The 55,759-nt window shown below is 65.1% G+C and carries 53 protein-coding genes (1 of these 53 cut by a window edge); 28 read left to right on the top strand and 25 right to left on the bottom strand.

All coding sequences use genetic code 11. From position 1 onward, the window contains the following. The 3 genes in view from rbbA to PKKP23_RS26865 are tightly spaced (at most 9 nt apart) and all read right to left on the bottom strand, a layout consistent with a single transcriptional unit that may run on beyond the window. Positions 1-2,008: the 5' portion of a ribosome-associated ATPase/putative transporter RbbA gene (gene rbbA, locus PKKP23_RS26875; protein ID WP_126879132.1), read on the bottom strand. 779 nt of this gene lie to the left of the window's left edge; only the first 2,008 of its 2,787 coding nucleotides appear in the window; the start codon lies at positions 2,006-2,008; its stop codon lies beyond the left edge, outside the window. Between the two features lie 9 nt (positions 2,009-2,017). Further along, positions 2,018-3,091: an HlyD family secretion protein gene (locus PKKP23_RS26870; RefSeq protein WP_126879131.1), complete on the bottom strand. Its 1,074-nt coding sequence runs from the start codon at positions 3,089-3,091 to the stop codon at positions 2,018-2,020. Further along, positions 3,088-4,647 (bottom strand): efflux transporter outer membrane subunit, encoded by a 1,560-nt coding sequence (locus PKKP23_RS26865; protein WP_126879130.1) that lies wholly within the window; start codon positions 4,645-4,647, stop codon positions 3,088-3,090. Before PKKP23_RS26865 ends, PKKP23_RS26870 begins: the two co-directional genes overlap by 4 nt. Before the next feature lie 230 nt (positions 4,648-4,877). Here PKKP23_RS26865 and PKKP23_RS26860 point away from each other — a divergent pair, with 230 nt between their 5' ends. The 4 genes from PKKP23_RS26860 (at position 4,878) to PKKP23_RS26845 (ending at position 8,987) form a co-directional block, all read left to right on the top strand. Then, positions 4,878-5,765 carry an extracellular solute-binding protein gene (locus PKKP23_RS26860; RefSeq protein WP_126879129.1) on the top strand — a complete coding sequence of 296 codons (888 nt, stop codon included), beginning with the start codon at positions 4,878-4,880 and terminating at the stop codon, positions 5,763-5,765. Then, entirely contained in the window at positions 5,762-7,621 is a 1,860-nt protein-coding gene (locus PKKP23_RS26855; RefSeq protein ID WP_126879128.1) for an ABC transporter ATP-binding protein/permease, read from the top strand. The genes PKKP23_RS26860 and PKKP23_RS26855 overlap by 4 nt, the downstream gene beginning before the upstream one ends. A gap of 177 nt (positions 7,622-7,798) precedes the next feature. Continuing rightward, entirely contained in the window at positions 7,799-8,125 is a 327-nt protein-coding gene (locus PKKP23_RS26850; protein ID WP_033351106.1) for a DUF4148 domain-containing protein, read from the top strand. Positions 8,126-8,282: 157 nt separating this feature from the next. Continuing rightward, positions 8,283-8,987: a hypothetical protein gene (locus PKKP23_RS26845; protein WP_126879127.1), complete on the top strand. Its 705-nt coding sequence runs from the start codon at positions 8,283-8,285 to the stop codon at positions 8,985-8,987. Positions 8,988-9,000: 13 nt separating this feature from the next. Here PKKP23_RS26845 and PKKP23_RS26840 read toward each other — a convergent pair whose 3' ends face one another. Next, a complete protein-coding gene (locus PKKP23_RS26840) occupies positions 9,001-10,035 on the bottom strand; it encodes a LysR substrate-binding domain-containing protein (protein WP_126879126.1) in 1,035 nt (344 codons plus the stop codon). A gap of 199 nt (positions 10,036-10,234) precedes the next feature. Here PKKP23_RS26840 and PKKP23_RS26835 point away from each other — a divergent pair, with 199 nt between their 5' ends. The 10 genes from PKKP23_RS26835 (at position 10,235) to PKKP23_RS26790 (ending at position 19,553) form a co-directional block, all read left to right on the top strand. Then, the gene (locus PKKP23_RS26835; protein WP_026121541.1) at positions 10,235-11,302 is read left to right on the top strand and encodes an ABC transporter substrate-binding protein; all 1,068 of its coding nucleotides are present in this window, start codon (positions 10,235-10,237) and stop codon (positions 11,300-11,302) included. 64 nt (positions 11,303-11,366) lie between these two features. Further along, the gene (locus PKKP23_RS26830) at positions 11,367-12,452 is read left to right on the top strand and encodes an ABC transporter ATP-binding protein (protein ID WP_126879125.1); all 1,086 of its coding nucleotides are present in this window, start codon (positions 11,367-11,369) and stop codon (positions 12,450-12,452) included. Then, positions 12,439-13,311, top strand: coding sequence for an ABC transporter permease (locus PKKP23_RS26825; RefSeq protein WP_126879124.1), 873 nt, complete (start codon positions 12,439-12,441; stop codon positions 13,309-13,311). The genes PKKP23_RS26830 and PKKP23_RS26825 overlap by 14 nt, the downstream gene beginning before the upstream one ends. A gap of 15 nt (positions 13,312-13,326) precedes the next feature. Then, on the top strand, positions 13,327-14,124 hold the full coding sequence (locus PKKP23_RS26820; RefSeq protein ID WP_017775212.1) for an ABC transporter permease: 798 nt from the start codon (positions 13,327-13,329) through the stop codon (positions 14,122-14,124). Continuing rightward, complete coding sequence (locus PKKP23_RS26815) at positions 14,121-15,269, top strand: NAD(P)/FAD-dependent oxidoreductase (protein WP_126879123.1); 1,149 nt, start codon at positions 14,121-14,123, stop codon at positions 15,267-15,269. Before PKKP23_RS26820 ends, PKKP23_RS26815 begins: the two co-directional genes overlap by 4 nt. A 7-nt stretch (positions 15,270-15,276) precedes the next feature. After that, the gene (locus PKKP23_RS26810; protein ID WP_017775214.1) at positions 15,277-15,645 is read left to right on the top strand and encodes a (2Fe-2S)-binding protein; all 369 of its coding nucleotides are present in this window, start codon (positions 15,277-15,279) and stop codon (positions 15,643-15,645) included. Further along, a complete protein-coding gene (locus PKKP23_RS26805) occupies positions 15,635-17,041 on the top strand; it encodes an NAD(P)/FAD-dependent oxidoreductase (protein ID WP_126879122.1) in 1,407 nt (468 codons plus the stop codon). Before PKKP23_RS26810 ends, PKKP23_RS26805 begins: the two co-directional genes overlap by 11 nt. After that, the gene (locus tag PKKP23_RS26800) at positions 17,034-18,230 is read left to right on the top strand and encodes an NAD(P)/FAD-dependent oxidoreductase (protein WP_126879121.1); all 1,197 of its coding nucleotides are present in this window, start codon (positions 17,034-17,036) and stop codon (positions 18,228-18,230) included. The genes PKKP23_RS26805 and PKKP23_RS26800 overlap by 8 nt, the downstream gene beginning before the upstream one ends. Before the next feature lie 177 nt (positions 18,231-18,407). Next, positions 18,408-18,761: a RidA family protein gene (locus tag PKKP23_RS26795; protein WP_126879120.1), complete on the top strand. Its 354-nt coding sequence runs from the start codon at positions 18,408-18,410 to the stop codon at positions 18,759-18,761. 114 nt (positions 18,762-18,875) lie between these two features. Beyond that, complete coding sequence (locus PKKP23_RS26790; RefSeq protein WP_126879119.1) at positions 18,876-19,553, top strand: MgtC/SapB family protein; 678 nt, start codon at positions 18,876-18,878, stop codon at positions 19,551-19,553. A 12-nt stretch (positions 19,554-19,565) separates the two neighbouring features. On the opposite strand, the gene PKKP23_RS26785 is transcribed toward PKKP23_RS26790, so the two are convergent. After that, entirely contained in the window at positions 19,566-20,978 is a 1,413-nt protein-coding gene (locus PKKP23_RS26785; RefSeq protein ID WP_126879118.1) for a dienelactone hydrolase family protein, read from the bottom strand. A gap of 123 nt (positions 20,979-21,101) precedes the next feature. Beyond that, the gene (locus tag PKKP23_RS26780; RefSeq protein ID WP_161978149.1) at positions 21,102-22,718 is read right to left on the bottom strand and encodes a phospholipase D-like domain-containing protein; all 1,617 of its coding nucleotides are present in this window, start codon (positions 22,716-22,718) and stop codon (positions 21,102-21,104) included. A gap of 337 nt (positions 22,719-23,055) precedes the next feature. On the opposite strand from PKKP23_RS26780, the gene PKKP23_RS26775 reads away from it, so the two are divergent. Then, positions 23,056-23,883, top strand: a complete 828-nt coding sequence (locus PKKP23_RS26775; RefSeq protein ID WP_126879116.1) for a CPBP family intramembrane glutamic endopeptidase — start codon at positions 23,056-23,058, stop codon at positions 23,881-23,883. 124 nt (positions 23,884-24,007) lie between these two features. Here the strand turns inward: PKKP23_RS26775 and PKKP23_RS26770 are convergent, their stop codons facing one another. After that, entirely contained in the window at positions 24,008-24,574 is a 567-nt protein-coding gene (locus PKKP23_RS26770; protein WP_126879115.1) for a helix-turn-helix domain-containing protein, read from the bottom strand. Positions 24,575-24,674: 100 nt separating this feature from the next. On the opposite strand from PKKP23_RS26770, the gene PKKP23_RS26765 reads away from it, so the two are divergent. Beyond that, complete coding sequence (locus tag PKKP23_RS26765) at positions 24,675-25,202, top strand: GNAT family N-acetyltransferase (protein WP_126879181.1); 528 nt, start codon at positions 24,675-24,677, stop codon at positions 25,200-25,202. Positions 25,203-25,262: 60 nt separating this feature from the next. Further along, positions 25,263-25,715 carry a DMT family transporter gene (locus PKKP23_RS26760; RefSeq protein WP_126879114.1) on the top strand — a complete coding sequence of 151 codons (453 nt, stop codon included), beginning with the start codon at positions 25,263-25,265 and terminating at the stop codon, positions 25,713-25,715. 109 nt (positions 25,716-25,824) lie between these two features. On the opposite strand, the gene argC is transcribed toward PKKP23_RS26760, so the two are convergent. Beyond that, positions 25,825-26,754 (bottom strand): N-acetyl-gamma-glutamyl-phosphate reductase, encoded by a 930-nt coding sequence (argC, locus tag PKKP23_RS26755; RefSeq protein ID WP_126879113.1) that lies wholly within the window; start codon positions 26,752-26,754, stop codon positions 25,825-25,827. A gap of 130 nt (positions 26,755-26,884) precedes the next feature. On the opposite strand from argC, the gene PKKP23_RS26750 reads away from it, so the two are divergent. The 4 genes from PKKP23_RS26750 to PKKP23_RS26735 all read left to right on the top strand — a co-directional run bounded on the left by PKKP23_RS26750 (position 26,885) and on the right by PKKP23_RS26735 (position 31,510). Continuing rightward, a complete protein-coding gene (locus tag PKKP23_RS26750) occupies positions 26,885-27,769 on the top strand; it encodes a LysR family transcriptional regulator (RefSeq protein WP_126879112.1) in 885 nt (294 codons plus the stop codon). Positions 27,770-27,999: 230 nt separating this feature from the next. After that, positions 28,000-28,329: a low molecular weight protein tyrosine phosphatase family protein gene (locus PKKP23_RS26745; protein WP_126879111.1), complete on the top strand. Its 330-nt coding sequence runs from the start codon at positions 28,000-28,002 to the stop codon at positions 28,327-28,329. A 498-nt stretch (positions 28,330-28,827) separates the two neighbouring features. After that, on the top strand, positions 28,828-30,876 hold the full coding sequence (locus tag PKKP23_RS26740; protein ID WP_126879110.1) for a c-type cytochrome: 2,049 nt from the start codon (positions 28,828-28,830) through the stop codon (positions 30,874-30,876). 223 nt (positions 30,877-31,099) lie between these two features. Beyond that, on the top strand, positions 31,100-31,510 hold the full coding sequence (locus PKKP23_RS26735; RefSeq protein ID WP_126879180.1) for a group II truncated hemoglobin: 411 nt from the start codon (positions 31,100-31,102) through the stop codon (positions 31,508-31,510). 498 nt (positions 31,511-32,008) lie between these two features. On the opposite strand, the gene PKKP23_RS26730 is transcribed toward PKKP23_RS26735, so the two are convergent. From PKKP23_RS26730 to PKKP23_RS26665, 14 genes are all read right to left on the bottom strand, one after another. Next, positions 32,009-32,974 (bottom strand): type II secretion system F family protein, encoded by a 966-nt coding sequence (locus PKKP23_RS26730; protein ID WP_126879109.1) that lies wholly within the window; start codon positions 32,972-32,974, stop codon positions 32,009-32,011. Between the two features lie 47 nt (positions 32,975-33,021). Continuing rightward, positions 33,022-33,999 carry a type II secretion system F family protein gene (locus PKKP23_RS26725; protein ID WP_126879108.1) on the bottom strand — a complete coding sequence of 326 codons (978 nt, stop codon included), beginning with the start codon at positions 33,997-33,999 and terminating at the stop codon, positions 33,022-33,024. Positions 34,000-34,014: 15 nt separating this feature from the next. Continuing rightward, a complete protein-coding gene (locus PKKP23_RS26720; protein ID WP_017775226.1) occupies positions 34,015-35,382 on the bottom strand; it encodes a TadA family conjugal transfer-associated ATPase in 1,368 nt (455 codons plus the stop codon). A 21-nt stretch (positions 35,383-35,403) separates the two neighbouring features. Continuing rightward, positions 35,404-36,657 (bottom strand): CpaE/TadZ family protein, encoded by a 1,254-nt coding sequence (locus PKKP23_RS26715; protein WP_126879107.1) that lies wholly within the window; start codon positions 36,655-36,657, stop codon positions 35,404-35,406. A 42-nt stretch (positions 36,658-36,699) separates the two neighbouring features. Then, positions 36,700-37,173, bottom strand: coding sequence for a TadE/TadG family type IV pilus assembly protein (locus PKKP23_RS26710; protein WP_017775228.1), 474 nt, complete (start codon positions 37,171-37,173; stop codon positions 36,700-36,702). Continuing rightward, on the bottom strand, positions 37,170-37,676 hold the full coding sequence (locus PKKP23_RS26705; RefSeq protein WP_126879179.1) for a TadE/TadG family type IV pilus assembly protein: 507 nt from the start codon (positions 37,674-37,676) through the stop codon (positions 37,170-37,172). Before PKKP23_RS26705 ends, PKKP23_RS26710 begins: the two co-directional genes overlap by 4 nt. Before the next feature lie 47 nt (positions 37,677-37,723). Further along, entirely contained in the window at positions 37,724-38,971 is a 1,248-nt protein-coding gene (locus PKKP23_RS26700) for a pilus assembly protein TadG-related protein (protein ID WP_420873253.1), read from the bottom strand. A 24-nt stretch (positions 38,972-38,995) separates the two neighbouring features. Continuing rightward, positions 38,996-39,316 carry a hypothetical protein gene (locus tag PKKP23_RS26695; RefSeq protein WP_240659154.1) on the bottom strand — a complete coding sequence of 107 codons (321 nt, stop codon included), beginning with the start codon at positions 39,314-39,316 and terminating at the stop codon, positions 38,996-38,998. Between the two features lie 26 nt (positions 39,317-39,342). Beyond that, on the bottom strand, positions 39,343-41,298 hold the full coding sequence (locus tag PKKP23_RS26690; RefSeq protein ID WP_240659153.1) for a type II and III secretion system protein family protein: 1,956 nt from the start codon (positions 41,296-41,298) through the stop codon (positions 39,343-39,345). A gap of 126 nt (positions 41,299-41,424) precedes the next feature. Next, the gene (gene cpaB, locus PKKP23_RS26685; protein ID WP_126879103.1) at positions 41,425-42,261 is read right to left on the bottom strand and encodes a Flp pilus assembly protein CpaB; all 837 of its coding nucleotides are present in this window, start codon (positions 42,259-42,261) and stop codon (positions 41,425-41,427) included. A gap of 36 nt (positions 42,262-42,297) precedes the next feature. Then, the gene (locus PKKP23_RS26680) at positions 42,298-43,734 is read right to left on the bottom strand and encodes an ATP-binding protein (protein WP_126879102.1); all 1,437 of its coding nucleotides are present in this window, start codon (positions 43,732-43,734) and stop codon (positions 42,298-42,300) included. A 72-nt stretch (positions 43,735-43,806) separates the two neighbouring features. Then, on the bottom strand, positions 43,807-44,355 hold the full coding sequence (locus PKKP23_RS26675) for an A24 family peptidase (RefSeq protein ID WP_017775235.1): 549 nt from the start codon (positions 44,353-44,355) through the stop codon (positions 43,807-43,809). A 46-nt stretch (positions 44,356-44,401) separates the two neighbouring features. Then, complete coding sequence (locus PKKP23_RS26670; RefSeq protein WP_081601858.1) at positions 44,402-44,590, bottom strand: Flp family type IVb pilin; 189 nt, start codon at positions 44,588-44,590, stop codon at positions 44,402-44,404. A gap of 183 nt (positions 44,591-44,773) precedes the next feature. Beyond that, entirely contained in the window at positions 44,774-44,956 is a 183-nt protein-coding gene (locus PKKP23_RS26665; protein ID WP_017775237.1) for a Flp family type IVb pilin, read from the bottom strand. Between the two features lie 1,283 nt (positions 44,957-46,239). Here PKKP23_RS26665 and PKKP23_RS26660 point away from each other — a divergent pair. The 5 genes from PKKP23_RS26660 to PKKP23_RS26640 all read left to right on the top strand — a co-directional run bounded on the left by PKKP23_RS26660 (position 46,240) and on the right by PKKP23_RS26640 (position 51,192). Then, positions 46,240-47,484: a glycosyltransferase family 87 protein gene (locus PKKP23_RS26660; RefSeq protein WP_161978148.1), complete on the top strand. Its 1,245-nt coding sequence runs from the start codon at positions 46,240-46,242 to the stop codon at positions 47,482-47,484. Positions 47,485-47,488: 4 nt separating this feature from the next. Next, positions 47,489-48,796: a glycosyltransferase family 87 protein gene (locus PKKP23_RS26655; RefSeq protein WP_240659152.1), complete on the top strand. Its 1,308-nt coding sequence runs from the start codon at positions 47,489-47,491 to the stop codon at positions 48,794-48,796. A gap of 170 nt (positions 48,797-48,966) precedes the next feature. Further along, entirely contained in the window at positions 48,967-50,046 is a 1,080-nt protein-coding gene (locus PKKP23_RS26650) for a glycosyltransferase (protein ID WP_017775240.1), read from the top strand. A gap of 17 nt (positions 50,047-50,063) precedes the next feature. Beyond that, positions 50,064-50,807 (top strand): class I SAM-dependent methyltransferase, encoded by a 744-nt coding sequence (locus tag PKKP23_RS26645; protein WP_126879100.1) that lies wholly within the window; start codon positions 50,064-50,066, stop codon positions 50,805-50,807. After that, positions 50,794-51,192, top strand: coding sequence for a GtrA family protein (locus PKKP23_RS26640; RefSeq protein ID WP_126879099.1), 399 nt, complete (start codon positions 50,794-50,796; stop codon positions 51,190-51,192). The genes PKKP23_RS26645 and PKKP23_RS26640 overlap by 14 nt, the downstream gene beginning before the upstream one ends. A 10-nt stretch (positions 51,193-51,202) precedes the next feature. On the opposite strand, the gene PKKP23_RS26635 is transcribed toward PKKP23_RS26640, so the two are convergent. Both PKKP23_RS26635 and PKKP23_RS26630 read right to left on the bottom strand, forming a co-directional pair. Beyond that, positions 51,203-51,901, bottom strand: a complete 699-nt coding sequence (locus PKKP23_RS26635; protein ID WP_126879098.1) for an endonuclease/exonuclease/phosphatase family protein — start codon at positions 51,899-51,901, stop codon at positions 51,203-51,205. 227 nt (positions 51,902-52,128) lie between these two features. Continuing rightward, the gene (locus tag PKKP23_RS26630; RefSeq protein ID WP_017775244.1) at positions 52,129-52,290 is read right to left on the bottom strand and encodes a DUF1328 family protein; all 162 of its coding nucleotides are present in this window, start codon (positions 52,288-52,290) and stop codon (positions 52,129-52,131) included. Positions 52,291-52,738: 448 nt separating this feature from the next. Between PKKP23_RS26630 and PKKP23_RS26625 the strand changes: the two genes are divergently transcribed. Then, on the top strand, positions 52,739-54,655 hold the full coding sequence (locus PKKP23_RS26625; protein ID WP_126879097.1) for an AAA family ATPase: 1,917 nt from the start codon (positions 52,739-52,741) through the stop codon (positions 54,653-54,655). Positions 54,656-54,774: 119 nt separating this feature from the next. Beyond that, positions 54,775-55,143 carry a BON domain-containing protein gene (locus PKKP23_RS26620; protein WP_126879096.1) on the top strand — a complete coding sequence of 123 codons (369 nt, stop codon included), beginning with the start codon at positions 54,775-54,777 and terminating at the stop codon, positions 55,141-55,143. A 173-nt stretch (positions 55,144-55,316) separates the two neighbouring features. Here PKKP23_RS26620 and PKKP23_RS26615 read toward each other — a convergent pair. Beyond that, positions 55,317-55,759, bottom strand: a 443-nt coding sequence (locus tag PKKP23_RS26615) for a catalase-related domain-containing protein (RefSeq protein ID WP_126879095.1), incomplete at its 5' end; no start/stop codon positions are given.

The following is a 55,759-nucleotide window of genomic DNA, read 5'->3' as shown; positions in this document are numbered from 1 at the left end:
CGGGGCGGCCGCGCTCGGCGTCGCGCGCGAAGTTGGGCGGAATCTCGATGGCGAGGCTGACGTCGCCGCTGCGCATGCGGCGGTCCATGTCGGCGTAGTCCTTGATGGGCGGCTTCTCCACGAAGTAGCGCGAGCCTTCGATGTTGAGCACGTAGTTCTGGCTCCCCACCGTCTGGTCGCGGTCCAGCACCGCGAACGAAAGATTGTCGACGTCGAGATTCACGCCGTAGGCCATCACGAACATGAGGATGACGCTGCCCAGCAGCGCGGTCGTGAGCCGAATGGGATCGCGCAGCAGTTCGAGCGTCTCGCGCCGCGCGAAGCTCGCCATGCGGCGAATGTCGAACGTGCTGTCGGGGCGGGACGCCGCAATGCGTTCGAGTCCGCGCGGCAACTGCGCTTCGGGTTCGGGCGGCGGCAGCGGCGCGGGTGGCGGCTCGTTGCCCATGGCGTCCTGCAGATAGCGGATGAACGCTTCTTCCAGTGTCGGTGCGTTACGGCTCGCCACGATGTTCGCGGGCGCGTCGCTCACCAGCACCTTGCCCGCATGCATGAGCGAGATGCGGTCGCAGCGCTCCGCCTCGTTCATGAAGTGCGTGGAGATGAAGATCGTCACGTTGTCCTTGCGCGCGAGGTCGATCAGGATCTGCCACAGCGCGTCGCGCGCCACGGGGTCGACGCCCGACGTGGGCTCGTCGAGAATCAGCATCTCGGGCGAATGGATCATCGCGACGCCGAGCGAAAGCCGCTGGCGGATGCCGAGCGGCAGCGCGTCGGGCAGTTCGTCCAGCACGCTCGCCAGATCGAAACGCTGCACCACTTCTTCGATGCGCGCTGCAATGGCCTCGCGCGGCAGCCGGAAAAGGCGCGCGTGAAGGTCCAGGTTCTGTCTGACCGTGAGTTCGGTATAGAGCGAGAACGATTGCGACATGTAGCCCACGCGCCGGCGCACGTCGATGTCATTGGCATCCACGGTGCGGCCGAACAGCGTGGCGTGGCCTTCGCTCTGCGCGAGCAGGCCCGTGAGCATCTTCATCGTAGTGGTCTTGCCGCAACCGTTCGAGCCCAGAAAGCCGAAGATCTCGCCGCGCGCAATGCGAAAGCTCACGTGGTCCACGGCCACGAAGTTGCCGAAGCGCATGGTGAGGTCGTCGGCTTCGATCGCAATGTCGGCCTCTTTCGACGGATCGCGCGGCGGGATCTGAATGGCGTGATGGCCCCGGCGCTTCTCTTCGGGCAACAGCGCGATGAAGGCGGCGTCGAGCGTCGCGGTGCCCGTGCGCTCCAGCAGCGCGGCCGGGCTGCCCGTGGCCAGCACGCGGCCGGCATCCATGGCCATCAGCCAGTCGAAGCGCGCGGCTTCTTCCATGTAGGCGGTGGCCACCATCACGCTCATGCCGGGCCGCGCGCGGCGAATTTCGTCGATCAGGTCCCAGAACTGGCGGCGCGAGAGCGGGTCCACGCCGGTGGTGGGCTCGTCGAGAATGAGCAGATCGGGGTCGTGGATCAGCGCGCAGCACAGGCTCAGCTTCTGCTTCATGCCGCCCGAGAGCTTGCCCGCGGGACGGTCGGCAAACGGCGCGAGGCCGGTGCTTTGCAGAAGGTCGCGAATGCGCCGCTCGCGGTCCGCACGCCGGTGGCCGAACAGCCGGCCGAAGAAGTCCGCGTTCTCGAATACGGAAAGCGTGGGGTACAGGTTCTTGCCCAGCCCCTGCGGCATGTAGGCGATGCGCGGGCAACTGGTGCGCCGGTGGTGCACGTCGGCCATATCGCCGCCCAGCACGGTCACGTGTCCGGTCTGGATGGCATGCGCGCCCGCGATCAGCGCGAGCAGGCTCGACTTGCCCACGCCGTCCGGCCCGATCAGCCCGACCATGCAGCCCGCGGGAATCTCCACGCTGACCGCGTCAAGCGCCCGCACGTCGCCGTAGGTGAGCGAGACGTCGGTGAGGCTCGCGACGCAAGCCGCTTGCGCGGCGCCAACGGGTGTGGGCGAGAGAACGCTCATGAGGCGGCCTTACTGCGGCACGTTGACCGCAAGCTTCGCGGGCCACGCGGCCTTCTGGTCGATCTTGACCCACGCCACGCCGGGCACGCCGGTCTTCACGAGTTCGAGATGCTTGAGCAGCAGCGTGCGGCTGATCTGCGCCTTCACGCGGAACATCAGCTTTTCGCGCTCACTCGTGGTTTCCACGGTTTTCGGCGTGAACTGCGCCGTGCTCGCGACGAACGTCACGGTGGCGGGTATGACCCAGCCCGGCGCGGCGTCCAGAATCAGGCGCACTTCGGCGCCCATCGCCACCTTGCCCGCCACGGTTTCGGGCAGGAAGAAGGTCATGTAGACGTCGGAGAGGTCCACCATGTTGAGCACGGTACCGCCTGCCGCGAGCACTTCGCCCGGCTCCGCGACGCGGTACTGCACGCGGCCGTCGCGCGGTGCCGTGAGCTGGCTGTCGTCGATGTCGGCGTTCACGCGGGCCACCGTGGCTTGCGCGGCGGCCACGTCGGAGTGTGCTGCCACCAGTTGTGCGCGCGTGGCGTCCACGGCGGCCTTCGCGGCGGCCACCTGCGCCTTCGCGGCACGCACCGTGGCGTCGGCGCTGCGCATGCGGGCGCGGTCGTCGTCGAGTTCCTGCATGGACGATGCCCCTTCGCGCGAGAGCGTTTCGGAGCGCGCCAGCTTGCGCTGCGCGGCATCGAGTTCCGCTTCGCGCTGCGCGACCACGGCCTGGGCGGCCGCCACGTCGCTTTCGCGTTGTGCGATCAGTTGCTCGACGCTCGCCGCGCTGTTCACCGCGCCGCGCTGCTTCGCCTGCGCCTCGTCGAGCTGGGCGTCGAGCACGTTCACGTCCATCTTCGCGAGCGGCTGGCCCGCTTTCACGAAGTCGCCCTCCTGCACGAAGATGCTCTCCACGCGACCGGCCAGCTTGGTGGCCACGTCGATCTGCGTGGCTTCGATGCGGCCGTTGCCGCTCGCGAAGCCGTCGCCGGGGCCGGCGTCGTGTAGGCGCGTCCACGCGTAATAGCCGGCCGTGGCCGCGATCAGCACGAGTGCGGCGGCGGGCAGCAGTTTCCTCGGTTGAAGCTTCATGGCGTGGAACCCTCTTGATTGGAATCTGCGCCGGCCGGCACGCCGCCGCCCAGCGCCGCGAACAAGGCGACGCGGCTCGCCAGCAGCGCGCGGCGCGTCTGCACGAGCTGCTGCTGCGCGGCGAGCAGGTCGCGCTGCGCGTCGAGCACTTCGAGGAAGGGCGTAGCGCCCGTGTCGTAACGCAGCTTCACGAGCCGCGCCCGCTCGCTCTGCGAGGCGAGCGTGGCGCGCGCAATGCGGGTTTGCTGCTCGAGCCAGTCGCGTGCGGAAAGCGCGTCGGCCACGTCGCGAAACGCGGCCTGGATGCTCTTCTCGTATTGCGCTACCGCCTCCTGCTCGCGCGCCTTCGCGAGCGCGAGGTTGCTGCGGTTGCGGCCCGCATCGAAGATGGGCACCGAGAGATTCGGCAGGAACAGCCACGCGCCGTTGGCCGAGCTGAACAGGTCGTGCAGGCCGGTGCTCGTGGTGCCGTAGGAACTCGTGAGTGTGATGCGCGGAAAGAACGCCGCGCGTGCCGCGCCGATGTTCGCGTTGGCCGCGCGCAGCTGATGTTCGGCGGCGGCGATGTCGGGCCGGTTTTCGAGCAGATCGGACGGCAGCCCCGCGCCGAGGTCGGGCCGCACGCTGGCGTCGTTCAACGGCGCGGTGGCCGGCGACAACTGCGCGGGCGCGCCAAGCAGCAGGTCGAGCGCGTGGGCCTCGGTAGCGCGTGCCTGTTCGAGCTGGGCGTCGAGCGTTTCGGCCTGTTGCAGCAGAATTTCCGCCTGCGTGAGATCGAGCCGCGCCACGGCGCCGGTTTCGAAGCGGCGGCGGACAATGCGCAGCGACTCCTGGCGGCTCGTCATGGTTTCGCGCGCCAGCGTGATGCGTTCGTCGTATTCGCGCAGGGCGAGGTAGGCGTCGGCCACCTGGGCAATCAGGCTCACGGTGACGGCGCGGCGCGAGGCGTCGCTCGCGAGGAAGTTTTCCAGCGCTGCGTCTTTGAGATTGCGCACGCGGCCCCAGAGGTCCAGCTCCCAGCTGCTTTCCATGACGCTCAGGCTGTAGAAGCTGCCCGTTATCGACGAACTGCCGCCCATGCCCGCGAGAAAGCCCGTGGGCGCGCGAAAGCGGCCATAGGTCGCGCCGGCGTTGACGGTCGGCAACTGGTCCGCGCGCTGGATGCCGTAGCTCGCGCGGGCTTCCTCCACGCGCTGCACGGCCACGCGCAGGTCGCGGTTGTGCGCGAGCGCCTCGTCGATCAAGGCCTGCAGCTGCGGGTCGGGAAAGTAGTCGCGCCAGCTGATCTGATTCACCGACGAGCCGCCCGGGGACGACGCAGCCGGGGCCGACGTGTCGGCGGGCCAGGCTGCGGGCACCGGCGCGGCGGGACGTTCGTAGTGCGGTGCGAGCGAGCAGGCCGCGAGTGCGACGGTTAGCGCGGCGGCTACCGTCGTAGCAAATGAGGTGGCAAGCGGGCCGGCCACGGCCGATGCCGCGGCCCGGCGCGACAGCGCGCCTGACCGTTGGCGGGTCACGTGCGGCGTTTCGGGGGCGGTGTGCAGGGGTAGTGTCATGACCGGGTCATTGCCGATGGACAGATTCGATCGAGCGCAACAGCGGGCGGCGCAACTGAATTTTTGCCTTGTCTGACTTTTGACCCTTGATCTGCGTCAGTAGCGGCATGATCGACCGTCCGGGCGACGGGCAAGGCGGGCCGGGGCGCGCACGGAATGCGCGACAGAAGGCGCGACAGAATGTGGAAGCGTCGTAATATATCGCTCTCTATAACGGTACGGGGAAGGCCATGTTGCGCAAGCTCGTTGTTTGCGGCGTGTTGTTGAGTTCAATGTTGGGTCTCGTGGCGCCAAAGAGCGCCCGGGCGGCCGACGAGGGAACCGTCAACGTTCTCTACGCGGGCTCGCTCGTCAATCTCATGGAGCGCAGCGTCGGTCCCGCGTTCGAAAAGGAAACCGGCTTGCGCTTTCGCGGCTACGCGGCGGGGTCGAACAAGATCGCCAACGAAATTCGCGGCAAGCTGCGGCGCGGCGACGTGTTCATCAGCGCGAGCCCGAAGGTCAACGCGAGCCTGACGGGCGCGGCCAACGGCGACCACGTGAGCTGGTACGTGAACTTCGCGGAGTCGCCGCTGCTCGTCGGCTACAACCCGCAGAGCCACTTTGCCGCGGCCTTCAAGTCGAAGCGCTGGGACCAGGTGTTGCAGGAGCCGGGCATCCGCATTGGCCGTACAGACCCGAAGCTCGATCCCAAGGGCGCGTTCACGGTTGAACTCATGACGAAGGCGGCGCAGCTGTATGGCCAGCCCGACCTCGTCGAAAAGACGCTCGGCGCGCCCGAGAACCCCAATCAGGTGCTGCCCGAAGAGACCCTGGTGGGCCGCTTGCAGTCGGGTCAGCTCGACGCCGGCTTCTTCTATTCGACCGAGACCTCGGACCTCAAGATTCCGGCGGTGCACCCGGCGCCTGAATTGCAGATCAAGGCGAGCTACACGCTCACCATTCTGTCCGACGCGCCGAACCAGGCGGGCGCCACGCGCTTCGTCAACTTCCTCCTTAGCGCGCAGGGCCGCGCGCTGCTGCACGAGCATGGCGTCGACGTGATCCGCCCGAAGGTGGTCGGCAACGTGCAGGCCGTGCCGTCTTCGGTGCAGGCCGTGATCGACGCAGCCCAATGAAGCGCACGGCAGGGCGGCCGCTCTTCGCGCTCGCCATCCTGCTCGCGGTCTATCTGTGCGCGCCGTTCGTGGCGAGCGTGCCGCAGATCGGGCACGCGGACTGGGCCGGCGTGGACTGGCGGGCAACGTGGTCCGCGGTAGGCGTGTCGGCCGCGAGCGCGAGCGTGGCGGCGCTCGTCATTCTGGTGGGCGGCGTGCCGCTCGGTTACTGGCTTGCGCGTTCGTCGTCGCGCGGCATGGCGCTGCTCGGCTTCGTCGTGCAGTTGCCGCTGGCGTTGCCGCCGCTCACGAGCGGCGTGCTGCTGTTGTTTCTGCTCGGCCCGTATAGCTGGATTGGCCGCCTGACGAACGGCGTGCTCACCGATTCGTTCGCGGGCATCGTGCTCGCCGAAACGTTCGTGGCCGCGCCGTTTCTGATCGTGGCGGCGCGCTCGGCGTTCGCGTCCATCGACCCCGTGTTCGAAGATGTCGCGGCCACGCTGGGGCACCGCGCGGGCAGTCGCTTTTTTCGCGTGGCGCTGCCTGTGGCGTGGCCCGCGATTCGGGCGGGGCTCGCGCTCGCCTGGCTGCGCGCGTTCGGCGAATTCGGCGCGACGGTGATGGTCGCGTATCACCCGTACTCGCTGCCCGTGTACACCTACGTCGTCTTCGGTGGACAGGGCTTGCCCGCGATGATGCCGCTGCTGCTGCCCACGCTCGTGATCGCCGTGGCGTGCGCCATGCTCTCCGTGTACAGCCGCGGCGTGCGCGATACGAAGACCCTGGCGCGGCCCGCGAACGGCGACGAGGCGGCATTCGCGCCGGCGTGTTCCGTGGCGGACGCGGCGGCGCAGCGTCTGCCGATGAATCTGACGTTGAGTCTCACGAAGCATCTCGGCCCGTTCAGCCTCGACGTCCACTGGGCGCCCACGACGCGCCGCCTCGCGATCATCGGGCCTTCGGGCTCCGGCAAGTCGCTCACGCTGCGCCTCATTGCGGGCCTCGAACACAACGAAGCGGGCAGCGTGCAACTGGGCGAACGCGACCTGGGCGCGTTGCCGCCGGAGCGCCGGCAGGTGGGCTACATGCCGCAGGACTACGGGCTCTTCCCGCACATGACGGTGGCCCAGCAACTGGCCTTTCCCGTGGATGCCGATGCCGCGGGCGCGCGCTACTGGGTCGAGCATCTCGGCCTTGCGACGCTGCTCGGCAGGCTGCCGCATCAACTCTCGTTCGGGCAGCGCCAGCGCGTGGCGCTTGCGCGCGCCTTGACGCGCCACAGTCACGTGCTGCTGTTCGACGAACCGTTCTCCGCGCTGGATACGCCACGTCGCCGCCGCTTGCAGCGGTCGCTGCGCGAGTTGCAGCGCGAGCTCTCGGCGGTCACGGTGATCGTCACGCACGATCCCGACGAGGCCGCGCTGCTCGCCGACGAAGTGCTCGTGCTCGAGCGTGGCCGCATGCTCCAGGCGGGCACGGTGGAGCACGTCTTCAGCCGGCCGGCGAACATGCGCGTGGCGGACCTGCTGGGGCTGCGCAACGTGGGCAGCGGCGTGATGCGTGCGCCGGGCGTGATCGAGGTGAACGAACGGCTCGCCATCGAAACGTCGGACCGATCCATCGCGGTGGGCGAGCACGTGATGTGGCGTGTGGCGTCGCGCGCCGTGCGACTCGAAGAAGGGTCGTGTGGGTTCGACGCGCGGGTGGAATCCGTCGAACTGCGCAACGGCGAGCGCTTTGCGCGCGTGGAGGTGGCGGGCGTGTCGTTCGATTTCGCGGCGGGCGAGACGGCGCTCGTGGAGCAGGCGCCTTGCCGGGTGGTGGTCGAGCCTGAGGGCGTAGCGGTGTGGAAGCAGGCAGTGCAGACGCAGGCATGACGGCGCAGCCGCACCCGACCCCACGCCGATTTAGATAACAAACTTGTAATCCACGGGTCAGCTTCCGGACAGTGCGCCAATACCACAATGGGTACAACTCTTCACCGACCACAGCGTGGAGAGCCCGAAGGCCGGTCCATGGTGGACACGGCCGCTATGCTCCCGGAGGTGAATACCATGAAGACCCTGATCCGTGCCCTGCTGCTCTCCTGCGCCCTGAGCGCGCCCGTCCTTGCTTTCGCGCAGACCGCGAATGCGCCCGTCACGCGTGCCGAAGTGCGTGCCGATCTGATTCAGGTGGAAAAGGCCGGCTATCGGCCTGGCAACAACGACGTGCACTACCCGTCCGACATCCAGGCCGCCGAAGCGAAGGTGGCCGCGCAGGACGACAGCACGCTCGCCATGCAGTCGATGGGCGGCATGGCGGCGGGTAGCGCGCAATCCGGCGTGGCCGCCGCATCCTCCACGACCACCAGCACGCCGTCGCTCTTCCTGCACCATTGAGCCGCGACCGCGCGCCACGCCGTGTTTCGTCAGAGAAGCGCGTGGCGCGCCACCCAGGCCATGCACCACACACCCCGCATGACGCCTAAAATCAGGAACACCGCCGGTCCGTATCTGGCATCCGGCACGCGGGTTCTTCTCCTGAGGACAGGCAGCCATGAATGCTCGAGACGTCCGTTTAGTTCGACCTCTCGCCGCGGCGTTGTCCGCGGCTGCTCTCGTTACGTCCGTCTCGCTCGCCTCATGCAACGGCACGGCGTGCTTCGGCATGGACCGCTGCGGCGGCGGCACAGGCCCGCTGCCGAGCGTCGGCGTTTCGGGCACGGCCGCGACGGGCCGGGCGCTCGCCGGCGCCGTGGTGAGTTTCGGTTGCGCGGACGGTTCCGCCTCCACCACATCGGACAGCGGCGGGCGTTACAGCGTCACGTTCAATGCCTCGCTTCCCTGCATTCTGGCCGCAAGCTCGGCCGGCACGACGTTGCATTCGGTGGTCTTCGCAGGCGGCACGATCAACACGACGCCGGAGACCGAACTCATGCTCGTCTACCTCGCGGCGCAACTCGGCACATCGGTGAGCGGTCTCGTCGCCAGCTTGCCGAACAATACGCGCTTCCAGCAGGCGCTTTCGAACGGGACCAACGTGCTGGCGGCGCAGTCCGCCGTGGTCGCGAACCTTCAGCAGCGCTACGCCGTGACGCTTGCGCAGCCGTCGTTTCTCACGACGCCGTTCGTCGTGGGGCAGCCCGGCGTGGATAGCGACCTCGATGCGCTCGCAAAGGCGGGCGCCATCGATTCCAACGGCCTGCCCGATGCCGCGGCCGTTTCGTTGCTGGCCCAGGCGGGCAGTGCGCATCCGCTGTAGCTAGCGGCAGCACTCAGCCCGCGGACCGCAGACGCCGCGCGGGCGCCGATTTAACCGCACGGCTGCCGCTGCGGTTGCCACTGCGGTCGTTACTGCGGTTATCACTGCCACTGCCGCGCGGCTGGCCCGCGCGGCCTTCCGTCACCTTCATCTTCATTTCATCCAGCAATTCCTCGTGCAACTCGCGCAGCACCTTGACGAACGCAGAGGCCAGCCTGTCGCGCGGACGGTTCGGCGGAAACAGCAGATAGGTGGGAAAAAGCACCGCGGGCGAGAACGGACGAATCGCGATGTCGGGCCCCGCGAAGTCGCGCGCCACGATGGGATGCGCGAGCGTCACGCCCAGTCCGCAGCGCACCAGCTCGCAGCAAATCGCGGTGTACTGCGCCTCGATGGCGAGCACCCGTTCCACGCCCGCGCGCAGAAACACCTCGTCCATCTGCGTGCGCGTGCCGTCCCCCTGGCATAGCGAAATGAACGACTCGCCTTGCAGATCCGCGGGGCGAATCACGGCCTTCTTCGCGAGCCGGTGGTGGGCGGGCAGCACGCACAGTGCGGGCACTTTCGAAAGCGGCTCCACTTCGCAGTTCGATGCTTCACTGATGTAGACCGCTACGCCCAGGTCGCAGAACTGCGAGGCCGTCCAGTGATTCACGGTGCCCGACGTATTCACGTGCAGCGACACCGTGACCTCGGGATAAAGCTTCTGAAACCGCTTGATGGCATGCGGCACGAGCGTGAGCCCGGCCGAGGGCATTGCCGCAATGCGCAGGCGCCCCGTGCCCAGGTTGCGGATCTGCGCCGCCGCATTCGTGAGCCCTTGCAGGCCCACATACGCGCGCTCCACTTCGCGGAAGAACGCGGTGCCTTCGCTCGTCGGAATGAGGCGGGCGCCCGTGCGCTGAAACAGCGTGAGCCCGGTCTCGCGTTCCAACTGCGAAATCAGGCGGCTCACGTTCGGCTGCGAGGTGAAGAGCGCTTTGGCTGCCGCGGTCATGGACCCTGCCACCATCACCGCCCGAAATGCCTCGATGTGCTTGAGATTCAACGTTGGTTCTCCTGTTTCCGTGCGACCGCACGCCCGTATTCACATGCGTCGGGGCAAACCCTAGGGTATATCAACTCTGCATAGGTCGGTATTTTATTCGTATTGGACGATATGGGTTGCTGCGCGCGAGACTTCGATGCATCGGCGGGAGGTACACAGCCGAACCACCGCTCCCCACATACGAATGGAGATCGCCGTCATGAACAAAGCGTTGCGCCACCGTTCCCTTTCAATGCCGCACGTGCTTGCCGCCGCGCTGGCCGTTGCCGGCGTCTTCGCCACGACGCTTGCCGCGCAGGCCGAAACCACGCTGTACGTCGCGAACGTCGGCGGCTCCAACGAGCAGCTCTATCGCCAGAAGATCATTCCGCCGTTCGAGAAAGCGCACGACGTGAAGATCGTCTACGTCGCGGGCAATTCCAGCGACACGCTCGCGAAATTGCAGGCGCAAAAGGGCCACCAGCAGATCAACGTCGCCGTGATGGACGACGGCCCCATGTACCAGGCCATGCAGCTCGGCCTGTGCGCGAAGGTGGAAGACGCGCCCGTCATGAAAGACCTCTATCCGCTCGCACGCCTGGGCGCGACGGCGGTGGGCGTGGGCATGGTGGCAACGGGCATCGGCTACAACGAACAGGCGTTCAAGAAGCTCGGCCTGCCCGCGCCGGATTCGTGGAAGGTGCTGGAAGACCCGCATGTGAAGGGCAAGCTCGGCGTGCCGCCCATCACGAACACCTACGGTCTGCACACACTCGTCATGCTCGCACGCATGAACGGCGGCGGCGAAAAGAACATCGACCCCGGTTTTACCGCGATGACGAAGCAGGTTGCGCCCAACGTGCTTTCGTGGGCGCCCACGCCCGGCGAAATGGACGGGCTCATGCAGTCCGGCGACGTGATCGTCGCGCCGTACGGCAGCGGTCGCGCGGTGGCGCTGCAAAACACGGGCTTCCCGCTCAAGTTCATCTACCCGAAGGAAGGCGGCGTCGCGCTGCAGGTAGCCGCCTGCGTGCTCGCGGAAAACGCGCAGCCGCAGCTTTCGCAGCAGTTCGTGCAGTACCTGCTGAGTCCCGAAGTGCAGGTGTTGCAGGCGCAGGGCATTGGCCTCGGTCCCGTGAACAAGACCGTGAAGCTTTCGCCCGACGTTGCCGCACGTGTGCCGTATGGCCCCGATCAGATCGCGAAGCTCACGACAATGGATTGGACCACGATCAATCAGCATCGCACCGAGTGGACCGAACGCTGGAACCGTTCGGTCGAGCGGTGAGCGGCACATCGCATGCAAACGCGCGCCGCGTGCGCGCCCGTGCTTCCGGCAAGGATGAACGTTGATGAGCTTCCTGACCCTCCAAGGCATTTCCAAACGCTACGGCGACTTCACGGCGATCGAGCACATCGATCTTTCGGTTGAGCGCGGCGAGTTTCTCTCGCTGCTCGGGCCCTCGGGCTGTGGCAAGACCACGACGCTGCAGATGGTGGCGGGCTTCGTCTCGCCCACCACGGGCCGCATCACGCTCGATGGCCGCGACATTACGCACGAGCGCCCCGAAAAGCGCGGCATCGGCGTGGTGTTCCAGAGCTACGCGCTGTTTCCGCACATGACGGTGGCGGGCAACGTCGGCTTCGGCCTGGAAATGCGCAAGATGAAGCGCGCGCAGCGCGAGGCGCGCATTGCCGAGGCACTCGAACTCGTGCGGCTGCGCGGGCTCGATGCGCGCTATCCGAAGGAGCTGTCGGGCGGCCAGCGGCAGCGCGTGGCGATTGCGCGCGCCATCGCGATGCAGCCCGAACTGCTGTTGCTCGACGAACCGATGTCGAACCTCGATGCGAAGCTGCGCGAGGAGATGCACATCGAACTGCGTGCCATCCAGAAGCGGCTCGGCATTACCACGATCCTCGTCACGCACGATCAGGTGGAAGCGATGACGATGAGCGACCGCATCGCCGTGATGCACGGCGGCAAGATTGCGCAACTCAGCACGCCATTCGATGCCTACGAGCGGCCTGCCACGCCGTTCGCGTCCACGTTCCTTGGCCGCACCAACACGTTGCAAGGCGAGGTGCTGCGCCGCAATCCGCGCTGCGCCGAAGTGGCGGTGGCGGGCACCACGCTGCACGTGCCGCACGAAGGCCGTCACGTGGATGGCGCCGTGAACGTCTATATCCGGCCCGAGAAGGTGCGGCTCGTGAACGGCGATGCGCGTGCCGGCGATGGACGGTTGATCGGCCGCGTCGTGACGCGTGTGTTCGTCGGCAATCAATGGCTGCTTGTGGTGGACACGGCGCTGGGCCGCATGCACGTGGCCCAGCCCAACTACGGCGCGCCGCCGCCCGACGAAGGCCACGAAGTCGCGCTCGCCTGGACCGATGACGACCTGCGCGTGCTGGGCCGGGAGGACACGCATGGCCACGCTTGACGACCCGCGCGGCGGCGCCGCGCCCTGGCTGCTCTCGGCACCGGCGCTGCTGCTTTTCGTGGGACTGTTGTTCGTGCCGCTGCTGCTCACGTTCATGCTCTCGTTTCACGTGTTCAGCGACGTGGCCGGCGTGCAGCCCGGCTATACGTGGAGCAACTATCTCGAAGTCGTGACGGACCCGTACTACGGCACGATCTTCCTGCGCACGGCCGGCCTCGCGTTTGCCGTGACGCTGCTCTCCATCGTGCTCGGCGTGCCGGAAACCATCGTGCTCGCGCGCATGCGCCGGCCGTGGCAGTCCATCTGTCTGCTGATCGTGCTGGGGCCGCTGCTTATTTCGGTCGTGGTGCGCACACTGGGCTGGCAGATCCTGCTCGGCAACAACGGTGTGATCAACAGCGTGCTGCGCGCGCTCGATGTGACCGACGAACCCATCCGCTTCGTCTTCACGATGACCGGCGTGATCATCGCGCTTACGCACGTGCTGGTGCCGTTCATGGTGATGTCGGTGTGGGCCACGCTGCAAAAGCTCGATCCGCAGGTGGAGTGGGCCGGGCGTTCGCTCGGAGCATCGCCGCTACGCGTGTTCCGTCGCGTGGTGCTGCCGCAGATTCTGCCGGGTGTGCTCTCGGGTTCCATCATCGTGTTCGCACTGTCGGCCTCGGCGTTTGCCACGCCCGCGCTGATCGGCGGGCGTCGCCTGAAAGTGGTGGCCACGGCCGCGTACGACGAATTTCTCGGCACGCTGAACTGGCCGCTCGGCGCGAGCATCGCGGTGCTGCTGCTGGTGGCGAACGTGGCGATCGTGATGGGCTGCAGCCGCCTCGCCGAACGCCGTTTCAAGCACATCTTCGACTAGCGCCACGGAGACGCCATGAAACAGAACGGATTCCTGGGCCTTGCCTACAACGCGTTGTTTCTCACGTTCATTCTTGCGCCGCTCGTCGTCGTGATGCTGGTCGCGTTCACGGACAAGGGCTATATCTCGATGCCTTTTGACGGCGCCTCGCTGCGCTGGTTTCGCGCGATTCTGGAAAACGGCGACATCGTCTCGGCCTTCTGGCTTTCGGTGCGGCTCGCGTTCGCGGCGGCCACCATCGGCGTGGTGCTCGCGGTGCCTGCGGCGCTCGCGATTGCGCGCTACCGCTTTCCGGGCCGCGGTGCGCTGATGGGCTTCTTCCTCTCGCCCATGATGATTCCCGCTGTCGTGCTCGGCATCGCGTTTCTGCGCTTTCTTTCGCTGCTGAAGCTGGGCGGCTCGTTCTGGGCGCTCGTTGCCACGCACGTGGTGATCGTGCTGCCGTATGCGCTGCGGCTGGCGCTTTCGTCGGCGGTGGGGCTCGACCGCGACGCGGAGCGCGCCGCGCTTTCGTGCGGTGCAAGCCGCTTCACCGCGTTTCGCCGCGTCGTGCTGCCGATGATTCGCACCGGCGTGGCGGGCGGCTGGCTGCTCTCGTTCATCCAGAGCTTCGACGAGCTCACGATGACCATTTTCGTCGCGACGCCGGGCACCACGACGCTGCCCGTCGCCATGTACAACCAGATCGCGCAGACCATCGATCCGCTCGTCACGTCGGTGTCAGCCGTGCTGATCGTGGGCACCGTCGTGCTGATGGTGGTGCTTGACCGGCTGGTGGGCCTCGATCGCATCCTGATTGGAGAAGTTCGATGACGTCTGCTGTGCAAACCAGCGCCGACGTGCTCGTCGTGGGCGGCGGTCTCGTCGGCTCCGCCGTGGCCTACGGCCTTGCCCGCGAAGGCGCGCGCGTGACGGTGCTCGATGAAGACGACGGCGGCTTTCGTGCGTCGCGTGGCAACTTCGGCCTCGTGTGGATTCAGGGCAAGGGCTACGGGCTCTCGCCGTATGCGCGCTGGTCGCGTAGCTCGGCGGTGCGCTGGCCGTCGCTGGCGGCGGCGTTGCTCGAAGAAAGCGGCGTGGACGTTGCGTTGCGCCAGCCCGGCGGCTTCCACTTCTGCTTTTCCGACGACGAACTCGCCGAGCGCGAGCGGCGCCTTGCCACCTTGCGCGACGAACTGGGCGAGTACCCGTTCGAAATGCTCGACCACCGCGAAGTGCGCGAGCGGTTGCCCGACGTAGGCCCCGCCGTGCTGGGCGCGAGCTACACGCCGATGGACGGCCACGTGAATCCGCTCAAGCTGCTGCGCGCACTGCATGTGAGCATGCAGCGGCGCGGCGTGCGGCTCGTGTCGGGCGAGCACGTTGCGCGCATCGATGCGGCGCCAGGCACGCAGGGCGGCTTCGTCGTGCACGGCCGGCATGGCACGTATCGCGCGGCGCGCCTCGTGCTGGCCGCGGGGCTCGGCAATCGCGCGCTCGCGCCGCTGGTCGGACTCCATGCGCCCGTGGCGCCGAATCGCGGCCAGGTGCTGGTCAGCGAACGCGTCGCACCGTTCCTTCACTACCCGACGCTCAACGTGCGGCAGACCGACGAAGGCACCGTGCAATTCGGCGATTCGATGGAAGAGGTCGGCTTCAACGACTTCACGACCACGCGCGTGCTGAGCGACATCGCACAACGCGGCGTGCGTGCGTTTCCGATGCTGCGTCACGTGCGCCTCGTGCGCATGTGGGCCGCGCTGCGCGTCTACAGCCCCGACGGTTTTCCGATCTACGACCAGTCCGAAGCGCATGCGGGCGCGTTCGTCGTGACGTGCCACAGCGGCGTGACGCTCGCGGCCGCCCACGCGCTGCGCATTGCCCCGTGGATTGCCGGGGCACATCCCATGCCCGACGAACTGCCAGCTTTCTCCGCGCGCCGCTTCGAAGACGCAGCTGAACCGATCCTCGCTCACTGACACCAACATGATTTCTCAGACTGGTTACCCGCTGTTCAAGCCGCTGCCGGCCGAAGGCGCGACGCCCGAAACCGCGCTCGCACGCATCTGGTTCAACGACCAGCCGCTTGCCGTGCCCACGGGCCGGTCCGTGGCCGCCGCGCTGCTCGCGGCAGGTGTGTCGCGTTTTCGCGCAACGCCCGTCTCGGGTTCGCCGCGTGCGCCGTACTGCATGATGGGCGCGTGTTTCGAATGCCTCGTGGAAATAGACGGCGTGCCGAGCCGCCAAAGCTGCATGGTGGAAGTGAAGGACGGCATGCGCATCCGCTCCCAGGAAGGCGCGCGCGACCTGCCGCCCGTGAAGGCCGACTTGCCGGAGACCGTTCATGGCCGCTGATTTCGCTTCGGAAAACGTCGACGTTGTCGTAGTGGGCGCCGGCCCCGCAGGCATGAGCGCGGCCACGCGCGCGGCGCGTGCGGGCCTTTCGGTGGTGCTGCTCGACGAGCAAGACGCCGTGGGCGGCCAGATCTATCGCGCCATTGGCCGCGCCGACGCGCAGCGCAAAGAGATCCTCGGCCCCGACTACGCAGCCGGTGCGTCGATTGCCGATGCGTTCGCGCAATCGGGCGCGCGGCACGTGGCGAATGCGTCGGTGTGGCAGGTCACGCGCGAGCACGCGGTCCACTACTTGAAGGACGGCAAGGTGGGCAGCTTCGAGGCGAAGCGCGTGATTCTCGCGAGCGGCGCGCTGGAGCGGCCGTTTCCCATTCCGGGCTGGACGCTGCCCGGCGTCATGACGGCGGGCGCGGCGCAGATCCTGCTGAAAAGCGCGGGCGAGGTGCCTGCTTCGGCGCCCGTGCTCGCGGGCTGCGGACCGCTGCTGTACCTGCTCGGCTGGCAGTACGTGCGCGCAGGCGTGCCGATTCGCGCGCTCGTCGATACGACGCGGCACGAGGACCGTTGGCGCGCGAAACGTCATCTGCTCTCGGCGCTGCGCGCGTGGCCGTTTCTGAGCAAGGGCCTGCATTTGATCCGCACGCTGCGCGAGGCGCGCGTGCCCATCTACGAAGCTGCGGACAACCTCAGCGTGGAGGGCAAAGCGGACGGTAACGGCGTGCAGCGTGCCACAGCGCTTTCGTTCACGAGCCAGGGTCGCACGCATCGCATCGAAGCCGACGTGATCCTGCTGCATCAGGGCGTGGTGCCCAATACGCAATTCACGCAGGCGTTGCGAGCAACGCATCGCTGGAACGACGCGCAACTCTGCTTCACCCCGCAGGTGGACGCATGGGGCGAACTCGACGTGCCCGGCATCTTCGTGGCGGGCGACGGCGCCGGCATTGGCGGCGCGCAGGCCGCGGCGGAGCAGGGCACGCTCGCGGCGCTTGCCGCTACGGCGCAACTGGGCGCCATCGATGCCGCTACGCGCGACCGCGAGGCCGCCGTGCATCGCGCGGCGCTGGAACGTGTGATGCGCATTCGTCCGTTCCTCGACAGCCTCTACCGGCCACGCGACGCGAACCGCATTCCCGCGGACAGCACCGTGGTCTGCCGCTGCGAGGAAGTGACGGCGGGCGAGCTGCGCGGCTTCGTGGCGCTGGGCTGCGTGGGCCCGAACCAGGCGAAGTCGTTCGGCCGCTGCGGCATGGGGCCGTGCCAGGGGCGCATGTGCGGGCTCACCGTGACCGAGGTCATCGCGGATGCGCGCAAGGTGTCGCCCGAGGAAGTGGGCTACTACCGCATTCGTCCGCCTATCAAGCCGCTTACGCTGGGAGAGCTTGCCGGTGAATGACGCCCTCGCTCTTGCTGCGAACGTCGTGGAGGAAGCCGACGTCCTCGTGATCGGCGGCGGCCTGCACGGCACGAGCAGCGCGTTTCACCTCGCACGACGCGGTGCGAGCGTGATCGTGCTGGAAGCCGACTACGTGGCACGCCATTCGTCGGGCGTGAATGCGGGTGGCGTGCGTACCTTGGGCCGGCCGTTGCCCGAGATTCCGCTTGCGCTCATGTCGCGCGAGATCTGGCATGCGCTGCGCGACACCGTGGGCGACGACGGCGGCTTCGTGCCTTCGGGCCAACTGAAGATTGCCGAGACCGACGCCGAACTCGATGAATGCCGCGAGCGCGTGGCCGTGCTCGAAGCGCACGGCTTCACGCACGAGAAGATCGTGGATCGCGAGACCGTGCTCGCCTTGGAGCCCGCGCTCGCAAAGCACGTGACGGGCGGCATCTGGGTGGAGCGCGACGGTTACGCGTTGCCGTTTCGCACCACAACCGCGTTTCGTCTCGCGGCGCAACGCCACGGCGTGCGCTTTCACGAAGGCACGCCCGTGACGCGCATCGAGCCGCGCGGCTCGCGCTGGATGGCTCACACCGCGCGCGGTGTGTTCGCGGCGCACAAGCTGCTGGTGGCGGCCGGTGCGTGGTCGGGCGAACTGGCGCGGCAGGCGGGCGAGCCGGTGCCGGTGCATCCCGAAGGGCTCATGCTGATGGTCACGCATCGCGTGGCGCCGTTCTGCCGCGCGACGCTGGGCGCCACAGGCCGGCCGCTATCCTTCAAGCAGTTCGACAACGGCACGGTGGTGATTGGCGGCAAGCTGATCGGCATCGCGGATCTGCCGGGACGCCACGGCGAAGTGGACTTTCTGCGGCTCGTGAAGAGCGCGCAGACCGTGGTGGACCTGTTTCCGCACTTGAGGCATCTGGGCATCAACCGCGCGTGGGCCGGCGTGGAAGCGTTCACGGACGATTCGCTGCCGGTCATCTCGGCAAGCCGTACCGCGTCGAACCTCTACTACTCGTTCGGCTATTGCGGCAGTGGCTTTCAACTGGGGCCGGGCTGCGGACGTCTGGTGTCCGAACTGATGCTGGACGGCGAGGCGTCGTTGCCGCTGGACGCGTTCGGGATCGATCGCTTCGATGCTGCGGTGCCTGCGTCTGCAGAGGTTGAAGGTTCCAATGCCCACGTCGCTGCGCATTGAGCGGTAGACGGGCCGCGTTTTTCAATCCTCTTTCAATCCTTTCTCATGCGTGCTGCGCCGCGCTCCTTTGCGACGCAGCACGCTACTGTCTGCCGCGCCACCGCGTCACCTCGTATTCCCGGCGCGGCTTCGTTCAACCTCTCGTCTCGCCGTCACGGCGAAGGAGCGCACAAGCGTATGTCCGATATCGTTCGTATCGAAACCAATCAGCGTATGAGCCGCGTGGTGAAGGCCGCGGGGCTCGTGTTTGTCGGCGGCCAGACGTCGGCCGATCCCGCGCCTGACGTCAAGGTCCAGACCGCGAAGGTGCTGGAGAAAATCGACGGCTTTCTCGCCAAAGCCGGCATCGACAAGACGCGGCTCGTTTCCGCGCAGGTGTGGCTCGCCAACATCGAGCGCGACTTCGCGGGCATGAATGAAGTGTGGGACGCATGGGTGCCCGAAGGTTGTGCACCCACGCGCGCCACGGTGGAGGCGAAGCTGGCCGCGCCGCATCTGCTCGTGGAGATTGCGGTGGTCGCGCTCGCGTAACCGTATGGGCGCCCGCATGCTGCGGTGCAGAGGCCACGCAGCATGTAAATGGCCTGCAAGGTAGGGCTTGCTGCCGTACCATGCCCCCATTGCCATGACCTGGGGTGTCCGCACATGATCGGCAACATCGAACTGTTATCGCGCCTGCTGCTTGCGGCGCTGCTTGGCAGTGTCATCGGCTTCGAGCGCGAACGACTCAACTGGGCCGCAGGCCTGCGCACGCACATGCTGGTGTGCGTGGGCTCCGCGTTGATCATGCTGGTGTCGGCGTTCGGTTTTGCCGACGTACTCGGCCAGAAGGACGTCGTGCTCGACCCGTCGCGGGTCGCCGCGCAGGTGGTTTCCGGCATCGGCTTTCTGGGCGCCGGGTCCATTCTGCTGCGTGGCGAGATCGTGCGCGGGCTCACGACGGCGGCGAGTTTGTGGTCCGTTGCGGGCATCGGGCTCGCGGTGGGCGGCGGCATGTACACCGCCTCGGTGGGCGCGACGGTCATCATCCTTGCCATTCTCGCGGGTGTGAAGCCGCTGGAACGGCGCTTCATTTCGGTGCGGCAGCGACGCAGCATCGAACTGGTGGTGGAGCGCGGCAGCATTTCGCTCGATACCATTCACAGCGTGCTCGACACGGGCAGCGTGCGGGTCAAGCAGTTCATCGTCCAGCAGTCGGAAGACGACCCCGATCTCGATGACGTATCCATCGCTTTTTCGCGCGTTACCGAAGGCGAATTCCAGGCCGTGTGCGAGCGGCTCGAAGCGATTGCTGGCGTGAAGTCGTGCAGGCGCGCCGAGTGAGCGGCATCGTGCTCAACGGTTCGTGCTCCAGACCACATCGCTATCCACGGCGTAGAGGCGGCAGCCGGTATGGCCCGCCGCGCACTGCACGAGCGCGGACGAGAGCGCATCGAGCCCCGACGCCGTGCCCCATGCGCCATCGGGCGCAATCGCAAACGCACGTGGCCGGCGTGCCTTGAGAAAGTCCGCGTAGGCGGCGCGCCCTTTGGCGGAGAGATACGGCACCGCGTTCGCATTGGCGAGCGCAGCGAAGTTCGTGCGCGGCGGGGCGGACGCGTCGCGCGGCCACACCACTGCGTTGTCCACGGCGTAGAGCCGGCAATACTGCGTGACGGCCCAGCATCGCTTCATCGCGGCCTCGCTGGCATCGAAACCGCCCGACGCCCATGCGCCGCTGGTGATGCCAATGGCGATCGCGCGCGGCAACGGCGCCGCGAGAAAACCGCGGTAGAGCTTCTCTTTCTGCGCGTCGTCCAGATAGGGCACCGCGCTGAGATCGCCGATGTCGGCATAGGACGTGGCGCGCGGACCACGCCCCGGCAGATACTCGGGATTCACTTCGCGGCCCGGCATACCGATGCTCGCAAGAAACGCGTCGGCCTTTTGCACCCATAGCGGCAAGCCTGCGCCGGAAGCCGTCATTGCGTGCGCGTCTTTCTGGAAGGGGCCGTAGTCCACCAGTTGCGCGCGGCCGCCGTTCGCCGTGTATTGGCGGAACATGGCCTGCCATGTGGGCGTGGCGAAGGTCTGATCGTTGTCGCCGTAGAACCACATGGAAGGCAGTTTCGTGCGTGCTCCCAGTTGCGCTGCGGCGGCGACGAGGCTCGCATCGGGCGAGTGGCAGTCGGACTCCTTCACGCCGCCCGCGAAGTTGAGCAGGCCCTTCACGTCAGGCGGATTCAGCGAGCCGAACGCGAGCGTGTTCCAGCCGCCCATGCTCTTGCCGGCCACGACGATGCGTGAAGCGTCGATGCCGGGCAGGTCTTTCACGTCGTCGAGCACCTTGCGGATGTCGCGCGCGGCGTCGAGCCCGATCGCGGTCACGTCGCAGCCGTGCGGCACCAACTGGCCTTCGGAGCCGGCGTAGCCGCGCATCATCGGCATGGCAACGGCATAGCCGCGCGAGAGGAAGTAATACGGGATGAATTCGTCGGCGACGCGCGGCGCATTGGCCGGGTCGTGCGAGGCGCCGTGATTGACGAGCGCGAGCGGAAACGGGCCGCCCCGCCCGGGCATGTACAGCGTGACCTGCAGCCGCACAGGCGGCGACGACTGCACCGGCACCATGACGATGCGCTCGTTGAGCGGGGCGCCGGGTTGCGTCGAAGACCCTGGCTCCGACACGGCGGCGCCGCCGCGCACGGGCAGCAGTGCGCCGCAGAGCGCGAACAGCAGCGAAACGAAGACTGAGGGGGAAGGCGTCATCCGGCGTGGCGGTGCTCTGCCTCGCTGCTTGCCATGCGAGGCCGTATCCGTACGAATGCTGATGCACGGTTAACGGCCGCGGCCGGAAAAACATGAGAGTTGGCGTTTCGCTCGCCAGAGCCGTCAGCTCGCGACCGGCGAGGCGAGGTTGGCCCAGTCGTGCAGGAAGATCTGCTGGAAATAGGCGGCAGCCTCGGCGTGGTGGATGATGAGCCCCGCGTCGCGGTTTCTCAGCGTGCCGTCCGCGGACCAGTTCTGGCTGCTCACCATGACCGTGCTGCCGTCCACCACGATGCCCTTGTTGTGCACATTCGCCTGACGTCGCAGCACGGAGGCGGGCACGCCGGCATTCGCGAGCTTTTCGACCCAGGCGTCGGTCTGGTACTGGCTCGTGATGAGGCGCACGTCGAGCCCTTTATCCACGAGTGTTTTGACTGCCGCGATCAGCGCGTCGTGGTCTTCGTCCCCGGCGTGGCCGCTCGGGTGGATGTACTGCGTCTGCATATAGAACGTCTGTTGCGTGGAGTCGATGAGCGCCTTGACGTGCGCGTGGTAGTTGTCCGGTGTGAGCAGCGGCTGGATGCGGATGGTGTCGGCGAGCGTGCGCGGCGCGAAGAATTCGCGCGGGGCCTTGCCGGCGGCGAACATCTCGAGCATCCCGGGCGGAACGCCTTCGTTGAGCATCGCCATGCGTGCCGCTACGCCGGCGCTTGTCGTTGCGGTCTGCGCGATGGCTTCGCTCGCCACGTCGTAGTCGTGCTGTAAAAACGCGCGGAACGTGGCGGCCAGTGTGTCGCTGGTGGCAATGACGTGCCAGTCGCGATCGCTATTCGCGGCGATCTTGCGGGCTGCGGCCGGGTCCGAGAGATCGATCTCCGGCTGGTTGCTGTTGTTCCAGTTGCCCGACGAGAGCCAGAACGTGTCGTCTTCGCGCACCGCGACCTTGATGTGATACGCGTTCGGATAGATCCACACAGGCGCCTTCGGGTCCGAATTCGTGAGCGCCCAGGTGCCGTTGAAATGGTCGCCGAGCGACTCGTGCAGGTCGGCTTGCGTCTCTTCGTCGGTCTGATCCGCCGTGTGATTTTTCGCAGGGTGGTCGAGCGTGAGCGTCATCGTCTTGCCGCCCGCGAGTGCGGCTTCGACGGCCGAGAGCACGTGTGCGGACGTGAAGTCGTACATGCCCACCACGAGATTCTCGCGAACGCCCGCGAGGAAATTCGAGAGCTGCGCCCAGCCGGCGTCGGGGCTCGCGTGCAGCACGAGCGTGACGGGCGCCGTCACTTCATCGAGACTCGCGCCTGGCGCAGGGGTGTAGGGCTCTTGCGGCTTGTGAGCGCGCGCGGCGAAGAACGCCGTGAGCGGGGCAGGGTGCTGCGGCGCGGCGTTGCCTTTGCCGTCGAAGAAAATCTCGCCGTCAAAGTCGGGTTGCCGAAGCTCCTGGCGCGCTTCCGCGAGGGCCAGATAACGCGCGGGGTCGAGCGCGCGCATTTGTTCCATCGGATTGGCAGCGCGCACGTCGACGGGGATGTTGTCGAGCGTGGCGGGCAAGTGCGCGCGCAGGGCGGCGACGTGATCGGGCTGGGCCGTGACGACGATGGCGTGCTGGGCTGGCGCCGCGGCAGTACGCCAGCTGAGGCCGGTGCGCACCGAAAGCACGCCTGCCTTCGCGAAGGTGCTCTGGTTTTTGTGTAGCGCGTTGAGTGCGTCTTGTGCGTTCGGTGAGTTCGACGCGGGCATGGCAGCCTCCTCCGTGGACGATGTAAGGCCCTTGCAAGCGCGCTGGCGTGCGGGCGTGCGGTGCGGCCAGCCCGTTCCTGCGCGTATCAACGCTTTCCATCGTGCAGGGCGCCTGTGGCAGCGGCGTGACGGGATTCGGTGTGGGAGGAAGTGGCGTTGCTGGCGTGCTGTTTTATGCGATGCGGAGCAATGCGATGCCGAGTGCTGCCCGAGCCGCCGCTCGCGGCCCGAAGTGCGACGCACTAAGGTTTTGCAGCCGTATTGACGATAACCCCGACGGGGACGCGCATTTCGCGCGTAGCGCGCAACAGCTTCGAACATCACGGACCATGAAGCCATGAAGCCGCCACAACACCAATATTGCTTTCCGAACCTGCTGGAAGCGTTCTTTGTGCTGGTCGCGTTGTACTTCGGGGAGATGCTGGTCAACGCGATCATCGCGCAGCCGGGCCGCAGCGCGGGGCTACAACCCATGGCGATCTACAGCATCGGCCGCGTGCTCGCCTATGGAATGGGCTTCACTGTGCTGCTGCATCACAGCAAGGCGACCTACCGTGAATTGCTGCACGAGAACGGCAGTTCGTGGACGGCCACGTTTGCGCTCTTCACGCTGCCCATCCTGCTGCTCGCGCTGGGCCTGCTGCTCGTGTGCAACCTGCTGCAGATGCTGGTCGTATTGCTGTTTCCGATGAGCCCAACCATGCAGGCGGGCAGCGAGCAATTCATGAAAGGCGGACTCGGCACGCTGGCGCTGGTCTGCGTGATTGCGCCCATCGTCGAGGAGATGCTGTTTCGCGGCATCATCCTGCGCAGCTTCCTGCGGCAATATCCGCCTGGCGTCGCTATCGTGCATTCGGCTGCCGTGTTCGGACTTGCGCACCTCAACGTGTACCAGTTCATGGTGGGCTTCGTGCTGGGCTGCGTGAACGGCGCGCTGTACCGACGCACGCGTTCGCTGCTGCCGTGCATGCTGTTGCACGCGTTTTACAACGTCGCGGTAGTGACGTCTGCCGTGTATCTCGGGGCGCGCGAATGGAACGCGGCGACGGCGGACTGGATGGCGCCGTGGCGGTTGTGGGCGCTCGCGAGCGGGGCGCTGGGGGTGTGGATGCTGTATCGGATGTTGTGGGGATCGGTGCGGGTGGGGGCGGGGGAAGGGGCGTGATTTTTGGAGGCGTTTGGCTGTCCGCAAACGGTCATTCCCGCTACAGCTTCGGCTTGAGAGAAAGCATCTCCCGGCACAGCACAAATGCCCATCGTTCGGAGGAGCGGCCTGCAAGCCATTTGTTCTAATTCTTCAGTACAGCAACTGCGTAGATACACGCGTGCGAACTTTCATTTTTGAATTCACAGTCGGCAGGAGGACCGAGTTCAAGGCAGTCCCCTTCCTCCAGCTCATGGCGCATCTTGCCTTCTACAAATACCAAAGTACCCTGTAACACCCAAATCAGCTGTCGTTGGAAGGCGTAGGCAGACGCCGGCATGGGAATCGCGGCGCCTGGCGGCAGTTCAATATGCACCAAATCAAGTGGCATATCCGAACGGGGCGAAACGTGACGTCGGCGATAGCCGCTCTGCGGGTCAGTCCAGACAGGTTGGTCTTTCTTCCTCAGCAGTCGTCCCTCCGGCATTTCTGCGCGGGCCATCAGCGTGGACATACTCAGACTGAAAGCGCCAGACAACCTCCCGAGAAGCATGGCTGTCGGGCTGCTCTCCGCCCTCTCGATTTTGTGAATCATTGCCCGTGACACCCCGGACCGTTCGGCCAAATCCGTCAGAGACCAGCCACGGCTTTCACGCTCGATTCGAATTCGCGCGCCAATGCGCACATCAAGGATATCTACTTTAGTGGACATAGGTTATATTATAATAGACAAGATAAGAGGGGCTGCGCTACCGCTATCCAATATAGTGGACAAACGCCGCATTATCGTGAACAAACAACAGGAGGGCAATATGCAGATACGGGACGCAAATGTGGGCGACATCGATGGCATCGTGGCGATTTACAACGATGCCGTGCTCAATACGACAGCAATCTGGAATGAGATTGCCGTCGATGCGGCTAACCGTCAGGCGTGGCTTGCAGAAAGACAACGTGTCGGCTACCCGGTCATTGTGGCCGTCGACGACGACCAGACAGTTCTCGGCTATGCGTCATTCGGCGACTGGCGGGCCTTTGACGGCTACAGGCACACGGTCGAGCACTCCGTCTACGTCAACAAGAACTGCCGCGGGGCTGGAACGGGGAAAGCACTAATGGTCGCGCTCATCGAGCGTGCGCGCTCTCTCGGTAAGCATGTGATGGTCGCAGGGATAGAGGCAGGAAACGATATCTCCATCCAGTTGCATCGGAAACTCGGATTCGAGCAGGTTGGGCTTCTGAAGGAGGTCGGAACGAAGTTCGGTCGGTGGCTCGACCTGGCCTTTCTCCAACTGACCATCGACCCACGCACTGAGCCGGACGCCAAGAAAGCGGAATGATAAATAGGCTTCCGTGCGCCTCGAACTCGGCTTAATTGCAAACGATATGTCAGGAGTCCCATGAACCGGAGTTTCACGATACTGCTGCTTATCGCGGCGGGCATATCGTTGATTGTGCAGAATCTTCTGATGGTACGCATCACCGCAACAGCCTCAACGGTACTTATAGCCCTGGTGATTAATTCGGGCGCTGGTCTGGGGCTTCTGCTCCTCCTTCTGTTGGGCCGCAACGGCCTTGATGGCATCGTCGAAGCCGTTGGAACTATTCGACCCTGGTCACTGTTGCCAGGATTGCTGGGCTCGTTCTTTGTCTTCGCCGGAATACATGGATATCAGCGGATTGGCGCAGCATCCACCATAGCCGTTTTGGTCGCCAGCCAGCTTGTTACTGGGCTGATTGTCGATGCAAGCAGGTCGACGTCAGCGAACTATTTCCAGTCACATGCCTTTTCCGTTCTGGGCGGAGTTCTCCTTATAGCGGGAGCATTTCTTGTTGTGAGACGGAGCTTCTAACTAGCCGGCGATGACCGTGCAGTCGAAGGGCTGCTTTTGCCCGACCTCTGCCCGATGCGATCGGCTTGCATCGACCCCTAGCCAGCCAGTTAGCTCGAACCATCGGCCACTATTGCTGCGTGAGCATGAGGTTCAGGTTCTGAACCGCGGCACCGGATGCTCCCTTGCCGAGATTGTCGAACACCGCGGACAGGAGGACATGCCCGTGCTCCATGTTGGGAAACACGCCCAGGTGCATGTCGTTCGTACCGTTCAGCGCTTGCGGATCCAGGGGCGCCAGGCCGCCCGATTCGTGCAGCGGCAAGACACGCACGTGGGCCGCCTCGGCATAGTGACGTGCGAGACAGGCGTGTAACGTGGCCCCCTCCACGCCGGGCGCCAGCAGCGTCAACGCCAGCGGCACCGTCAGCACGATGCCCTGGCGGAACGCTCCATACGCAGGGACGAAAATGGGACGTTGCGCAAGCAAGGCGTGCTGCTGGATCTCCGGCGCGTGCTTGTGCGCGAGTTCCAGACCGTAGACCTGGTATGAAGGCGCGTTGGCCGCGCCCGGCCCCTCGTGTTCCTCCACGCCGGCACGTCCCCGTCCGGAGTAGCCGGATACCGCGTGGATGCTGATCGGGTAATTGCCCGGTATGAGCCCTGCCTGCATCAATGGACGCAGCAGACCAACTGCACCAGTCGGATAGCAACCGGGATTGGTGACCCGACGTGCGCTCGCAATGTGCCCAGCCTGCCCCGGCGACATTTCCGGGAAACCGTAAGTCCAGTCCGGCTGCGTGCGATGGGCGGAGCTTGCGTCGATAACGCGGACGGCAGGATTGACGATGGCGCCCACTGCCTCGCGCGCGGCGGCATCGGGCAAACAAAGCATGGCGATGTCGCAGGCGTTGATAGCTTCTGCACGACGCCGCGAGTCTTTGCGCTCCGCAGCGGCAAGTGTGAACAGTCTGATGTCGGTGCGGTCGCGCAGCCGGTCATGGATTTGCAGCCCGGTGGTGCCCTGGTCGCCGTCGATGAAAACTAGGGGGGCGCTCATACGTGGGTGACTCCGCTGACTGTGGGTTATAAAAAGGCAAATCGAGCCCCTATGTTGCGCGGACGTCTAGAATAGAGGAAGTTGAATTTCATGACGTGAACATTCAGTTTTTCTGAATCTGGACGGCAACATGCGAGAAATCAGCCTGGACCGTTTGCGCACCCTGATTTCCGTTGCCGATCGGGGTTCATTTGTCGATGCGGCGCGTGCATTGAACCTGGCGCCGCCCACAGTCAGCCTCCACATCGCTGAACTCGAAGACCGCATTGGCGCGCCACTCCTGTTGCGCAAGCGCGGACAGGTGGGGCCGACGCCCATAGGCGAGGAGCTGGTAGAGCGCGCGCGTCGACTGCTGGCCGACGCGGAGCAAGCGTTAGACGATATTCAACGCCAGGTAGCGGGACTCGAAGGGCGTGCGCGTCTCGGCGCGTCGACAGGCGTGATCGCCCACCTGCTGCCGCAAGCGCTCGAGGTCCTGCGCGAGCACCATCCCGCCATCGACATTCAGATTGCCGTGCTCACTTCGCAGGAAACCCTGTCCCGGCTGGTGGATGGAACGCTGGATGTCGGGTTGATCGCGTTGCCTCAGCCACCCGTGGCTGGACTCGTGATAAAGCCCTGGCGCCGCGACCCTGTGATGGCCTTTGTGCCAGCGCAGTGGCGGTGTCCGGCCCGCATCACCCCTGAGTGGCTCGCCGCTCGACCTCTCATTCTCAATGACGCGACCACGCGTCTTTCGCGTCTGACGGCGGAGTGGTTCGCGACCGCAGGGCACCATCCTTCGCCGCGCATTCAGCTCAACTACAACGATGCGATCAAGAGTCTGGTAGCGGCAGGTTACGGCGCAGCGCTGTTGCCCCACGAGGCCACTACGCCCATGCCCGACGAGCGCATTGCCATGCGTCCGCTGCGCCCGGCGTTGTGGCGTCGGCTCGGTATTGCGCACCGTGCGGGGCACGTTGAGCGTTCCACGCAACACGTACTTGATGTGTTGTGGGATTTGCGATTGGCGTAGGCGTTGTCATTCACGCACGGTGGATGCAACGACGAACCGCGGGCCACGTGCCATCGCAGCGCGTGGCCGATGTTATGGCGAACATCCCCAGAGCGTTGCTGCCACGAGTACATCGTGGACCTGATACGGGCGCGCTCGCCCAGATTCGCGAAAATCCGCAAGCTCCTGATTCTCTGAGGGAGAATCGTGGCTTGCCCGTTGTGAGGGAAGAGACTCATGAAAGGCGACGCATGACCCGCGCACTATTTATCTGCAGCAGGAACCGGTTGCGCAGCCCAACGGCTGAAGACGTGTTTTCCGGCTGGAAGGACGTTGAAACGGACTCTGCCGGCGTGGCACCCGATGCGCAAACGCCAGTCTCAAGCGGGCAGATCGCTTGGGCCGACATCATTTTCGTGATGGAGCGCGCACACAAGGCGAAGCTCTCCAGAAAATTCGGCCCTTTCCTGAAAGGCAAAAGAATCGTCTGTCTCGACATCCCCGACAAATACGCCTTCATGCAGCCCGAACTGATTGCGCTGCTGGAGCGCAAGGCCGGGAGCTTCCTGCGACATTCCTGATGATGTGCGCCCCGCACACGGCGTCGCTCACAAAACACGGCGTAGTCGGCATATGCGCGACGTGCCGTCGTTTGCGTCGATCCGCAACGGAGATGCGACGAAATGCCACGAGCGTGGCGACGCCAACCACAACCGCTGCGACCCGTCAGCCCTGCCTGAGACCTTGAGCGCGCATCCGGCGCCTCCGCATTCGCGAGTGACCGAACACCACCCGCAGTCAAGGAGACCGGCATACGTCATGTGCACGGCCTGTCTGCATTGACACAGCCGGAATGGGCGTCCTATATTTCCCGCCGAAATTTGCTTATTCAACTATGGAATAAGCGAAGACGTCCTGCGGCCGGCAAATCACCGTTCGAACACCGCAGCGGCTGGACTCGCGTGAAGCGGCTGTAAAGACGCGAGCCTCCACGCCGGTGCATCGAAGCCGCGTAGCGCTCCGGACAAGAACGACGGGCACAGCCGTCACACGCGGTGCGACCAGGGAACCCGTACAAGATGAAACAACGAAAATTTTCGCGCTGGATCATCGCCGCCCTGGCGATGGGCGTCCACTACGCGCTCGCCGCCCAGGCCGATGCACCGAAGGGGCCGGACGCAGACCTCGTCACACGCGGCGCGTACGTTGCCCGCCTCGGCGATTGCGTTGCCTGTCATACGGCCCCGAACGGGAAACCCATTGCCGGAGGGCTGCCGCTCAACACGCCGCTGGGTGCCGTGTATTCGACCAACATCACGCCCGACGACGCGACCGGCATAGGCCGCTACACCTTTGCCCAGTTCGAGCGGGTCATGCGAAAAGGCATCGCCGCCGACAACCATTACCTCTACCCTGCGATGCCCTATCCGTCGTACGCGAAGATGAACGACGAGGATATGCACGCGCTGTTTGCCTACCTGAAGCAGGGCGTCGAGCCGGTCAGCCAGCCCAACCGGGCAACCGGTATCCCCTGGCCGTTCAACATGCGCTGGACGCTCGCCGCATGGAACTGGCTGTTCCTGGACAGCGCGCCCTACGTGCCCGACCCGCAGCGCAGCGCCGAATGGAACCGGGGCGCGTATCTCGTGCAGGGCGCCGGCCATTGCGGCGCGTGTCATACGCCACGTGGCATCGGGTTTCAGGAAAAGGCGCTATCCGACGCGGGTAGCAACGGCAGCGCATTCCTGTCCGGCGCGACGGTCGACTCGTGGCATGCCGTCAATCTGCGTAACCTGTGGACGACCCGCGATCTCGTCACCTTGCTCAAGACCGGCCAGAACCGCTACGGTGACGCAGCGGGCGGCATGGGTGACGTCGTTCATCACAGCACGCAATACATGAGCGATGCGGATCTGAACGCCATCGCAACGTATCTCGTGTCGCTGTCCGGCAAACCGGCGGGCGCACGCGCAGACGGCGGCCCGATAGCGCAGACGGCGCACGCGCAACCGGCCGGGCTTCTGACCACCCGAGGCGGCCTCGGATACCTGCAGTTCTGCGCCTCCTGCCATCAGACCGACGGTCGCGGCTTCACGCCGGTATTCCCGCCGCTGTCCCGCAACACGGCCCTGCTTTCCGCCGACCCGGTTTCCTCCATTCACGTGGTACTGACCGGATGGCAGACGCCGCAGACGGCAGCCCATCCACGGGTCTATACGATGCCGGCGTTCGACAGGCTCTCCGACGAGGAACTGGCGGACATCCTGACGTTCGCGCGCACGACCTGGGGAGGACAGCGCGTTCCCGTGAGCGCGTCCGCCGTCGGGAAGCTTCGCCGCGAACTGGCGTTGAAGACCGACACGCCGGCGACCTTCCAGACACCGCGTTTCGCCGCGATGCTCGACCAGCAGAACGCCGCACAGCTCGCGCGCGGAATGCAGCTGATGGTCGACACGAAAGCGCAGCTGCCACGCAACGTCGGCAACTCGCTCAACTGTGCGAGCTGCCACCTCAACGCGGGCACGGTTGCGGATGCCTCGCCGTTCGTGGGTCTTTCCGCCCAGTTTCCCAGCTATGCCGCGCGTGCCGGCAAGGTCATTACGCTGGCCGACCGTATCAACGGCTGCATGCTGCGCTCGATGAACGGCAAACCGCTGCCTCTTGATTCGGCGGACATGAAGGCCATGCTGGCGTGGTTCGACTGGATGAAGGGCACAGTCCAGCCGAAGAAAAAGATACCCGGACGCGGCGTGGGCGAGTTCAACCGGAACCTGAAGCCCAACATGGTTCACGGCAAGGAAGTGTATGCGGCGCAATGCGCGTCGTGTCACGGCGCAAACGGCGAAGGAACAAAGGCGCCCGACGGCCGCGACGTCTATCCCCCGCTATGGGGCGACGCGTCGTTCAACATCGGGGCCGGCATGGCGAGGCTCTACACCGCCGCCGCGTTCGTCCGGCACAACATGCCGATCGGGACACGCAACGAATTCCCCTTGGGGCAAGGCGGCCTGAGTGATCAAGACGCGCTCGACGTGGCTGCGTATTTCACGCAACAGCCCCGTCCCGACTTTGCTGCCAAGGTTCATGACTGGCCTCAAGGAGGCAAGCCGGCGGACGCCAGATACTGACGTGCGGCGGGGGAGATGCCGCGGAGCTCACGTGTTCGCCTCACGGAAACGCCGCGAAGTCGGTTCAACCACTGTCCCGACTTCGCGGCTCAGCGTCTCCATAGAGCTGGACGTACTGCGTGATCGAGCGGGGCGCGCCGCGATGGTCGACATCAATAGCGTTGCCGCCGGCATGCACGAAGCCCGCTCCATCGCTTCTGCCTTTTCCACATGGATTTCGCAAATGACAGACATATCGGACAAAGACCCACGACAGATAACGGCCTTCGATCTTGCTGGAGGCGAGGCGCGTGTGCGCCAACTTGTCGACCGGTTCTATGACCTGATGGACCTTGAGCCCGAGTTCGCAGAGCTTCGCGCCATGCATCCGCCCACGCTCGACGACACGCGGGACAAGCTGTTCTGGTTCCTGTGCGGCTGGCTCGGCGGCCCGGACCATTACGTTAGCCGTTTCGGCCATCCATGCCTGCGGTCACAGCATCTACCCTATGCCATTGCGTCGGCAGACCGCGATCAATGGGTCAAATGCATGGCGATGGCGATGGAACAAACCGGCCTGCCGGGGATGCTGCGCGAGCGGTTGCATCAATCGTTCTTCGAAATCGCGGACTGGATGCGTAATCGGGCAGATTGACTCGTGGGAGTTCGTATGCTTCCCATTGGCCCTCGTGTTTGCCGTTCACCTGGTGTGTATGCCCAGTTGACCTGTTTCACCCTAGCCTCGCACCAGTCTTTCCCGCAAGTCGATCTGGCGACGTACCACCCGGAACGGCCCGCTCGTGGCAACAGTACCGGCGACCGGCCGCGCACGGCATGGATCGCGCTGAAGCAGCCGAAGCGTCACGCACTCCTCCCCCGCTACACCACGGGACTGACACCGAAGCGCTCGCCGCAGATCGCGAATATCGGAAGTAAGGGACGGCATTCAGGTTTCCAATCGAAAGACGCGCTGCGCACGCGAAGCAAATAGCTTTCTCATTCTCCGTGCGCCATAGTTGAATAGGCAACGTCATCAAAGCGGGGCAGCGACCATCAATAACCGACAAGCTTCTCCCGGGCCAGATCGAAGGCACCCCAGACAACTCATTCCACGGCATAGTCAAGGTCAAGGCGCCATCCCCAATCGTGCCCCTCACTGCCCCGTCAACGTAGGCAACAACACACGATAAATATTGATAAACGCCGGCCCCAACAGCACCGTCAGCAGCGCCGGAAAAATGCAGAAGATCAGCGGAAACAGCAGCTTCAGCGCGATCTTCGCCGCACGTTCCTCGGCGCGCATGCGGCGGCGCGTGCGCAGCATGTCGGAGAGCACGCGCAGCGAATCCGCCACGCTCGTGCCGAAGCGTTCGGCCTGAATCAGCATTGTGCAGAACGAATCGATGTCTTCCACGCCCGTGCGCAGCGCGAGATTGCGCAGCGCCGTTTCACGCGTGAAGCCCGAACGCATTTCAAGCAGCGTAAGTTCCAGTTCGTCCGCCACGACCTTGCTGCGGTGGCGCAGTTCCTCGGCCACCTTGATGAGCGCGGCATCCAGACCCAGACCCGCTTCCACGCATACGGTCAGCAGATCGAGCGCGTCGGGGAAGTCTTCGAAGATCACACGCTGTCGCGCCGCGACGCGCCGCGACAGCACGCCGTTCGGCAGGTAATAGCCGAACGCGCCGAGCACCACGAGCATCGCCGAGAGCCCATAGGGCTTTTGCGCGAGGGGCGTGTGGATCAGCACGAGCGTGGCGATGGTGGGCAGGGCCAACGCGAGCAGCGTTTTGGCGGCAAGGTAGATGCCCGCGGCGTGCGGCGTGCGCCATCCCGCGTTCATGAGCTTGAGCCGCAGCGGTGAATTCTCCCAGCCGTCTTTGGGTAGCGAAAGCCTGGAGACCGGCTGCGCGATCTCGGCAAGCTTCGCGACCCAGTCCGGCGTGCCCGACGGCATATCGGCCGCGGGCGCCCCACCTTGCGGCGCCGCGCCCGCCTGAGCAAGCCGGCGCTCCATGCTGCGCGGCGCGAATACGAGCATGGCGCCGAACGCGGCGGCGAACACGAGAACGAACACGCCGCCCAGCAAGAGCAGGTGCGTGGAATTGAGGGTTTGCATGGCGACTCCTTGAGCAAGCGGTTACGGCAAACGCGCAGCGAAACGCGCTAGACACGGATACGGATGATGCGGCGCATCCACAGCACGCCGGAGACCATCGAAAGCAGCACCGTTTCAACCAGCTTCAGCCCCGCCGGATCCTTCCAGAGAATTTCGAGGAACGAAGGGTTCACCAGCATCATCAGCGCCGCCGTGCCGAACGGCAGCAGGCCCAGTATCCAGGCGGAAAGCCGGCCTTCCGCGGAAAGCACGCGAATCTTGTCGAACAGCTTGAAGCGCTCGCGAATCAGGCTGCCAATGCTGTCGAGCAGTTCGGCCAGATTGCCGCCGGTCTCGCGCTGGATCAGCACCGCGATCACGAAGTAGCGCAGGTCGCGAACCGGCACGCGTGCGGCGAGATTCAAGAGCGCTTCCTGAAGCGAGACGCCGTAATTGATCTCGTCGAACGTGATGCGGAATTCACCGCCCATCGGCTCGGCGAACTCGCTGCTCACCATGCCGATCGCGCTCGTGAACGCGTGGCCTGAGCGCAGCGCGCGCGCAATCATGTCGCACACTTCGGGCAACTGACGTTCGAGCTTCGCGAGCCGCTTCGTGCGCTTGCGCATCACGAAGAGCGACGGCAGAAACGCGGCGCCCACTGCGGCGAACACGGCATAGAGCATCGGCACGGGCAGGATCGACGTCACGGCCAGCGCCACGGAAGCCATGGCGACCGACACGCCCGCGAGTTTGGCCACGGACCACCCGAGCCCCGACTGCTGGAGCACGAGGTCAAGCGAGTGGATGCGCGGCACGCGCAGCAGGAGGCGGTCGAACGGACGCGCCTCGTTCAGCATGCGGTCCTTGAGGATGGAGAGTTGTTCCTTGTGCACCTGCCCGCCGGCGGACATCGCGCGAATACGCGCTTCGATGCGCCGCGCGGCCGGACCGTGACGGCTGTTCCACCATTGATAGAGGCCTTCGAACGCGAGCACTACCGCGACGAACAGCAGGATGACGAAAGCGTAGAAGGTCGGGTCCATGCGAAGCTCCTTCGGTCACGCGGTTTCGAAATGGCGCGACGGATCGTAGATCGCATCGGGCAAGTTGATGCCGAACGCCTGCAGCCGCTCGGTGAATTTCGGCCGTACGCCCGTTGCGCAGAAGTAGCCCCGCACGTTTCCGTTCGCGTCGAGCCCCGTGCGTTTGAACGTGAAAATTTCCTGCATGTTGATCATGTCGCCTTCCATGCCGGTGATCTCCTGAATGCTCACGATCTTGCGGCGCCCGTCGGTGAGGCGCGCGGCCTGCACGACCACGGAGATGGCCGAAGCGATCTGCTGGCGCATGGTCTTCGGCGGCAGCGCGAGGCCCACCAGGCCGATCATGTTTTCGAGGCGCGTCAGTGCATCGCGCGGGGTGTTCGCGTGAATGGTGGCGAGCGACCCTTCGTGACCCGTGTTCATCGCGTTGAGCATGTCGAGCGCTTCGGCGCCGCGCACTTCGCCCAGGATGATGCGGTCCGGACGCATACGCAACGCGTTGCGCACCAGCGTGCGCTGCGTGATTTCGCCCTTGCCTTCAATGTTGGGCGGCCGCGTTTCGAGTCGCAGCACATGCTGCTGACGCAGTTGCAGTTCCGCCGCGTCTTCGATCGTCACGATACGTTCGGATTCCGGAATGAATCCCGAAAGGATATTGAGCAGCGTGGTCTTGCCGCTGCCCGTGCCGCCCGAAACGAGAATGTTGACCTTCGCGCGCGCAAGGGCTTCGAGCACCTCGGCAATGGGCGGCGTGAGGCTTTGCAGCCGCACGAGGTCGGACACCTGCAGCGGATTGACCGAAAAACGGCGGATGGAAAGCAGCGGCCCGTCCACTGCGGAAGGCGGAATGATGGCGTTGACGCGCGAGCCGTCGGGCAGGCGCGCGTCCACCATCGGGCTTGACTCGTCGATGCGCCGGCCCACGCGCGAGACGATCTTCTCGATCACCTTCATGAGGTGCGCGTCGTCGTAGAACGTGACGTCTGTGAGTTCGAGCCGGCCGTTGCGCTCCACGTAGGTGTGCTGATACGTGTTCACCAGGATGTCCGAAATGCTCGGGTCGCGCAGCAGCGTTTCGAGCGGACCGAAGCCGAACATCTCGTCGTACACGTCGATGGCAAGCTGCTTGCGTTCGAGGTCGTTGGTGGGCAGCTTCTGTTCGTCCAGAATGCGGCTCACCAGCGTCGCAATTTCCTGGCGCACCTGGTCCGCAGGCAGACGCGAAAGACGTTCCAGCTCCACGCGGTCCAGTACCGCGAGGTGAATCTCGCGGCGCAGTTTCTGCCACGCTTCACGGGCGGCACCGTTGTGGGGGCGCGGCGCGTCGGCCAACCCTGCAACGGGTGCCACACGCTGGAGCGAAATATGGTCACGCAATGACATGGCGGTCTCCTCGATTCGGGCTTACATGGTTCTGAGTTTCGGCGTCGCCTTCGGCGGCAAGCTGGTTGCTGCCTTGGGCGACGCGCCGCGGCCGAGCAGGCGCGCAAAAAGCGGTTCGCCTCGCCCCGCGGCCTGGTTGCCGGGGCGCGCCGCTTCCACGATCTGGTTGGCGTACCGTTGCAGGCTGCGCGCCACGTTGCTGCTGCGCGCGAGTTTCGAGACGGGCAGTCCCTGGTTGATGGCCTCGGTCACCACGCTCTCGTCGTCGGGAATGGTCTGCCACGCGCGCAGGCCCAGCACTTCTTCCAGCGCCGCGCGGGCGCGCTCGCCCGAACGCGCGTAGCGGTTGAGGATCAGCCGCATGCGGTCCACGGGGTAGCCGAGCGAGACGAGAATTTCCTGCAGGCGGCGCGCAGCCCGCACGTGAGGCATGTTTGCCTGCAGGACGAGATGGATCTGCTCGCTGAGGTCGAGCGCGATCATGGAGAGGCGGTTGATGGACACGCCCAGATCCAGAATCACGAAGTCATAGCGCGGCGCGGCCACGCCAAGAATCCATTCGAGTCCGTCTTCGCGAATTTCGGCGGACTTGACCGGGTCGCCCGCGCCCGCGAGTACGTGGAAGTTTTCCGAAAGGCGCAGCACGCTTGCGTCGAAAAAGGCGCCGTCCATGCGCTCCACCTGTGCGCACATCTGCGGCAGCGTGGAGGGCGGTGTTTCGTCGGTGACGAGAAACGCGGCGTCGCCGAACTGCTGGTTGAGGTCCACGAGCAGCACGCGCTTGTCGCGCATCTGCGCGATTTCCCAGGCGACGTTGCCCGCTATCAGGCTCGTGCCCGTACCGCCTTTGCAGGAAATAAACGAGAGGAACTGCGTGTCGTGCGCGTCGCCTGCACTGCGTGCCGGACGTTGTGCCGCGGCACGTTCGAGCGCTTCGGCAAGCGTCTGCCGTTCGAGCGGCCAGCCGAGCACGTCGCGCACGCCGGCGCGCATGGCTTCGATCAACGTCTGCGGCGAAGCATCGGCTGTAATCAGAATGCAGGTGAGGCCCGGATGCTCGCGGCAAAGCCGCTCGATGACGGCGAGTTCCGCGGCTTGCAGTGCGCCTGCGTCCACGAGCAGGGCGTCGAAGGCGTCGAGCCCCTCGGCCCGGCCTTCCAGCTGCGAAGGCTTGCCCGCTGCGCGCGTGATGCGGTACAAGCCGCAGTCGCCGGCGAGCCGTGCGATCTGCGCGAGACGCGCGGCGTCTTCGGAGGTAACGAGGATATTCATCATGATGGTGGACCTCGCCGGTGGCGTTGGTAGCGTTGAAGGCATTTATTGACAGACGGTGCCGCCCGTTGAACTCGCAAGACTCTCGCGCGGCAGCGTCGTGGTGAGCGGCGGCATGGAGAGCGTCAACGGAACGAACGGAATCATGGTTTGCACGCTGAGGTTGGTCACGCTCACGGTGACCATCGTGCAGCTGTTGCGCGCGCTGGACGGGTCGGAGTCGCAGCCGGACGGCGCATAGGCAACGTTGACCTTGGAGCTGGCGAGCAGCGGCAGCAGCGACTGAATGCGCGTCTTCACGACGGTCGCGCCCGCATCGCAGACCACGGCCGTGCGCGCGCCGAGCCGCACGGCCTCACTCGCGGTGTTCCAGTAGAACAGCACGCGCCCGAACTCGCAGATGCCGATAAGCAGCGTGAAGAGAATCGCGCAGATCAACGCGAACTCGACGCTCGTAGCCCCGCGCTGTTTCGCGCAGCGCATGGCGGAAGGCGTGACGTAAGGGGCGCGCGTTTTCATGACACCTGCCTCATGATCGTGACGATGTTGCTGAACGTGATGGGCGGCAGCGTGAAGAACGCCGGCGTGGGCTGGTACGGGTAGCCCTTGATCTTCACTTCCACGAGGCTGATGCTGCCCGACAGATACGACGGGTTTGCCGTGCCGTTGTTGGTGTCGTAAGTCGGCACGTTCGCGAACTGCGCGGGGTCCGACGCATCGCTGCAACTCGCGGTGTGAGCGCTGTCGCAGATCACCACCATCGACGTGGTGAGCCCGGGCGCGAGTTCCGTGCCCTGCGTGCCGCAGGTGGTGCTGCCGTACACCACGAGGCACTGGGCCTGCGCAACCGGGTAGGCCGGGTCCGTGGGCAGATAGGTGGACAGGTAGCGTGCCGCGTCGCGCGTCGCCTTCGTGAGCGCCTCGTACTGATAGATGGCGCGGCCGAATTCGGCAATGCCCGTCACGATGATGAGCAGCGGAATCAGCACGAGCGCGAATTCCACCGTGGCGACGCCGCGCATGCAGCGCCGGCTGGAAAGACGAAGAGCGGAGCGGTTCATGGTTGCCTCTACTGGAGTAACACCGGAACCAGCGGGCCCACGGAGTTGCCGTTGCCCGGCACGCCGTGGGTGGCGCACGGGCTGCCGGCGGCAGACGACGAGCCGCGATATTCGAGATGCACCGGGCCCGCGCCGCCGCCCGACTGCATGGGGTCGAGCATCAGTACGCAGTCCCAGGAGGTGACGGCGGCGCTGTGGCCCGAGAGAAACTGCGTGCAGTCCACTTCCGGCGCGAGCGCGAGGCGGCGGTCGGCACCTGCGGAATAGCTGGTCTGCGCATACGATCCCTTCGTGCTGAGTTGCGCAGCGGAATCGCCCTGATACGAGGTGAAGGTCTGCCGCTTGCTCACAAAGTCGCTATATGCGTTTCCGGTCGTGGCGTTCCAGTTCGTGGATGTATAGGCGTATCCCGTGAAATCGGGCGTGCCGTCTGCCTGCGCATACGGGTTCGCGTAGATGCCGAAGCGCGTGTTATATGCCGCCGAGTCGGCCACCTTGTTGCCGGGCGAGCCGAGGCTCGTGCCGGTTGCGGGCAGCGAGCAGTAGTTGCCTGTGAGTTCGCTCTTGATCGACGACGCGCTGTTGCTGCCGTCCAGCGCGGCCCAGCCGAAGTCGCCGGAACCGTAAGTGGGCGGCGAGCCGGTTTTGGCCGTGAGCCACTGCCCGATGGTGTACGCCGAAGGACTCGACGGGCCGGCTGTACCCGGCTTGCAGATGAACACCGGAATGGCGCAGGTGGTTTGCGCTGCGCCCACGGTTGCCACTGCCATGGCAGAGACCGAGGACGCGTTTGCCACCGTCGAGCCGGGCATCATGTTGAGCGTCTGGATGAACCAGTTCGCAATGCCCGTGAGCTGCGTGGTGCACTTCACGTACTTGATGTTGGCGGGCGCCGCCACCGAACTCTTCGGCATGAACGCGTTGTTCAGCGAGTCGCTGAACGTAACGTTGCTGTCGGTGGAAAGCTGCACGGCGTTCTGCTGGAACAGCGCGAAGTTGAGGTGGCCGGCGGTAATGCCGGCCGCTTCGGACACCGACAGATTGATAGCTCCCGTCAGGTCGCGCGCGGCGGCGAGGGCGCACGCGTCGGCGCTGTTCTGCAGCTCGCTGCGGACCACGTACAGCTTGCCGAGATCGAGCGCGAGGCCGAGAAAGCCGATCAGCACGGCGATGGCCAGCGCGACGACGATGGCCACCGCTCCGCGCTCCTTGCGATGCGCGGCACGCCGCGCGCTCATTGAAGATCTCCGACGCATGACAGCCTCCCGCACACGTTGACGTTACTGGCCCGCGCCGCCGCCCGAACCGCTACCCACGCCGATCACGAATGCGTTCGGCGAGGGCGTGGGCGCCTCGAAGCTCTTTTGATAGACGTCCACGGCGGAGACGGCAGCCCGGCCGTCCATGTCGTGCGAGGCCTGGGCGTGCTCGGCTGCGTGCGGGTCGATGATCTGGGCCTGCGTGACGGCGCGTACGGCCTCGCCGAAATGCGCGTCCCAGATCGGCGTGCTGGTCATGCAGCCGCCCAGCGCGAGGAGGGTGGTGCCAGCGGCCACGGCCGCCGTGGTGCGAGACGCGAGAGCGAAGAATGCGAGTTTCATGACGTTCCCCTTGAACAGTGCATGCATCAGTGGTCGGCCGGCTGGCCCGGCGTGCCGGCTTCGCGCGTGGCGATGCGTGCGGCTTCGTTTTCGATGCGCGAGACCTGGACTTCGGTGCTGGCATCGGACGGTGCAGCGGGGGCCGTTGTTGCGGCCGGCGCAGTGGCCGCCGGGCCTGGCTCCGGCGCGGCCGGCTGGCTGGTTGCCTGTGCGCTGGCTGCCGTGCCTGCCTGCGGCTTTGCTTGCGGGCTTGTTTGCGGGTTTGTTTGGACAGTCGCCTGCGTGCTTGCCGCTGAGTCGCTGCGCGAGACCGGGCCAGGTGCCGTATCGCCTGCGTTGCCGGGTTGCGGCTGCGGCGGCGTGTTCGGCGAGGTCGGCATGCCGTGCAGCTTGCGGGCGCCGCCGCGGCCTTCCATCACGCCGGTAGCGTAGACGTCGGCCTCGTTGGGCTTGGTGAAGCTGTCCGTGGGTAGCGGCACGTTGCTTGTCTGAAGCGGCTTCACGAGGTGCGGCGTGATGATGAACACGAGTTCCGTGCGGTCCTGCTGGAACGCTGTGCTGCGGAACAGCGCGCCCAGCACCGGCACTTCGCCCACGCCGGGCAGCGCCTTCAACGTGCCGGACACGTTGTCCTTGATAAGCCCGCCAATCGCGAAGGTTTCGCCGTCGCCCATCTGCACCGTGGTGGACGCACGCCGCGTGGTGATGAGCGGCAGGATCGATACGTTCGAGACATTGGTGGCCGAAAGCGTCACGCCCGTGGCCGAAAGTTCGGATACCTCAGGAGCGACCTTCAGGTTGATGCGGCCGCTCGACAACACGGTGGGCGTGAATTTGAGGGCCACGCCGAATTCCTCGGCCTGCAACGTGATGGTGGTGGCGCCCGTGCTGCTGCTTTGCGGTACGGGAATGAAGATCTTGCCGCCGGCAAGGAAGGTGGCTTCCTGACCGCTGATGGTGACGAGATTCGGCTCGGCGAGAATCTTCACGGGTTGGTCCGTGTTCTGCGCATCGATCGCTACGCGAAACGGCCGGTTGTTTGCCTTGTTCGCAACGAAAGCGCTGGAAACGCCCGCGAGCAGGTCGCTCACTACCGCGCCGGTCCATGAACCGAAGCCGCCCTGAATGTTGAGCGCAGAGCCCATCTGGTTCATGAGCGTCTTCGATACTTCGGCCACCTTGACTTCGAGCATCACCTGTTGCGGCGAGTCGATGGTCATCATGTTGATGACTTCGGACGGCTTGCTCGTGCTCGCCATCTGCTGGCTCGCCGTGAACGCGCCGTTACCCGAACTGGACGTGGCCGATTGCGACTGCTGCGTGGGCTGGGCGCCCGCGAAGGCCTGCGCGATGTGCATGGCCTGCTGGGCCGCCGCCGCGCTCGACACACGCCCGGCGAGCACGAGGTTGCCCGCAGCCGTCGCCACACGAATGTTGGGCTCTTCGGGCATCAGCTGTGCGAGCGACTGCTGCAAACCCGAGGGGTCGATATTGACCACCACGTTGATCATCTGGCACGCACCGCTTTTGCCCTGCACGATCATGTTCGTGGTCCCAACCGACATGCCGACCACGTACAACGTCCGCGGCGAAACCAGCGTGGCCTGCACGACGCTAGGATTGCCGAGCGTGCGGTTGCGCGTGGGTTCGGCGAGCGGCACGAGCGTGGACTTGCCGACCGGCACCACCACGTTGGACTCGTCGTGCAGGGTGCCCGTGCAGTTCGGGCCGCGCAGCGGCGCGGCGGCTTCTGCGGCGGCTGCAGCGCCCGCCGGCATGGCGGCCATGCTGACCAGCATCGGTACGGCGCCGCGTGTCGCGGGAAGCGGGGCGGCCGCCATCTTCGAAGGCAGAGCGGCTTCCTGTGCCACGCCGGCCTGTGCGGTGAGCAGTGCGGCAAAGAGTGCCGCGGCGAGCGCCGTACCGCGAATCACGCAAGCGTGCGTGCGGCGCCCCGATTCAAATACCTGTGTGGTGTCCATTGACGTGATCCCCCGTGTGCCCGGTGACTTGCACCAGGATTCGACTTCATTGAGTTCGTTTGCTGCTTCGTTCGACGGCGGCGCGTGGTCGTGCGCGTCCATGTCTTACGTCGCCATTGCTTCGTACTAGAAACATTCCACGCTGCCGGCAACGCCCGACAGCACGCCCACGCAATCGCGCTTCACCGGCGCGTGAGCGACGTAGCGCACGCGGGCCGGATGCACGGGCGCTGCGACCGGTGCCGAAGCCGGCGCGGCCGGTGCTGCGCCGAGCAGCGTGATCTTCGTGGCGCCCTTCGTGTCCAGCGTCTGGCGGTCCACCTGATTGCGCAGCACGAGCGAGAGCGTGCCCACGCTGCGTGCGAGATCGAGCTTCTCGGCCTGATCCGGCGTCACTTCCAGCGTCACCGCGTTGACCACCTTCGGCTGCGTGTCGTCGCGGCTCACCTGCTGAGCGACGGCGAGCACGAGAATCTTTTCGAGCACGATCTTCGAGATGCTCTGCGGCGAATCGGGCTTGCCGGGTTCCTGCGTGTTCACGATCACGTCCACGTAGTTGCCCGGCAGCGCAAAGCCCGCCACGCCCACCACGTCGTTCACGCGGACCGTGATGGCGCGCCGTCCTGCACCGATCACGGCGGAGAGGCCGCCCTTCGTGCCGATGGGCGCGAGCTTCGATTCGAGCACCGGCTCGCCGCGTTCGAGGCTCGTGCGTACCACGCGCCCTTCGAGCGACTTCGCATCCGTGAAAGCCCCCGGCGGCACGCTGGCGCTAGGCCAGTTCACGACGCGAATCTGGCTCGGGCCGAGCGGCTCGCCCAGATTGACCTCGGCTGTGGCCACGGCCACGGGCGTCACGGCGCTGGACGAGCTCTGCACGAGCCAGCGCGACGCGAACAGGACGGCGGCGAGACCCGCCAGAATTGCGACGGCAAGCATCGCAAGGGCACGGCTGTTTTTCATGGCAAGACTCCTCGACAGATCATGGTTAGGTGCGGATCAACCCGACGCCAGCTTGCGGGCGGCACGTTCTTCGTCGCTCGGATGGATGCCGTCGTGGTCAGGAAGAACTCCGAAATAACTGCACCACGCGTCGCGCAGCGCGGCCTGTGTGGCGACTTTCGGTTCGCCGCGGTAGTACGCGGCGGCGGCGACGAGGCGCAGCAGATCGTTCGGGTAGCACGCAAGGAACGGCTTGCCGGACGGAATGTGCAGGCGATGCACCAGGTAGGCGAAAGCGTCTTCCGGAGCCTCGACGCCGAGCGCGGCGCAACAGGACTTGAACACCGCGCGGTAGTCGTCGATGGCGAGCGGGCCCACGTAGATCTTCGAACCCAGCCGGCGAAGAAACGCTTCGTCTTCGAGTTCGGCCGGCTCCAGGTTGCTCGAGAACACGGGCCACACATCGAAAGGCACGGAAAAACGCGAACCGTTCTGCAACGTGAACAGATCGAAGCTGCGGTCGAGCGGCATGAGCCAGCGGTTGAGCAGATCGCGCGGCTCGATGCGCTGGCGGCCCAGGTCGTCCACGATGTAGATGCCCATGTTGGCTTTCATGTGCGGCGGCGCCTGGTAGAAACCGGTGGAAGCGTCGCGGCGCAGGTCGAGCATGTCGAGCGTGAGTTCGCCGCCCGAGATCACCACGGGCCGGCGGCACAGGCGCCAGCGGCGGTCGCCGGGCTGCGCGGGTGCTTCGCCTGCAGCGTCTTCATGCACGAGCGGGTCATACAGCTGCACGATTTCGCCGCCCGCGTAGATGGCGTACGGCACCGGCACATCGCCGCGCAACAGGCGGCCGAGCCGCTCGGCAAGGAACGTCTTGCCGCTGCCCGCGGGGCCGTACAACAGCAGCGGACGGCCCGCGTTCAGCGAAGCGGCGGCGGCATCGAGCACCGTGGGGTCGATCGCGATGTTGTGGAACGCGGCCTGCACGTCGTTGCGCACGATTCGCAGCGAGCGAACCGAATGGTTCGCGATGCTATCGATATAGCTTTCCAGCGTGACCGGCGCGGGGCCGAAGTAGGCGCACCGGGCGAGTTCGTCGTGCGCGGCGGCGCGGCCCGCGTCCGTGAGGCGCAGGTGCACGTCTACGTCGCTTGCGCCGCGATGGCTGATTTCGGCAAGGCGTTCGCGCACCAGGTGGGCCAGCACGTCGTCGAGCACGCTGATGGGCAGGCGGTGCCGTTCGGAGAGATCGGCGAAGCACGACTTGCCGTGCACGTGTGTCGACTTCAGCACGAGGGCCGCGACGAAGGTGGCGGGCAGGCCCGTGTCCGCGAGCGTGCGCGGCGCGCGCAGAGTACGCGCTGCATCGGCTGCCGTGTGATCTGTGTGGCCGTTCGCGCGACTGTCGGCAGCGGGCGTGCTGTCTCGCGCAGCGTCACGCATCGAGGCCGCGCCGCCTCTCGTTTCGTATCCGATGTGGTCCGTATCCATCGCGTTACCCCGCTTGCTTGTTCTGTTCTTGCCTGGTTGAGTCAGTCTTGCCGTTGTGTTGCGCGTGCATCGCTATGCGACCGTCGCGAACAGCATCCCCAGTGTTCCCGCTGCGATGGCGACGCCGTAGGGCATCGTGCCCACCGAGCCGGGCAGTTGCCGCGGGCCTGTGGCGCCGTCTTGCACTGCCTGCGATGTGTTGCGCGCAATGGCGCGCAGATTGCTGGCCAGCTGCCGTGCCCGACCGCGATACACGACGAGTGCAACCGACCCGATGCCGCCCGCAATGAACGCCGCGAGCGCGATATGGAATGCGAGTGCGGGGCCAACCCAGGCGCCGACGGTCATCATCAGCTTGACGTCGCCTGCGGCCATGCCGCGCAACAGATAGAAGGGCAGCAGCAGCGCGAAGCCGGTTGCGGCCCCCGTGAGCCAGAGCAGCGCACCCGCTGCTGCACCATGAATTGCGCACTGAACGAGGAGCGCCACCGCGAGGCCCGTTGCCACGACGATGTTCGGAATGCGTCGCGCCGTGATGTCCGTGCTCGCCGCAACGATCACGAGCAGCGCCACACACAGCGGAATCGGCTGGGCGGGCAGAGGCGGCAAGGGCAGGTACATGGCGTTCTCCGTGGCGCGTTCGTCGTGCTTTCGTGGTACGTGTCGCTCAGAGATCCGAAGCGACGGTGTTGAAGACCGACTGCAGATCGGTGCCGATCGTCGTGACCGCACCAATGATCACGATGGCGATCAGCGCGCCGATCAATGCGTATTCGATGGAGGTCACGCCTTCGTCGGCGGATGCGAGGCGCGCTGCGAGGCCGCGGCTCACAAGCGTTGCGAGGCGCGAACGCATCTGGCTTGCGGTGCGTGACGCGGCACGCGTCCTGTTGATCGAGCGTTCCATGACGGTTCTCTCCTGGTCTACGGATTCACATCCACGTATGGCGACAAGCGGCGATGGCCATGTGATGTCGAGGACGATTCGCGAGAAAACGAGCCAGGGAAACCCGCGAATCGCCCATCGACATGCACGTCCTCAGGTTGCTGCCGTCAGATCGGTGCCGATCGAGGTGAACACGTTCTTCAGGTCGGTACCGACCGTGGAAACGGCGCCCATGATCACGACGGCGATCAGCGCAGCGATCAGGCCGTACTCGATGGCGGTAACGCCTTCTTCGTCGCGAACGATTTGCTTGACGAGGTTGATGATCTTCGACATGACTTTCTCCTTTTGGATAACTAAATAAACACCATTGAGCTCAATGGTTTGCGGGTTGAAACGACTGGCACTACAGGTTTACTGCGCGTTACAGCGGTACAGCGGAAGAAACGACGCCGGTCATGCGGAGCTCAGACGGTCCGCAAGGGCATAGGTGCACGCATGCACATGCCTTTGCGGGCAGTCTGGGCGACCGTCACTGTTTGACTGGCAAGCGGGTGCGAAACCACCAGCCGCACGCGACGCCCAGGGGCGCTCGCGCAGAAGCGGCGAGGCAGTTCGCTCAAGGAAGGAAAGGAAGCAGCGGGGCGCCGATGGGCGGTCTCGCTGCGGTGGCGGCTGGAAAGCCTTGTAGTGACATGCTTGTTCATTTTCTTCATCCCCCGACTTGCAATCGTATGTGGCGTCCGGCCGGCACCGGCGCCTTGCTGCAAGACTACGACTACCCACCATCGCTTCACGCGGGAGATTGCCTTCATGGTGGCAGGCTCCGCATGAGCGAATGTCCCCGAGGGCGACGCCTTTGCGATTCTGTGTTGTATCTCTGTTGAACTGGTGAATCGCGGTTCGTCACGTCGTCGACTTGCGCGACCAACCTATTGCAAACAGTGGGCCAGATTTCCCAAAAACCAGGAATGACGGGGCTGTTCAGGCATGCGGCGAAAAATCGAGGTGGGCGGGGCGTTACAAAAGGTAACGATTTTGAAAAATGGTGCGCTGCGTGCGGCATCCCGAATCGGCCGGAAAGCCTTGCCTGGCAAGGCACAAAAAATATGCCAGGGACTTTCCCTGAGGCAGCGGCGACGTAGCGCGGAGATAGCTATCCGGTTTTGCAAAGCGCGAAGCGAACGGAATTGTTTCAAGGTTGCAACGCTAGCCAGATTGATGGTCCTCAACGCCACAAAACCCCTCAATTTCTAGCCTTTTCAGGTCAGAGGAAACCCGATCGTGTAAACCCCGCAGGCTTGCAAGTCGCTCATTTTTTTTCTAACAATGGAGTACCGCGCGTCATGCACGAAAGATGGAGACGTGAGGTTGCGTAGTAATCCGTAGTGAAATGCGAGGGCACACAGTGCCACGTGAAGCCACGCAAAAACACGCACTATCACGGAGCAAAACGCGGCGCTATGCCTTTATGTTCGGCAGCGCACACAGCAACACAAAAGTGACACACAGGTAGCACGAAAAGCAAAAACAGAACGCAAGGGATGTCTGCGTCGCGGACGTGAAATGCGAAATGCCGGTGTGACCAACCGGCCGTCAAACGAAGAATGCGGGGAATCATGTACGTCGCGAATCGGGGAGCGCGAAACGGCGGAAGCCGTTACGACGGGAGCGGGTGGTTGAACCGCGAGCGCGTGGTGTTGTACGGGGGCGCAACCCTCGCGCTCGCCGTCATCTGGCTTCTGGTATGGGCGTACATCAGCGGCGGCTTCACGCAGGAGGACGCGCCGCGTCCCGGCATCGACTACTCCGTCTTCTGGACCGCGTCCTGGCTGATGCTGCACGGCACGCCGGCCTCGGTCTATCACTATCCGTCGTTTGCGCAGGCGCAGACCGCGCTGCTCGGCGGTTACATGAACCACGGCTTTCTTCCGTGGCTCTATCCACCCACGTTGCTCATGCTGGTGACGCCCGTGGCGCTGTTGCCCTATGCGGCGTCGCTCCTGCTGTTCACCGTGCTGGGCTGCGCCGCGTTTGTCGCCGCGATGCTGAAAGTTTCGTCGTTCAAGGTGCATCTGGGGCGGCCCGGGTTTGCCGCGTTGATCGTGCTTGCGTTTCCGGGCGTGCTCGTCGCGGCCATGCTGGGACAGAACTCGCTCGTTACTGCGGCGCTTGCGGCCTACGCGATGGGCGTGATGGCGCGCAGCCCGGTACGGGCCGGCGTATGCATCGGTCTGCTGGCCATCAAGCCGCAAATGGCCGTGCTGTTTCCGCTCGTACTTATTGCCGTGCGTGACTGGCGCGTATTCGCGAGTGCGGCTGTGAGCGCGCTCGTGCTGGTGGCGGCGAGCCTCGTTGCGTGCGGCACGGCGTCGGTACCTGCGTTCGCGGCCGGCACCGCTATCGTGCGCGAGCTGGTGCTTCAACATAGTGTGTCGTACTGGACTGTGTCGCCTTCGGCCTTCGCGACGATGCGTCTCGCAGGGCTTTCGCTATTCGCTTCCTACGGTGTCCAGATCTTTGTGGCACTTGTGGCAGCCATCGCCACCTTGCGTGTCTGGATGACGAGCCGCGATATGCGTCTGCGCGCAGCCGCGCTCGCGGTATCCACGCTGCTGGTTACGCCCTACGTGTGGCACTACGAATTGGCGTGGCTGGGCATCGCGGTTTTCTGCCTCGCGGCTTGCGGTTTCGAAAAAGGCTGGCTGCGTGGCGAGCAAACCGTGCTTGCACTCTGCTGGCTGCTGCCCGTCTACGAGAGCGCCAACCGGTTGCTCAAGTTTCCGCAGATTGGTCCCGTCGTACTCCTGCTCGTGCTGCTGATGACGATGCGGCGTGCGCGGTTCGAGTCGCGTGGGAGGTAATGCCATGAGACCGCTCGCCCGTCATGCGCTGTCGCCTGCGTGGAACCGGCCATTGGCCGAGTTGCCCGTAGCGGGCCCGAGGCGACGCCCGCATTGGCTGGGCCGGCGGCGCGTGCGTATCTACGCGGCTGCGGTGCTTGCCTGCCAGTTGCTCTTCGCGGGCATTTATCTGTACCGCCTGTATGTGCTGCGCCATCCTGGTCTCAGTCCTCTGGCGCTGGATTTTCTGCCTACGTGGAGCGCATCGTGGCTTGCGTTGCACGGGCACGGCGGCGAGGCATGGCAACTGGATCGGCTTGCCGCTATCGAGCAGAGCATCGTGCCTTCGCTGCGCGAGACCGGTGGCCAGTTGCCCTGGTTGTACCCGCCTTTTGCGCTGCTGCTCATGCAACCGGTAGCGCTCTTGCCGTATCCACTGGCGGCCATGATCTGGAGCGGCGGCACCTGGCTGTGCTTCGTCGCGGCCATCAAGGCGATCGTGCCACGTGGCGACGCTGTCTTTCTTGCGGCCGCTTTCCCCGCTGCGCTGCTTGCCGCCGCAATGGGCCAGAGCAGCCTGCTGACCGCGGCGCTTGCAGCAACAGGATTGATGTTGCTGCGTCGGCACCCGGTTGCGGCCGGCATTTGCTTCGGGCTGCTGTTTATCAAGCCACATCTGGCGGTGTTGTTTCCGCTGGCGCTTCTATGCGGCCGTGCGTGGCGTGCGCTTGCCGCATTGCTTGTCACCGTGGCCACGCTGCTCGCGCTGAGCGCGATCGCTTTCGGTGCGGACGCACTGGTGTCGTTCGTAGCCAACGTCGGCATGATGGCCCGCTACGTGGAGAACGGGCCGGCGCCGTTAGCCCGCATGCCGACGTTTTTCGCCATGGCGAAACTGTCGCACGCACCGGTTGCGCTCGCCTTTGCCCTGCAGGGAGCCGCTGCGTTGCTGGCTGCAGGCATCGTCGTTCTTGCATGGACGCGCGAGGCCGCCTATGCATTGCGAGCCGCCGCATTGATCGGCGCCAGTCTGCTCGTGAGCCCCTACCTGTACGACTACGACCTCACCTGGTACGCGGTATTCGCCGCGTGGCTTGCGAGGCATGCGCTGGCGCGCGGATGGCGAGCGGGCGAGCGCGAATGTCTCGCCGCGCTCTGGTTGATGCCGCTCGCGGGGCTGCTCGTGGTGAGCCGTGTGCCGTTGCAGTTCATGGCGCTTGCCACACTCGTCGCGCTCGGGCTCGTGATGGTGCGGATGAGCCATGAGCGACGCGAGTCGCCATGCCTGCCCATCGCGGACGAAGCCGATCTGCGCGGCCGACGCTGGCCGTGAAGCATTGAACAGGACGAACCATAACGATCGAACCTTGCCGGGTGCGTGAACCCTAAAGCGCAAGAACAAACGACGAAGTACGCACAACGAAGCGCCTGGAAAGAACAACGTCGCCGTGCCCAAAGCGCGGCGACACCACACGCAATACAAGCAATACGGGGAGCAGCATCATGTCGAACCATAACCACACACCGCTCGTTTCACTGGTGGTTCCGTTCTACAACGAGGGCGAAGCGGTCGAAAAGTTCTTTTCTGGCGTTATGCCGGTACTCGAAGACATAGAAGGTATCCGCTTCGAGATTGTCTGCATCAACGACGGTAGCCACGACAGCACACTGGATCAACTCGTCGCGGCGAGTGCACGCGATGCGCGCGTGCGCGTGATCGATCTCACACGCAACTTCGGCAAGGAAGCGGCGCTTACGGCGGGCCTCGACGAGGCAAACGGCGACGCGGTGATTCCGATCGATGCCGACCTGCAAGATCCGCCGGGCCTGATTCCCGTGATGATCGCGCACTGGCGCGAGGGTGCCGAGGTGGTGGTGGCGAAGCGCAGCAATCGCGCCTGCGATTCATTTGCGAAGCGCACCGCAGCCGGGCTCTATTACCGCGTGCACAACCTGTTGTCAGAAGTGAAGCTGCCCGAGAACGTGGGCGACTACCGGCTCATGGACCGCCAGGTGGTCAACGCGCTGCGCAGTCTGCCCGAACGTCGGCGCTTCATGAAAGGGCTCTTCGCGTGGGTGGGCTATCGCACCGTGGTGGTGGAGTACGAGCGCGAGGCGCGCTCGGCGGGGCATTCGAAATTCTCGGGCTGGCGGCTCTGGAATTTCGCGCTCGAAGGCATCACGAGTTTCAGCACGGTGCCGCTGCGCACATGGACCTACGTGGGTCTCGTCATCGCGCTGCTCGCGTTCGTGTACGGCGGTTTCATCATCGGTCGCACGTTGCTGTTCGGCAATCCTGTGCCGGGCTACGCGTCCGTGATCTCGGTGTTGCTTTTCATGGGCGGCATCGAACTCATCGGAATCGGCGTGGTGGGCGAGTACATCGGGCGCATCTATTACGAGTCGAAAGAACGTCCCGTGTATCTGATTCGCCGCCGTTATCAGACCCACAGCAAGGTCACGCCGCTGCCTGTTGGACGCGTGAACCGCGCCGGACGCAGCGATTTGCGCACCGCTCAAGCCCTGCGCCCCGACTTCGCTCGCCGCCGCGCGGGTGTGCGGACGCGCGCGGCGGGCCATTAAAAATAGAGGAGACCGACATGTCACCCGAAGCCTACCTCGAGATGGCCGAGACGGAAGCCGAACACTGGTGGTTCAAAGGGCGCCGCGACGTGCTGCTCGCCGTGCTGGAACGCCTTGCCTTGCCGGAACAGGCGCGCGTGCTCGAAGTGGGGTCGGGCACGGGCGGCAATCTCGCGCTGCTCGAACAGTTCGGGCATGTGAGCGGCCTGGAGATGGACGAGACGGCACGCCGGCTCACGGACCGCAAGACCGGTGGCCGCTTCGACATTCGCGCCGGCCGCTGCCCGGACGACGTGCCGTTCAATGGCCAGCAGTTCGATCTGATCTGCTTCTTCGATTGCCTCGAACACATTCCCGATGACGTGGGATCGCTTGCGCAGATGCGCAAGCTGCTCGCGCCTGGCGGCGCGATGGTGGTGACGGTGCCCGCGTATCAATGGCTCTGGAGTCCCCACGACGTGTTTCTGCATCACTGCCGGCGCTACAGCCGCAGAGCACTCGCAGACTGCGCACGTGCTGCAGGGTGCAAGACGCAGCACGTGACCTACTTCAACACGCTGCTGTTTCCGCTTGCGGTGGCCGCGCGCTGGGCCGACCGGCTATTGCGCCGCGAACGATCGACAGGTGACGCCGTTCCGGTGCCACCCGTGAACGCGCTGCTTTATCAAGCCATGCACGCGGAGAGCCGCTGGCTGACGCGACATACGTTGCCATTCGGCGTCTCGCTGCTTGCCGTACTGACCGCCGATGAAACAGCCTGAAATCGTGGCGTGGACTGCGCGCGACATCGTGAAGCTGCTGCGTTTCGGGGTCTCCGGCGTCATGGCCACCGCAGTTCACGCGATAGTGGCCATGATGCTGATCGTGAAGACAGAGGCGTCCCCCATGCTCGCGAACGTGCTTGCGTTCCTCTGCGCGACAGGCGTCTCTTATCTGATGAATACGCTCTGGAGTTTCTCCGCGCCGGTTCACGTGCGCAACGCGTGGCGCTTCGCCGTGGTCTCGGCGCTGGGACTCGGGATGACGGCGCTCGTCTCGGGCAGTGTTCAACTCGCAGGCGGTGCGCCGTGGTCGGGCATCACGGCGGTGGCCTGCGTCGTGCCGCCGGCCACCTTCCTCGTTCATCGCGCATGGACGTACCGCTGATTCGCGTGCCTCAGTACGTGAACACCTGCGGGTAGTGGTCCGACGCGCCCGCCAGTTGGGTCTGCTGTTGATACGCAAAGCCGATAGCGTTGGTGACTGCGTAATCCAGAATGCCGCCGCTTTGCTGCGTCGCCCGATTGCCGCGCACGATGTTGCCCACCGGCGGGGCCACGAATCCCGGCACAGTCGGGTCCGCGTTGAAGTCGCCGACGCAGGCCCATGTGCCGCCAATCGCGTTGATCTGTGCGAGCTGCGTGTTGTTCCAGGCGCAGGTTTGCTGAAGCGTGGTGTGGAGGCCATCCACGGGCGGGCTATGAATCGAGTAGACGGAGATGACGTTGCCGTTCCACGGGTCGCGCACGGTAATCCACGGCATGGCGCGCGGGTTCGTGGGTACGTAGCCATGCACGGCGGCGGGTGGCAGGATGCCGTAGTTGTTGATGCCGATGTTGCTCAGTACGGCAAGCCCGCCCTGCGCCCACACGTTCTCCCAGTAGACGCACTGCATGAAGCCATACCCCACACGGAAGTTGCCCGTGTAGCCGATGATCGCGCCCATGCCGTTGAGGATGGGCGCACGTCCTTGCAGATGTTCCGCAAGGTTGCCGCATTCCTGCAGACACAGCACGTTCGCGCCGGTTTGCTGCACGACCTGATTGATGTACGGCGTGTTGACGCCGCCCTGCATGTTCCATGTAGCCACGATCATGTTGTCTCTCCTTTGAACAGCGGTTCGATACGCGCCACCGCACGAAGCCGGTCGGCAATGCGTATGAACGTACGAGGCCCGCGCTTGTGAATGCGTCGCGATGTGCGATGCGCAGGGAATGCGCGGGCAGGAGAGAGCCGGACGAAAAAAAACCACGCCCCCGGCAGGTCGCGGCGTGGGCCGCGCGCTGCCGGGGGCGCGCAAGGGAAGTCAAACGTGAGCCGTGCCTAACGCCTGACGAGGCCCATGATCAACGTCACGATGAAGATGACGAGGAAAATGAAGAACAGCAGTTTGGCAATACTTGCCGCGCCCGCTGCAATTCCGCCGAAGCCGAATGCGGCGGCAATAATCGCGATGATGAAAAAGACCAGAGCGTAGTAGAGCATGAGTGACCTCCTTATGGTTTCCTCTTCCGCGGCCGGTGCACGGACGGTCCAGTGGTTGAGCAAGCGCTGTGCCTCGGTGGGGCGCGGCAAGCATGCGCCAGTAGTCCGTAATAAATGCCGAATACGGAAATGGCGGGGAAATAGCGGGGAAAAATTCGCTTTTTCGGGCCTTATGAAGCCCTGCGATAGCAGGCATAATGCCCATGGTGCACTGCGATTAATGAGGGTCGTAATCGCGATGTTCCTTTGCTGAGACCCAGGCGGCCTGCACGCGGGCCGGGATTCGATCTGCGCGGCGGTTCACGCATCCCCTGCATGAACGGCCTGCCGTACCGGGCATGAACCAGGCGAATAAAACGCCTGCGCGCGCCGGCCACACCTTCGCACATCTCTTCTCCCCGGGTTCCACGCTCATGTTCGACATGCGGCCCCTATCTGGAATCGATTGATGAAACCCGCACGGAATTCGCTGTGGTCACGTATTGGCCGGCACGTCATGCTCGCCGTCGCCGCAACGGCGATCGTCGCCACCGCGACGTTTGCGTATTGGCGGCACGAGCAGCAGGGCGCAGCCACGCAGGCCGCGCTGACAGGCATTGCAAGCCAGATGCGCAGCGACGCATCGGCATGGACGCGCCGCGAGAAAGACGCCTCCGCCATGCTGAGCGACATTCGCGAACAGCACGTGGCGGCAATCGGCGTGGGCCGCAATGCGATTCTGGTTTCCACCACGGCGGGCGGGCAGTATTTCGTGGCGGACCATAACGGCGCGTTTTCGAACGCGCTGCTGCTGGGTGAACTGAAGGACGCAACGCGCGCGCCGTATCAACTGGTGTGGCTGCCGGACGCGGACGTTCGCACCGGCGCCGCGCGCTGGACCAGCGTCGTGGACCGCACGCGCGACATGCTGAGCCTCTTTCTGCCGCTCGTCATGATCGGCGGGCTCGCGTGGTTCATGCGGCGCGAAATGCGCGGCGGCGCGCAACTGCTCGAACGTTCGCCCGCGCTGCGCTTTGGCGACGTGATTGGCGCAGGCGAAGCCAAGGCAGCGCTCGCCGACGTGCAGGCTTATCTCGCGGCGCCCGCGCAGTTCACGAGCATGGGCGTGCGCGCCCCGTGCGGCGTGCTGATGACGGGTGGCCCGGGCGTCGGCAAGACGCGTCTTGCGCAGGCGCTGGCTGGCGAGTGCGGCGCGAACTTCATCTCCATCACGGGCAGCTATTTCAGTGCGAAGTACTACGGCGTGGGCATCCAGAAGGTTCGGCACCTCTTTGAACTCGCGCGCAAGAACGCACCCACGGTGATCTTCATCGACGAAGCCGACGGCCTCGGCAAGCGCACCGATGCGGGCGGTGGGTCGGTGGAAGCGGAGAGCAACCGCATCATCAATCAACTGCTCGCGGAGATGGACGGCTTCGAGTCCAACGAAGGCGTGATCGTGGTGGCCGCGACGAACCATCCGGACAATCTCGACGAAGCCCTGCGCCGGCCAGGGCGTTTCGATCGCACGGTCAACGTGCGATTGCCTGACCTCGAAGACCGCGCGCAGATTCTGCGGTTTTACGCGACGAAGCTGAAAACGAAGATCGACCGCATCGACTTCTATCAGCTCGCGCGGCTCACCACAGGTTTGTCGCCGGCTACGCTTTCGATGATCGTGAACCAGGCCGGGCTGCTCGCACGCAAGGCCGGCGACCACGAAGTGATGTCGGCGCACTTCATCGAGGCCATCAAGATTGCGCGCATTGGCGACGTGAACGGCACGGAGCGGGCGCTTTCCGAAGAGGAACGCATGCGCATTGCCGTGCATGAGGCCGGGCATGGCCTTGTGGCCGCGCTGCTCGGCACCGGCGTGCTGGAAGAGGTGACCATTCTGCCGCGCGGCGGCGCGTTGGGCGTGGCGCTCATCACGAAGACGCAGGACAAGCACCTGTACCGCGAAACGGAGATGCGCAACGAGATTCAGGTGCTGCTGGGTGGCCGTAACGCGGAACTGCTGGTGTTCGGCGAAGCGTCGAGCGGCGCGGCGCAGGACCTGCAGGAGGCCTCGCGCATCGGGCTCGACATGGTCTCGAAGTTCGGCTTCAACGCGGACGGCAACCTGTTCAGCCTCGCGGCGCTTCCACAGCAGGTGGCGGGCTTGCAACTCAAAGGCGCGATTGGCCACGCGAACGTGCTGCTCGCGGAATTGAACGACGCGTGCCACGCGCTGCTGCAAGCGAATGAACCGGTGCTGCGCGAGATTGCGGGCCGGCTGCTCGAAGTGGAGACCGTGCCGGGCGAGACGGTGTACCGGCTCATTCAGGAACACGCGGCTACGGGTAGCGGTGCCGTGCGGCTCGCCCAGGAAGCGGCCGCAGCCTGAAAACCCACGCTGCAATCAGGCGTCGGAACAACGATTAAGCCGCATCCAAGGACTTTTAAGCCTCGGTGAACTAACGTTCGACATGCCGTTCAACGACTGTTCACTCGAGGAGAAAAGCAATGAAGAAGTTCTGGATGACGCTTGCCGCGACTGCCGTGGCCACCGCAGGCATTGCTGCCCACGCGGACGAAACGGGTTACGCGCCTCCCGTGGAAAACCACGCCGCGCACCCGTCCAGCGCGGCGGGGGCGCGCAAGGCGATGCGCTCTGCGGACCGCAAGCTCTCGAGTGCCGTGCGCAAGGCGATCGTGAAGGGCGGCGGCGTCGACACAGCCCACCTCACGGTGCTCGCACGCAGCGGCAAGGTCACGCTTACCGGTACGGTGCCGGAAGAAGGGCAGATCGCGCTGGCCACGCAGCGCGCGCAAGGCGTGAGCGGCGTCGCCGACGTGACGAACCGGCTCGCTCTCGCCTCGCCGGGCCACTGAGGACGGCTGGCTTGCAGGCCTGAATTTGCCGACCTGAATTGAACCAGGACTGCGGACCAGGACCACGAACCAGGAACCTGCGAGCCAACGCAGCGCACATCGCCTAAACCCCACGGCGAACCGATAAGGCGGCGAACGGCGCAGGCGCCGTTCAGCCCCGCTATTCAGGTCTCTTACACCTTCCTTTCTTCCGCCCGCGCAGCCATTGCTGCAATCACGCCCTCGGCATACGCCGCATCGGCACGGCGGAAATGCTCGACCTGCCGCTCCACGATTTCCTTCGGTACACCGTCGATGGTCGCTGCGATGTTCGCGAACAGGCGCTCACGCTGAGCCGCGTCGAACAGGCGGAACAGCGCGCCCGGCTGGCTGTAGTAGTCGCCGTCTTCACGATGGTCGTAGTGGTCCACGGTGCCGCCCGCAAGCGGCGGCTCTGCCGCGTTGCGGTCCTGCGTGAAGTCGCCGAAGCGGTTCGGTTCGTAGTTCACGGTGCCGCCCAGGTTGCCGTCGGTGCGCATCGCGCCGTCGCGGTGGAACGCGTGGTGGAACGGACACTTCGGCGCATTCACCGGAATCTGGTGGTGGTTCACGCCCAGCCGGTAGCGCTGCGTGTCGC

The organism is Paraburkholderia kururiensis JCM 10599 = LMG 19447, assembly GCF_003986935.1.
Lineage (GTDB): Bacteria > Pseudomonadota > Gammaproteobacteria > Burkholderiales > Burkholderiaceae > Paraburkholderia > Paraburkholderia kururiensis.
Note: the sequence above shows the minus strand (reverse complement) of the source record. Positions and strands in the feature narration are given on the sequence as shown.

What these genes read in the sequence shown, in the direction of transcription:
- PKKP23_RS26870 (WP_126879131.1), bottom strand. Translation starts at nt 3,091, where the DNA reads ATGAAGCTTCAACCGAGGAAACTGCTGCCCGCCGCCGCACTCGTGCTG.
- PKKP23_RS26865 (WP_126879130.1), bottom strand. Translation starts at nt 4,647, where the DNA reads ATGACACTACCCCTGCACACCGCCCCCGAAACGCCGCACGTGACCCGC.
- PKKP23_RS26860 (WP_126879129.1), top strand. Translation starts at nt 4,878, where the DNA reads ATGTTGCGCAAGCTCGTTGTTTGCGGCGTGTTGTTGAGTTCAATGTTG.
- PKKP23_RS26855 (WP_126879128.1), top strand. Translation starts at nt 5,762, where the DNA reads ATGAAGCGCACGGCAGGGCGGCCGCTCTTCGCGCTCGCCATCCTGCTC.
- PKKP23_RS26850 (WP_033351106.1), top strand. Translation starts at nt 7,799, where the DNA reads ATGAAGACCCTGATCCGTGCCCTGCTGCTCTCCTGCGCCCTGAGCGCG.
- PKKP23_RS26845 (WP_126879127.1), top strand. Translation starts at nt 8,283, where the DNA reads ATGAATGCTCGAGACGTCCGTTTAGTTCGACCTCTCGCCGCGGCGTTG.
- PKKP23_RS26835 (WP_026121541.1), top strand. Translation starts at nt 10,235, where the DNA reads ATGAACAAAGCGTTGCGCCACCGTTCCCTTTCAATGCCGCACGTGCTT.
- PKKP23_RS26830 (WP_126879125.1), top strand. Translation starts at nt 11,367, where the DNA reads ATGAGCTTCCTGACCCTCCAAGGCATTTCCAAACGCTACGGCGACTTC.
- PKKP23_RS26825 (WP_126879124.1), top strand. Translation starts at nt 12,439, where the DNA reads ATGGCCACGCTTGACGACCCGCGCGGCGGCGCCGCGCCCTGGCTGCTC.
- PKKP23_RS26820 (WP_017775212.1), top strand. Translation starts at nt 13,327, where the DNA reads ATGAAACAGAACGGATTCCTGGGCCTTGCCTACAACGCGTTGTTTCTC.
- PKKP23_RS26815 (WP_126879123.1), top strand. Translation starts at nt 14,121, where the DNA reads ATGACGTCTGCTGTGCAAACCAGCGCCGACGTGCTCGTCGTGGGCGGC.
- PKKP23_RS26810 (WP_017775214.1), top strand. Translation starts at nt 15,277, where the DNA reads ATGATTTCTCAGACTGGTTACCCGCTGTTCAAGCCGCTGCCGGCCGAA.
- PKKP23_RS26805 (WP_126879122.1), top strand. Translation starts at nt 15,635, where the DNA reads ATGGCCGCTGATTTCGCTTCGGAAAACGTCGACGTTGTCGTAGTGGGC.
- PKKP23_RS26795 (WP_126879120.1), top strand. Translation starts at nt 18,408, where the DNA reads ATGTCCGATATCGTTCGTATCGAAACCAATCAGCGTATGAGCCGCGTG.
- PKKP23_RS26790 (WP_126879119.1), top strand. Translation starts at nt 18,876, where the DNA reads ATGATCGGCAACATCGAACTGTTATCGCGCCTGCTGCTTGCGGCGCTG.
- PKKP23_RS26785 (WP_126879118.1), bottom strand. Translation starts at nt 20,978, where the DNA reads ATGACGCCTTCCCCCTCAGTCTTCGTTTCGCTGCTGTTCGCGCTCTGC.
- PKKP23_RS26780 (WP_161978149.1), bottom strand. Translation starts at nt 22,718, where the DNA reads ATGCCCGCGTCGAACTCACCGAACGCACAAGACGCACTCAACGCGCTA.
- PKKP23_RS26775 (WP_126879116.1), top strand. Translation starts at nt 23,056, where the DNA reads ATGAAGCCGCCACAACACCAATATTGCTTTCCGAACCTGCTGGAAGCG.
- PKKP23_RS26770 (WP_126879115.1), bottom strand. Translation starts at nt 24,574, where the DNA reads ATGTCCACTAAAGTAGATATCCTTGATGTGCGCATTGGCGCGCGAATT.
- PKKP23_RS26765 (WP_126879181.1), top strand. Translation starts at nt 24,675, where the DNA reads ATGCAGATACGGGACGCAAATGTGGGCGACATCGATGGCATCGTGGCG.
- PKKP23_RS26760 (WP_126879114.1), top strand. Translation starts at nt 25,263, where the DNA reads ATGAACCGGAGTTTCACGATACTGCTGCTTATCGCGGCGGGCATATCG.
- argC (WP_126879113.1), bottom strand. Translation starts at nt 26,754, where the DNA reads ATGAGCGCCCCCCTAGTTTTCATCGACGGCGACCAGGGCACCACCGGG.
- PKKP23_RS26750 (WP_126879112.1), top strand. Translation starts at nt 26,885, where the DNA reads ATGCGAGAAATCAGCCTGGACCGTTTGCGCACCCTGATTTCCGTTGCC.
- PKKP23_RS26745 (WP_126879111.1), top strand. Translation starts at nt 28,000, where the DNA reads ATGACCCGCGCACTATTTATCTGCAGCAGGAACCGGTTGCGCAGCCCA.
- PKKP23_RS26740 (WP_126879110.1), top strand. Translation starts at nt 28,828, where the DNA reads ATGAAACAACGAAAATTTTCGCGCTGGATCATCGCCGCCCTGGCGATG.
- PKKP23_RS26735 (WP_126879180.1), top strand. Translation starts at nt 31,100, where the DNA reads ATGACAGACATATCGGACAAAGACCCACGACAGATAACGGCCTTCGAT.
- PKKP23_RS26730 (WP_126879109.1), bottom strand. Translation starts at nt 32,974, where the DNA reads ATGCAAACCCTCAATTCCACGCACCTGCTCTTGCTGGGCGGCGTGTTC.
- PKKP23_RS26725 (WP_126879108.1), bottom strand. Translation starts at nt 33,999, where the DNA reads ATGGACCCGACCTTCTACGCTTTCGTCATCCTGCTGTTCGTCGCGGTA.
- PKKP23_RS26720 (WP_017775226.1), bottom strand. Translation starts at nt 35,382, where the DNA reads ATGTCATTGCGTGACCATATTTCGCTCCAGCGTGTGGCACCCGTTGCA.
- PKKP23_RS26715 (WP_126879107.1), bottom strand. Translation starts at nt 36,657, where the DNA reads ATGATGAATATCCTCGTTACCTCCGAAGACGCCGCGCGTCTCGCGCAG.
- PKKP23_RS26710 (WP_017775228.1), bottom strand. Translation starts at nt 37,173, where the DNA reads ATGAAAACGCGCGCCCCTTACGTCACGCCTTCCGCCATGCGCTGCGCG.
- PKKP23_RS26705 (WP_126879179.1), bottom strand. Translation starts at nt 37,676, where the DNA reads ATGCGCGGCGTCGCCACGGTGGAATTCGCGCTCGTGCTGATTCCGCTG.
- PKKP23_RS26700 (WP_420873253.1), bottom strand. Translation starts at nt 38,971, where the DNA reads ATGCGTCGGAGATCTTCAATGAGCGCGCGGCGTGCCGCGCATCGCAAG.
- PKKP23_RS26695 (WP_240659154.1), bottom strand. Translation starts at nt 39,316, where the DNA reads ATGAAACTCGCATTCTTCGCTCTCGCGTCTCGCACCACGGCGGCCGTG.
- PKKP23_RS26690 (WP_240659153.1), bottom strand. Translation starts at nt 41,298, where the DNA reads ATGGACACCACACAGGTATTTGAATCGGGGCGCCGCACGCACGCTTGC.
- cpaB (WP_126879103.1), bottom strand. Translation starts at nt 42,261, where the DNA reads ATGAAAAACAGCCGTGCCCTTGCGATGCTTGCCGTCGCAATTCTGGCG.
- PKKP23_RS26680 (WP_126879102.1), bottom strand. Translation starts at nt 43,734, where the DNA reads ATGGATACGGACCACATCGGATACGAAACGAGAGGCGGCGCGGCCTCG.
- PKKP23_RS26675 (WP_017775235.1), bottom strand. Translation starts at nt 44,355, where the DNA reads ATGTACCTGCCCTTGCCGCCTCTGCCCGCCCAGCCGATTCCGCTGTGT.
- PKKP23_RS26670 (WP_081601858.1), bottom strand. Translation starts at nt 44,590, where the DNA reads ATGCGTTCGCGCCTCGCAACGCTTGTGAGCCGCGGCCTCGCAGCGCGC.
- PKKP23_RS26665 (WP_017775237.1), bottom strand. Translation starts at nt 44,956, where the DNA reads ATGTCGAAGATCATCAACCTCGTCAAGCAAATCGTTCGCGACGAAGAA.
- PKKP23_RS26660 (WP_161978148.1), top strand. Translation starts at nt 46,240, where the DNA reads ATGTACGTCGCGAATCGGGGAGCGCGAAACGGCGGAAGCCGTTACGAC.
- PKKP23_RS26655 (WP_240659152.1), top strand. Translation starts at nt 47,489, where the DNA reads ATGAGACCGCTCGCCCGTCATGCGCTGTCGCCTGCGTGGAACCGGCCA.
- PKKP23_RS26650 (WP_017775240.1), top strand. Translation starts at nt 48,967, where the DNA reads ATGTCGAACCATAACCACACACCGCTCGTTTCACTGGTGGTTCCGTTC.
- PKKP23_RS26645 (WP_126879100.1), top strand. Translation starts at nt 50,064, where the DNA reads ATGTCACCCGAAGCCTACCTCGAGATGGCCGAGACGGAAGCCGAACAC.
- PKKP23_RS26640 (WP_126879099.1), top strand. Translation starts at nt 50,794, where the DNA reads ATGAAACAGCCTGAAATCGTGGCGTGGACTGCGCGCGACATCGTGAAG.
- PKKP23_RS26635 (WP_126879098.1), bottom strand. Translation starts at nt 51,901, where the DNA reads ATGATCGTGGCTACATGGAACATGCAGGGCGGCGTCAACACGCCGTAC.
- PKKP23_RS26630 (WP_017775244.1), bottom strand. Translation starts at nt 52,290, where the DNA reads ATGCTCTACTACGCTCTGGTCTTTTTCATCATCGCGATTATTGCCGCC.
- PKKP23_RS26625 (WP_126879097.1), top strand. Translation starts at nt 52,739, where the DNA reads ATGAAACCCGCACGGAATTCGCTGTGGTCACGTATTGGCCGGCACGTC.
- PKKP23_RS26620 (WP_126879096.1), top strand. Translation starts at nt 54,775, where the DNA reads ATGAAGAAGTTCTGGATGACGCTTGCCGCGACTGCCGTGGCCACCGCA.